This is a genomic window from Cupriavidus basilensis, from assembly GCF_008801925.2.
GTDB classification, from domain to species: domain Bacteria; phylum Pseudomonadota; class Gammaproteobacteria; order Burkholderiales; family Burkholderiaceae; genus Cupriavidus; species Cupriavidus basilensis.
This window is the reverse complement of record NZ_CP062803.1, coordinates 1,863,718-1,921,388: the sequence shown is the minus strand read 5'-3', so window position 1 is coordinate 1,921,388 and position 57,671 is coordinate 1,863,718. Positions and strand designations below refer to the sequence as shown.

43 protein-coding genes and 2 pseudogenes (2 of these 45 only partly in view) are annotated in these 57,671 nt (G+C 63.7%); 27 read left to right on the top strand and 18 right to left on the bottom strand.

The genetic code is table 11. The annotated features are described in order from the left end of the window. Positions 1-74, top strand: partial view of an efflux transporter outer membrane subunit gene (locus F7R26_RS08710; RefSeq protein WP_241754467.1) — the final stretch only. 1,378 nt of this gene lie to the left of the window's left edge; the window shows 74 of its 1,452 coding nt (coding positions 1,379-1,452); its start codon lies beyond the left edge, outside the window; it ends in the stop codon at positions 72-74. A gap of 33 nt (positions 75-107) precedes the next feature. On the opposite strand, the gene prpR is transcribed toward F7R26_RS08710, so the two are convergent. Then, positions 108-2,054, bottom strand: coding sequence for a propionate catabolism operon regulatory protein PrpR (prpR, locus tag F7R26_RS08705; RefSeq protein ID WP_241754466.1), 1,947 nt, complete (start codon positions 2,052-2,054; stop codon positions 108-110). A 204-nt stretch (positions 2,055-2,258) separates the two neighbouring features. On the opposite strand from prpR, the gene F7R26_RS08700 reads away from it, so the two are divergent. After that, a complete protein-coding gene (locus F7R26_RS08700) occupies positions 2,259-3,146 on the top strand; it encodes an isocitrate lyase/PEP mutase family protein (RefSeq protein ID WP_150985910.1) in 888 nt (295 codons plus the stop codon). A gap of 46 nt (positions 3,147-3,192) precedes the next feature. Here F7R26_RS08700 and F7R26_RS08695 read toward each other — a convergent pair. Together F7R26_RS08695 and F7R26_RS08690 are read right to left on the bottom strand one after the other, a co-directional pair. Beyond that, positions 3,193-3,519: pseudogene (locus tag F7R26_RS08695) on the bottom strand (CbbBc protein); the annotation flags it as partial. 69 nt (positions 3,520-3,588) lie between these two features. Further along, positions 3,589-6,369 carry an ATP-dependent Clp protease ATP-binding subunit gene (locus F7R26_RS08690; protein WP_150985909.1) on the bottom strand — a complete coding sequence of 927 codons (2,781 nt, stop codon included), beginning with the start codon at positions 6,367-6,369 and terminating at the stop codon, positions 3,589-3,591. 583 nt (positions 6,370-6,952) lie between these two features. Between F7R26_RS08690 and F7R26_RS08685 the strand changes: the two genes are divergently transcribed. From F7R26_RS08685 to F7R26_RS08675, 3 genes are all read left to right on the top strand, one after another. Beyond that, positions 6,953-7,759, top strand: a complete 807-nt coding sequence (locus tag F7R26_RS08685) for a family 1 encapsulin nanocompartment shell protein (protein ID WP_150985908.1) — start codon at positions 6,953-6,955, stop codon at positions 7,757-7,759. Between the two features lie 225 nt (positions 7,760-7,984). Further along, complete coding sequence (locus tag F7R26_RS08680; protein WP_150985929.1) at positions 7,985-9,043, top strand: Dyp-type peroxidase; 1,059 nt, start codon at positions 7,985-7,987, stop codon at positions 9,041-9,043. 151 nt (positions 9,044-9,194) lie between these two features. Then, positions 9,195-9,530 carry a molybdenum cofactor biosynthesis protein MoaE gene (locus tag F7R26_RS08675; RefSeq protein ID WP_241754465.1) on the top strand — a complete coding sequence of 112 codons (336 nt, stop codon included), beginning with the start codon at positions 9,195-9,197 and terminating at the stop codon, positions 9,528-9,530. Between the two features lie 84 nt (positions 9,531-9,614). On the opposite strand, the gene F7R26_RS08670 is transcribed toward F7R26_RS08675, so the two are convergent. The 3 genes from F7R26_RS08670 to F7R26_RS08660 all read right to left on the bottom strand — a co-directional run bounded on the left by F7R26_RS08670 (position 9,615) and on the right by F7R26_RS08660 (position 13,937). Beyond that, positions 9,615-11,039 (bottom strand): aminotransferase-like domain-containing protein, encoded by a 1,425-nt coding sequence (locus F7R26_RS08670; RefSeq protein ID WP_150985907.1) that lies wholly within the window; start codon positions 11,037-11,039, stop codon positions 9,615-9,617. A gap of 640 nt (positions 11,040-11,679) precedes the next feature. Beyond that, complete coding sequence (locus F7R26_RS08665) at positions 11,680-12,528, bottom strand: DUF2950 family protein (protein ID WP_150985906.1); 849 nt, start codon at positions 12,526-12,528, stop codon at positions 11,680-11,682. A gap of 2 nt (positions 12,529-12,530) precedes the next feature. Beyond that, positions 12,531-13,937: a DUF3300 domain-containing protein gene (locus F7R26_RS08660; protein ID WP_150985905.1), complete on the bottom strand. Its 1,407-nt coding sequence runs from the start codon at positions 13,935-13,937 to the stop codon at positions 12,531-12,533. Positions 13,938-14,424: 487 nt separating this feature from the next. Between F7R26_RS08660 and F7R26_RS08655 the strand changes: the two genes are divergently transcribed. Both F7R26_RS08655 and F7R26_RS08650 read left to right on the top strand, forming a co-directional pair. Continuing rightward, the gene (locus tag F7R26_RS08655) at positions 14,425-15,417 is read left to right on the top strand and encodes a hypothetical protein (RefSeq protein WP_241754464.1); all 993 of its coding nucleotides are present in this window, start codon (positions 14,425-14,427) and stop codon (positions 15,415-15,417) included. A 225-nt stretch (positions 15,418-15,642) separates the two neighbouring features. After that, entirely contained in the window at positions 15,643-17,268 is a 1,626-nt protein-coding gene (locus tag F7R26_RS08650) for a mechanosensitive ion channel family protein (protein WP_150985904.1), read from the top strand. Between the two features lie 18 nt (positions 17,269-17,286). On the opposite strand, the gene F7R26_RS08645 is transcribed toward F7R26_RS08650, so the two are convergent. The 6 genes from F7R26_RS08645 to F7R26_RS41705 all read right to left on the bottom strand — a co-directional run bounded on the left by F7R26_RS08645 (position 17,287) and on the right by F7R26_RS41705 (position 24,390). Beyond that, positions 17,287-18,480 (bottom strand): acyltransferase family protein, encoded by a 1,194-nt coding sequence (locus tag F7R26_RS08645; RefSeq protein ID WP_150985903.1) that lies wholly within the window; start codon positions 18,478-18,480, stop codon positions 17,287-17,289. Between the two features lie 84 nt (positions 18,481-18,564). Continuing rightward, the gene (gene blaOXA, locus F7R26_RS08640; RefSeq protein WP_150985927.1) at positions 18,565-19,374 is read right to left on the bottom strand and encodes a class D beta-lactamase; all 810 of its coding nucleotides are present in this window, start codon (positions 19,372-19,374) and stop codon (positions 18,565-18,567) included. Positions 19,375-19,558: 184 nt separating this feature from the next. Then, positions 19,559-21,412, bottom strand: a complete 1,854-nt coding sequence (locus tag F7R26_RS41590; protein ID WP_150985902.1) for a M56 family metallopeptidase — start codon at positions 21,410-21,412, stop codon at positions 19,559-19,561. Next, on the bottom strand, positions 21,409-21,792 hold the full coding sequence (locus F7R26_RS08630) for a BlaI/MecI/CopY family transcriptional regulator (protein WP_150985901.1): 384 nt from the start codon (positions 21,790-21,792) through the stop codon (positions 21,409-21,411). The genes F7R26_RS41590 and F7R26_RS08630 overlap by 4 nt, the downstream gene beginning before the upstream one ends. 240 nt (positions 21,793-22,032) lie before the next feature. Continuing rightward, complete coding sequence (locus tag F7R26_RS08625; RefSeq protein ID WP_150985900.1) at positions 22,033-22,425, bottom strand: RT0821/Lpp0805 family surface protein; 393 nt, start codon at positions 22,423-22,425, stop codon at positions 22,033-22,035. Positions 22,426-22,665: 240 nt separating this feature from the next. Beyond that, positions 22,666-24,390, bottom strand: a complete 1,725-nt coding sequence (locus F7R26_RS41705; protein WP_416351328.1) for a hybrid sensor histidine kinase/response regulator — start codon at positions 24,388-24,390, stop codon at positions 22,666-22,668. Positions 24,391-24,804: 414 nt separating this feature from the next. Between F7R26_RS41705 and F7R26_RS41700 the strand changes: the two genes are divergently transcribed. Then, entirely contained in the window at positions 24,805-25,011 is a 207-nt protein-coding gene (locus F7R26_RS41700; protein ID WP_416351313.1) for a hypothetical protein, read from the top strand. A gap of 763 nt (positions 25,012-25,774) precedes the next feature. On the opposite strand, the gene F7R26_RS08615 is transcribed toward F7R26_RS41700, so the two are convergent. Beyond that, on the bottom strand, positions 25,775-26,440 hold the full coding sequence (locus F7R26_RS08615; protein ID WP_150985898.1) for a response regulator: 666 nt from the start codon (positions 26,438-26,440) through the stop codon (positions 25,775-25,777). Positions 26,441-26,875: 435 nt separating this feature from the next. Between F7R26_RS08615 and F7R26_RS08610 the strand changes: the two genes are divergently transcribed. The 16 genes and pseudogenes from F7R26_RS08610 to F7R26_RS08530 all read left to right on the top strand — a co-directional run bounded on the left by F7R26_RS08610 (position 26,876) and on the right by F7R26_RS08530 (position 50,672). Next, on the top strand, positions 26,876-28,030 hold the full coding sequence (locus F7R26_RS08610; RefSeq protein WP_170301864.1) for an EAL domain-containing response regulator: 1,155 nt from the start codon (positions 26,876-26,878) through the stop codon (positions 28,028-28,030). Between the two features lie 631 nt (positions 28,031-28,661). After that, on the top strand, positions 28,662-29,318 hold the full coding sequence (locus F7R26_RS08605; RefSeq protein ID WP_150985896.1) for a response regulator: 657 nt from the start codon (positions 28,662-28,664) through the stop codon (positions 29,316-29,318). Positions 29,319-29,552: 234 nt separating this feature from the next. Next, entirely contained in the window at positions 29,553-30,104 is a 552-nt protein-coding gene (locus F7R26_RS08600) for a fimbrial protein (RefSeq protein ID WP_150985895.1), read from the top strand. A 113-nt stretch (positions 30,105-30,217) separates the two neighbouring features. Then, the gene (locus tag F7R26_RS08595; protein ID WP_150985894.1) at positions 30,218-30,997 is read left to right on the top strand and encodes a fimbrial biogenesis chaperone; all 780 of its coding nucleotides are present in this window, start codon (positions 30,218-30,220) and stop codon (positions 30,995-30,997) included. Positions 30,998-31,176: 179 nt separating this feature from the next. Continuing rightward, entirely contained in the window at positions 31,177-33,801 is a 2,625-nt protein-coding gene (locus F7R26_RS08590) for a fimbria/pilus outer membrane usher protein (protein ID WP_150985893.1), read from the top strand. A 224-nt stretch (positions 33,802-34,025) separates the two neighbouring features. Continuing rightward, complete coding sequence (locus F7R26_RS08585) at positions 34,026-35,132, top strand: fimbrial protein (RefSeq protein WP_150985892.1); 1,107 nt, start codon at positions 34,026-34,028, stop codon at positions 35,130-35,132. Positions 35,133-35,159: 27 nt separating this feature from the next. Further along, positions 35,160-36,320 (top strand): fimbrial protein, encoded by a 1,161-nt coding sequence (locus F7R26_RS08580; RefSeq protein ID WP_150985891.1) that lies wholly within the window; start codon positions 35,160-35,162, stop codon positions 36,318-36,320. Positions 36,321-36,410: 90 nt separating this feature from the next. After that, the gene (locus F7R26_RS08575; protein ID WP_150985890.1) at positions 36,411-37,445 is read left to right on the top strand and encodes a fimbrial protein; all 1,035 of its coding nucleotides are present in this window, start codon (positions 36,411-36,413) and stop codon (positions 37,443-37,445) included. A gap of 76 nt (positions 37,446-37,521) precedes the next feature. Beyond that, complete coding sequence (locus tag F7R26_RS08570; RefSeq protein WP_150985889.1) at positions 37,522-37,869, top strand: hypothetical protein; 348 nt, start codon at positions 37,522-37,524, stop codon at positions 37,867-37,869. A gap of 255 nt (positions 37,870-38,124) precedes the next feature. Continuing rightward, positions 38,125-39,099: a fimbrial protein gene (locus F7R26_RS08565; RefSeq protein ID WP_170301863.1), complete on the top strand. Its 975-nt coding sequence runs from the start codon at positions 38,125-38,127 to the stop codon at positions 39,097-39,099. A 377-nt stretch (positions 39,100-39,476) separates the two neighbouring features. Further along, entirely contained in the window at positions 39,477-41,162 is a 1,686-nt protein-coding gene (locus F7R26_RS08560; RefSeq protein WP_170301862.1) for a ShlB/FhaC/HecB family hemolysin secretion/activation protein, read from the top strand. A gap of 367 nt (positions 41,163-41,529) precedes the next feature. Continuing rightward, positions 41,530-43,530 (top strand): two-partner secretion domain-containing protein, encoded by a 2,001-nt coding sequence (locus F7R26_RS08555; protein ID WP_170301861.1) that lies wholly within the window; start codon positions 41,530-41,532, stop codon positions 43,528-43,530. 276 nt (positions 43,531-43,806) lie between these two features. Next, on the top strand, positions 43,807-44,295 hold the full coding sequence (locus F7R26_RS08550; RefSeq protein WP_241754463.1) for a lysozyme inhibitor LprI family protein: 489 nt from the start codon (positions 43,807-43,809) through the stop codon (positions 44,293-44,295). Positions 44,296-44,779: 484 nt separating this feature from the next. Further along, on the top strand, positions 44,780-45,550 hold the full coding sequence (locus tag F7R26_RS08545; protein ID WP_150985885.1) for a hypothetical protein: 771 nt from the start codon (positions 44,780-44,782) through the stop codon (positions 45,548-45,550). Positions 45,551-45,953: 403 nt separating this feature from the next. Next, positions 45,954-49,160 (top strand): annotated as a pseudogene (locus F7R26_RS41585) (autotransporter outer membrane beta-barrel domain-containing protein). A gap of 207 nt (positions 49,161-49,367) precedes the next feature. Beyond that, positions 49,368-50,672: an amidohydrolase gene (locus F7R26_RS08530; protein WP_241754511.1), complete on the top strand. Its 1,305-nt coding sequence runs from the start codon at positions 49,368-49,370 to the stop codon at positions 50,670-50,672. Between the two features lie 60 nt (positions 50,673-50,732). Here the strand turns inward: F7R26_RS08530 and F7R26_RS08525 are convergent, their stop codons facing one another. Next, entirely contained in the window at positions 50,733-51,656 is a 924-nt protein-coding gene (locus tag F7R26_RS08525) for an alpha/beta hydrolase (protein ID WP_170301865.1), read from the bottom strand. A 170-nt stretch (positions 51,657-51,826) separates the two neighbouring features. Between F7R26_RS08525 and F7R26_RS08520 the strand changes: the two genes are divergently transcribed. Further along, a complete protein-coding gene (locus F7R26_RS08520) occupies positions 51,827-52,732 on the top strand; it encodes a LysR family transcriptional regulator (protein WP_150985877.1) in 906 nt (301 codons plus the stop codon). Between the two features lie 17 nt (positions 52,733-52,749). Here the strand turns inward: F7R26_RS08520 and F7R26_RS08515 are convergent, their stop codons facing one another. Next, on the bottom strand, positions 52,750-53,316 hold the full coding sequence (locus F7R26_RS08515) for an acyloxyacyl hydrolase (RefSeq protein WP_150985876.1): 567 nt from the start codon (positions 53,314-53,316) through the stop codon (positions 52,750-52,752). Positions 53,317-53,761: 445 nt separating this feature from the next. On the opposite strand from F7R26_RS08515, the gene F7R26_RS08510 reads away from it, so the two are divergent. Beyond that, positions 53,762-54,532, top strand: coding sequence for a COG4705 family protein (locus tag F7R26_RS08510; protein ID WP_150985874.1), 771 nt, complete (start codon positions 53,762-53,764; stop codon positions 54,530-54,532). A 59-nt stretch (positions 54,533-54,591) separates the two neighbouring features. Here F7R26_RS08510 and F7R26_RS08505 read toward each other — a convergent pair whose 3' ends face one another. Further along, entirely contained in the window at positions 54,592-55,863 is a 1,272-nt protein-coding gene (locus F7R26_RS08505; RefSeq protein WP_150985873.1) for an MgtC/SapB family protein, read from the bottom strand. A 283-nt stretch (positions 55,864-56,146) separates the two neighbouring features. Between F7R26_RS08505 and F7R26_RS08500 the strand changes: the two genes are divergently transcribed. Beyond that, positions 56,147-56,635 carry a phasin family protein gene (locus tag F7R26_RS08500; protein ID WP_150985871.1) on the top strand — a complete coding sequence of 163 codons (489 nt, stop codon included), beginning with the start codon at positions 56,147-56,149 and terminating at the stop codon, positions 56,633-56,635. Here the strand turns inward: F7R26_RS08500 and F7R26_RS08495 are convergent. Next, complete coding sequence (locus F7R26_RS08495) at positions 56,623-56,874, bottom strand: hypothetical protein (RefSeq protein WP_170301860.1); 252 nt, start codon at positions 56,872-56,874, stop codon at positions 56,623-56,625. The genes F7R26_RS08500 and F7R26_RS08495 overlap by 13 nt on opposite strands. Before the next feature lie 88 nt (positions 56,875-56,962). Continuing rightward, positions 56,963-57,671, bottom strand: partial view of a LysR family transcriptional regulator gene (locus F7R26_RS08490; RefSeq protein WP_150985870.1) — the 3' portion only. 200 nt of this gene lie beyond the right edge of the window; 709 of the gene's 909 nt are visible here — the last part of the coding sequence; the start codon falls outside the window, past its right edge; its stop codon occupies positions 56,963-56,965.

Sequence of the window (57,671 nt, the reverse complement as noted above, 5' to 3'; positions counted from 1 at the left end):
CGCTGGCGGCCGTGCAGCTGTATCGGGCGCTCGGCGGAGAATGGCCGGGCGATCCGGAGCCAGCCCGGCATTGAGCTCGATGCATGCGCGCCCGGCGCGGAATCGGCCTACGCTCCCGTCTTCAGCATCCGCCACAACGTGGTGCGCCCGATCCCCAGTTGCCTGCTGGCCTCGGCGCGGTTGCCGCCGGCCTGTTCGAGCGCAAGCAGTACGTCGGCGCGGGTCAGCGCAGGCCGCGGTGCATCGCTACCAGGCGCCGGCAGCTCCGGGCGCATTCGCTCGAACTCGGGAAACACAGCGCGAATCTCCTGCATGGATCCGGCCTGGGGATCGCCAAGGTAAATGGCCGCGCGGGTCAGCAGATTTTCCAGTTCGCGCACGTTGCCCGGCCATGCGTATCCGTTGAACAGGGGTACCAGCAGTTCCAGCGCACGCGCCATGACTTCGTGCGGCAAGCCATATTGCGCGATGCTGCGCTTGACCAGGTGGCGCGCCAGTTCCGGTATGTCGCCGCGCCGGTCGCGCAATGCCGGCAGCGCGATCTGCAGCAGGTTCAGCCGGAAGTAAAGGTCTGCGCGAAACAGGCCCTTTGCCACCAGGGCGTGCAGGTCCCGGTGCGTCGCCGCGATGACGCGCACATCGATCGGCGTGGCGCGCCCCGAGCCTAGCTTCATGACCTCGCGTTCCTGCAATACGCGCAACAGCCGGCTTTGCAGGGCCGCCGGCATCTCGCCGATCTCATCGAGGAAAATCGTCCCGGTGTGGGCGGTCTCGAACAATCCAGGCCTGCCTCCGCGCCGCGCGCCCGTGAACGCGCCGTCCTCATGCCCGAACAGTTCACTCTCTATCAGGCCCTCCGGCAAGGCCGCGCAATTGAAGGCGACGAAGGGGTTGCCGCGGCGGGCGCTCGCATTGTGAATGCCCTGGGCGACCAGCTCCTTGCCTGTCCCGCTCTCGCCCGTCAGCAGTATGGTCGCATCATGCGCCGCGCCGGCACGCGCGAGGCGCCGCACCCTGTCCAGCGCGGCGGAGCTGCCGGTCAGGTCGTCCAGGCTGTGCCGTGCGACCAGCTGCGTCGGGCGCTGGGTGGTCCGCAATGACCGGTCGATCCGCTGCGCGGCCTGCGCGTCCTGCACCGTCACCACCGAGCCGGTACGCAGGCCATGCTCGACGATGGGCAGGCAGGTCACGATCAGCGCCCGCCCGCCGATGCGCGCGATCCTTTCTTCCAGCGGGCCTTCGGTGCTGATGGATTCGCGCAGGAAGGGCCCCACCGCAGCCGTCAGCTGACGCGGGATATCCTTGTCGCCAGCCAGCCCGAGCAGGCCGACCATGGCAGGATTGACGGCTTCGAGCTGCCCGGCGTCGTCGAACGCCGCCACGCCATCGCGCAGGTGCGCCACGATGGTGTTCAAGCGCACGCGCTTTGACTCCTTGTGCCGGCTGACCCTGGCCAGCTCGATCGAGCGCTCGAAGGCTTCTTCGACCGCCCCAAGGGAGTACAAGAACACGCTATCAAGGCCGGCCTGCTGTGCGAAGTCGCACGCCATGCCGGGTCCGATGATGACCGTGCAACCCTCCGCGGCAAGCGATGCGACCACGGTCCGTACCTCGTCGATCGAGCGATAGGCGCGTTGGAGCAGATCCACCTTCAACCAGGCCCGCAGATCGTCAAGCTCATGCGAAACCGTCTCATGCAGGACGAGCCCGACCCGCTCTCCCGGCCAGGCCGAAGCGGCTTGCGCGATCCCGCTGAGCACGTCAAAGCCGTTTACCTTGACCATCACCACGGGCACGCTCAGGTGATCGCGCAGATAGGCGCCGTTCGATCCCGCCGCAAGCACGACATCCACGGTGCCCGCGTCGACGTATGCCTGCAGCGCGGCGACCGCGGCGCCATACCCTTCCCGTACCGCAAGTATCTTCGCCCGGTCGCTGTAGCGCGGCGCCACGGTTTCGCACAACGCTTGCAGGCGGCTGATACTGACCAGGGCAATGCCGGGCCGATGCGCGTCGTGCCGCGCAACGGGAGTGAATTGAGAGAGCGTCGGCACGAAAGGTCTCCTCCAGCTGGCGTGCAATGTTCCACGAAACGTTTCGCGAAACGCCTCAAAAAAAGAAGAAACATTCTCGCACGAATCACGCGTCGGAGAACGCGCGTAAGTTATTGATTTATCGTGAGATATGAAAATGCCAGCCGTTGGCATGGATTGTGCTGAAAGGGTGTCTCCTTCTTTCAGAGTCCAGAGGTAAGTGCCATGTCATCTCATTCAGCCAGCCGCCGCGCGGCATTCCGCCGCAAGGTCGACGAGCGCAGGGGCCTGCTGGTGCCCGGCGCGTTCAACGCGCTAAGTGCCCGCATCATCGAGGACGCCGGCTTCGAGGCGCTGTACCTGACGGGGGCTGGCGTGACCAATATGTCGTTAGGGCTGCCCGATATGGCCTTTATCGGGCTGCAGGATATTGCCGAGCATACGGCCCGCGTGCGCGATGCCGTTGACCTGCCGCTGATCGTCGACGCGGACACGGGCTTCGGCAATGCGCTGAACGTGCGCCACGCGGTGCGCACGCTTGAGCGCGCAGGTGCCGACGCCATCCAGATCGAGGATCAGGTGCTGCCAAAGAAATGCGGCCACTTTGCCGGAAAGGCGGTCATTTCGACCAGCGAGATGATCGGCAAGCTCCACGCGGCCGTTGATGCGCGGGAAGACAGCAACCTGCTGATCGTGGGCCGCACCGACGCCTGCGCCGGGCACGGCATCGAAGCCGCGATCGAGCGCGGGCATCGTTTCGTCGAGGCCGGCGCGGATGTGCTCTTTATCGAGGCGACAGAGTCGCTCGCCGATATCCAGCGCCTGCCCGCGCTGTTCGATACGCCCCAACTGATCAATGTCGTGATCGGCGGCAAAACGCCGACCCTGCCGCGCGACGAACTCGGCAAACTGGGCTACGGCATCGTGCTGTACGCGAACGCGGCGCTGCAAGGCGCGGTCCACGGCATGCAGCAGGCATTGACCGTGCTGCGCGACAGCGGGCGGCTGGACGAGGATCCGTCGCTGGTCGCATCGTTCAGCGAACGCCAGCGACTGGTAAACAAGGTGCGGTTCGACCGCCTCGAGCAGCAATACAAGGCGGGCGAGGAATAGCATCGGCGCCAGGCGATGCCCGGTGCCTCCGTCGTCAATTCAATTGCCGGCCGAACGCCTCGTCCCATTCGACAGCCCGCAATGTATCCGTGGCACGGTCGTACGCGAGCGGATGCGTCAGCCGGCCCATGTCCTCCAGCTCGAAATCCGACCGCTGCAGCAGCGATGACACGGTATTGCTCGCGAAGAACGTCGGGCCAGGCGCATCCCGGGCAATCGAAGCCGTCCGGCTGATTCGTGCGAAGCAGCGTGATCGGGGCCTAGATGGTTTCCCTCTGCAGCCTGATGGCCTGGGCCGCCGCTCGCAGCGCCCCCAGCCGCCAGCAGGGCCGTCGTATTCCCTGATGCCCGGCACTTCGCGTCGATTCGTCATTTGACGAACTCCATGGATGAACATGGTGCCGCCATGCAATCGAGCCGGCCTGGCGCGTCTCGCCGTCCACTATGCGGCCGACTTCTTCGGCTTTGATCCGGCACGACGCTCCGGATCCGTCTCCTTGGACGTGGTTCCATCGGGGGGCGAGGTACCCTTTGCCTTGGGCTCGGCCTGGCGCTTGTCGAACCGAATCTCACCGCTGTCCTTGTCGTAATCGATCGTGGCGCTGTCGCCCGGCTTCAGCGCGTCACCGAGAATCTCCTTGGCGAGACGTGTTTCGATGATCTGGCGAATCTGGCGCTTGAGTTCACGTGCACCGAACTCGGGCTGGTAGCCGACGTCGACCAGATGGTCGACGAGCGCCTCGCCAAAGCTGAGCGTGATGTCTTGGGCTGCCGCGGTACGCACGATGCGATCGAGCTGGATGTGCACGATCGCGCGGATATTCTCCTTGGCCAGCGCGTTGAACACGATGATCTCGTCGATCCGGTTCAGGAACTCGGGACGGAAGTGCCCCTTCAACACGTCCATCAGCGCCTCGCGGACTGCCTTGTCAGGCTTGCGCGCGGCCTCGGGCCGGCCCAGGTTCTCCATGATGATGGCGGCACCGAGGTTGCTGGTCGCGATCAGGATCGTGTTGCTGAAGTCGACCACGCGGCCTTTGCCGTCGGTGAGCCGACCGTCGTCGAAGACCTGCAGCAGCACGTTGTAGACGTCGGCGTGCGCCTTCTCGATCTCGTCAAGCAGGATCACGCTGTACGGACGCCGCCGCACGCGCTCGGTCAGCTGGCCGCCCTCTTCGTAGCCCACGTAGCCCGGCGGCGCGCCGATCAGGCGCGCTACCGCGTGGCGCTCCATGTACTCGGACATGTCGATGCGGATGATCGCCTGCTCGTCGCCAAACACGGTCTCGGCCAAGGCCTTCGCCAGCTCCGTCTTGCCCACGCCGGTGGGTCCCAGGAACAGCAGGGTCGCGATCGGCCTGTGCGTCTGGCCCAGGCCTGCGCGCGACAGACGTACCGCGTCGCTCACCGCGATCACCGCATCGTCCTGGCCAACCACCCGCTCGCGCAGCCTCGCCTCCATGGCAAGAAGCTTCTGCCGCTCCGCCTGCGTGAGCTCGGCGACCGGAATGCCGGTGAGGCGAGACACGACCTCGGCCACCGTGGCCACCGTCACCTCGAGCGTCTCCGAACCGGTCTTTCGCTGCCACGCCTCCATCGCCTCGTCGAGCTGCTTCTGCTTCTCGCCGATGCGCTCCTCGAAGCGCTTGGCCTCGTCGAAGCGCTTGCGCGACGACGAATAGTCCTGCTCGCGCTTGAGCTGCGCGGCTTCCGCTTCCATTTCCTGGATCGCGGCCGGACGGGATGTCGCGCCGATCCGCACCCGTGCCGCGGCCTGGTCGATCAGGTCGATCGCCTTGTCGGGCAGGAAGCGCGACGTGATGTAGCGATCCGCGAACTCGGCGGCCGCGACAAAGGCGTCGTCGGAGAAGGTGACCTGGTGATGCGCCTCCAGCTTGTCACGCAAGCCGCGCAGGATCACGATGGTCTGCTCGACGCTCGGTTCCGGCACAAGGACCGGCTGAAAGCGCCGCTCGAGCGCCGCGTCCTTCTCGATGTACTTCTGGTATTCATTCAGTGTCGTTGCGCCGATCAGGCTGAGCTCGCCGCGCGCCAGCGCTGGCTTGAGCACATTGGCGATGTCGAGACCGCCCTCGCCCCCGCCCTGCCCGGCCCCGACGATCGTGTGCAACTCGTCCACGAACAGGATCAACGAGTCCTGCTTCGCGGTGACCTCCTCGATCAGCTTTTGCGCGCGCTCCTCGAATTCGCCGCGGTACTTCGCTCCCGCAACCATCGCGTTGATATTCACTTCGACGAGCCGCTTGTCGCGCAGGACCTCCGGCACGTCGCCGTTGACGATCCGCTGTGCCAGTCCTTCCACGATGGCTGTCTTGCCGACGCCCGGCTCACCGATCAGCACGGGATTGTTCTTCTTGCGCCGGGCAAGCACCTCGATCGTGCTCTCGATTTCCTGTGCGCGCCCCAGCACCGGATCGAGCTTGCCCTGGCGCGCCAGGGCGGTGAGATCGCGGCCAAACTTGTCCAGGTTGGGCGTGCCTGTGCCGCCTTCGAGGCGGCCGTCCTCCGCGCCCTTCCCCACCACCTTGACGACCTTCTGGCGCAAGCCTTCCGGTGTCACGCCATACTTCTTGAGCAGGGCTCCCGCGATGCTCTCGGGCACCGCGGCAAGACCGATCAGCAGATGCTCGGGCCCGACGTACGAGTGGCCCAGTTCTTGCGACGCCTGGAAGGCAAACTGAAAGGCCTTCTTCAAACGCGGCGAGATCGTCATCCGCTCGAGCGGCGCGTCGGGGGACGCTTCCCCTGTGCGGGCATGCTCATCGATGTAGGTCTTGATGTCCTGCGCCGAGATCTTGAGTTCCTTGAGCAGCGCGCCGGCAATGTCGTTGTCGGCAAGCACGTACAGAAGATGCTCCGTGTCGAGCTCGGCGCGGCGCAACTCGTGCGCCTTTTCTCCCGCGCGCTGCAACAGTTCCAGCGTCTGCTCGCTGAAGGCGTCCGTGGCATCGACCGATTCGCGCGGCACCTCGGCGGAGAACGAGCCCGCATCGTCGGCCTCGCCGCCCATGCCCCCGAACAGATGGGACAGCCCGCTTGCTCCGCTCAACAGCGAGTCGAACGGGTTCAGCATGTTCTGGTGCCGCAACATCTGCCGGTAGTGATAGTCACAGATTGAGAGTGTCCTGCGCGCGCCGTGCTCCATCACGGTGACACGGGCAACGGCGGGGCGTGCATTACAGATATCGCAAAGGTCTGGCATGGCGTGAAGATCCCTGTTGGTCAAAGCCTTCAGACTGTTCGAATCGGTTGCGGCATGGCAGCCGGGTTGTTCTGGAGATGCGAGGCCGGCAGGCCACTGGAATCATCCAGGTGTTGACTGATTCTTCTGCCCTCGTCCTGGTACGTTTTGGTGCGCTTCCGAGTTCGTCGCAGCAACATCAGCCTGTGGCTAACATAGCTGATCGCCAGGCCGCCGCAAAGATACAGTTGAGAACGACCGGTACGCGTGGACTGTGCTGTCCCTCTTTCCCCTCCGTTCCGCGAAAGAGGACTGGATGCGGCGGCACGGTTCCTGATCTCCGGGCGTGGCGGCGAGCACCGTTTAGAGCACAGTGGGATCGGCTTGCACAATACGATGCGGCAGAAGCCTTGCTGTGCTCTTGCCCGGCCTGTGACGTTCATTGAGAATGCTCGAGCAACAACGCAACAACGCAACGACGCGCACGCCCGGCACGCCGGAGGCCGCGGTTGAAAGAAGCGAACACCAGACATCCAACGAAAACGGCATGACTATCCGACGCATGACCTCCGACGTGTAGCGGCCAGTCAAAGGAAGCCTTCAAATGAACAATCTCCATCGGCAGTTGGCACCAATCTCCGAAGGTGCCTGGGAGCAGATTGAGCAGGAAGCATCTCGCACCCTCAAACGCTACTTTGCCGCTCGGCGTGTTGTCGATCTGGTTGGACCGAAGGGTTTCGAATTTTCCGCGGTCGGCACTGGCCAGCTGCGGGAAATCACCCCGCCAGGCGATGGCATCGAAGCGGTCCAACGCGATGTGCGGGCGCTGGTGGAACTTCGGGTCCCGTTTGCGCTGTCGCGCCAGGAGATGGATGGCGTCGAACGTGGTTCGAACAATCCCGACCTGCAGCCACTGAAGGATGCGGCGCGCAAGCTCGCACAGGCCGAGGATCGCATTGTCTTCGACGGCTATGCGGCGGCCGGGATTCAGGGAATCACTCAGGGTGCCAGCAATGCCGCGCTGGACCTTCCACCCGATATCGGCGGATATCCAACCGTGGTGGCGCAGGCGGTGGACCAGTTGCGCCGTGCTGGTGTCGACGGGCCCTACAGGCTACTTCTGGGCGACAAGCCATTCACGGCCGTGAGCGGGGCCACTGACAACGGATATCCTGTTCTGCGCGACATTCGCCAGCTTGTGGACGGCGACATCATCTGGGCGCCGGCGATGGACGGCGGCGTAGTGCTCACCGCGCGGGGCGGCGACTTCGAACTGCACGTCGGCCAGGACGTATCGATCGGCTACCTTGACCATACCGAAGCCACCGTTCGACTATATTTTCAGGAAACGCTCACCTTCCTCATGCTGACCGCCGAGGCAGCCGTCGTGCTTGGAAGTTCGGAGCGTTAGATGACCCGGCGAGTGCCGCGTATGTCTGTCGACCATCCGATCGATGAACACAGGGGCGACCCGCGACGCTTGCGTTCGGCGAGCTTGACCTTCCCGCGCGACAAGCAGGCCATCCACCAGGCATAGGCACCTTTGAATGATAGGATAGACGGCGGTCCGGCTATCGCGAACAGTCATCTATCACTCCACCATTCTCGAAACTCGTCCTGGAAGACACTCGTCAACATGGCAAACATCATCCCCGAGCAGCAAGCCGTATCTAGTCCGATCACCAGTAGCGCGATCTTCATCGTCGCGGTCCTGTCCGCGGGCGAGAACAGCGCGGATACCGTGCGCGCATTGTGCGCTGATATCGGTGCCCTCGTTCGTGCCGTGGGAAAGCGAGTCCCCGGCGGCAACCTCTCGTGCGTCTGCGGATTTGGTTCGGATGCCTGGGACAGACTGTTCGGAGCCCCCCGCCCTGCTGGCTTGCACCCCTTTCGCGAATTCGGTGCCGGCGACCGCCACGCCATGGCGACGCCGGGCGACCTGCTCCTGCACATTCGCGCCGACCAGATGGACCTGTGCTTCGAACTCGCAACGCAGTTGATGGGCCGGCTTGGCGCGGCCGTGTCGGTGGTTGACGAAGTGCATGGCTTTCGCTATTTCGACATGCGCAGCATGGTCGGCTTCGTCGACGGCACCGAGAACCCGACGGGCGCCGAGTCCGTCCGCTTCACGATCATTGGCGATGAGGACGCCTCGTTCGCCGGAGGCAGCTACGTGATGGTGCAAAAGTACCTGCATGACATGGCGGGCTGGAACAGCCTCTCCGTCGAGACGCAAGAGCGGATCATCGGCCGCACGAAGCTGTCGGACATCGAGCTCGATGCCGCGGTCAAGCCGTCGTCGTCGCATAGTTCGCTCACCACGCTCGAGGAAGACGGGGAGGAGGTGAAGATCCTGCGCGACAACATGCCTTTTGGCCAGCCGGGCAAAGGCGAGTTTGGCACGTTCTTCATCGGGTATGCCCGCTCGCCCAAGCCGCTGGAGCAGATGCTTGAGAACATGTTCGTCGGGCGACCACCTGGAAACTATGACAGGCTGCTTGACTTCAGCAGGGCAGTCACCGGCGGCCTGTTCTTCATTCCATCGGCCACGCTGCTGGAAGACCTTGCCGAGCGTCACCCCAATGCCATGCAAGCAGACAGCGCAGGTCACGGCTCTCCTTTCTCGCCCGAGGCGCAACGCCAGGACGGTTCCCTGAAGATTGGTTCGCTCAAAGGGGCATCGGAAGCCGATTGACCGGCTTGACGCGGACCGCGCACGGCATGTGCCAAGCCCGTGCTATGGAACGGCGGCGCCTTTACTCGCGAATGCTCTGAACCGCTGACTGCATGCCTTCAAGGGCGCCACAAAGCTGCAATGCCCGTCCGTCGTTACCAGGAGAACAACAATGACATCAACGTTCCATCCAAAGATGACGGCCGACGTTGCACCCCGCATGGGCAGTGGGGCCCGCGCCGAGGACGTCGCGCAGGGCACGGAGAGCGCGGACTTCGCGCAGCGAGCCATTGCCGCCGGCTTCGAGGTGCGCGTGCAGCACCAGTCGATCGACTTCGCAGCGGAGATCGATCCCATCACGCGCAATCCCAAGGTGGGTGCGGTCGTGAACTTCCTGGGGGTCGTGCGCCAGTTCGGTGTCTGGAAAAAAGAGATCCGACGCGACGGCACATCGGAATGGGTCGGGTCCAAGGCGCGAGACGAGCGAGCAGTGAACCGCTGGGGCTGACCCCCTGTCACGGGCGACTGATCGATGCCTGACGGCAGCGCCCCGGACGGAGGGCTACCGCGGCATCGCCCCACCCGCCTGCCGTCAGCGCGCACATATCGCGACGAGCTTGCCGACCTCGATCACCGCTTCCTCGATCCGGCTCGACCAAGGGCTGCTGTAGTTGAGGCGGATAAAGTTCCGGTAGCTGCCGGAGTTCGAGAACATATACCCTGGCCCGATCGTGATGCCGCGCTCCAGCGCTAGCTGATAGAGCTGCATCGCGTCGACCTTCTGGGGTAGCTCGATCCAGAGCACGTAGCCGCCGGCCGGGCTGGACATGCGCGTTCCCTCTGGAAAAAAGCGGGAAACCATGGCTCGCATCAGGTTGGCCTGCTGCGCGTAGGCCTTGCGAATCCTCCGCAGATGATGCTCGTAGCCGTCATGCTCGAGATACTCCGCGATGGCAAGCTGCGGAACCGTCGGGGTTGCCAGGGTGTTCAGGAACTTGAGCTTCTCGACCTGATCGCGGTAGCGGCCCGGCAGCGCCCAGCCGATGCGATAGGCTGCCGTCAGGCTCTTCGAGAACGACGAACAATGCAAAACAATGCCCTTGCGGTCATAGGTCTTCAACGTGCTGGGATACGTGCCGCCGAAATACAGCTCGTTGTACACCGCATTCTCGATGAGCGGGATGTCCGCTCTTGTCAGCAGCTCGACGAGTTCGCGCTTGCGTTCATCCGGCATCTGGAAGCCAAGCGGATTCTGGAAGTTGGGCATGACCATGCAGGCTGCGATCGGCTGCGACTTCATGATCACTGCGAGGGCGGCAATATCGATGCCGTACCCGGGATGCGTCGACACCTCGATCGCCTTCATGCCCATGCGCTCGATCGCGTGCAGCATGGCGTAGAACGTCGGCGATTCGACAGCAATCACATCCCCTGGCTTTGCCACGGCCTGAAGGCAGATATTGATCGCCTCGGTCGCGCCCACGGTGACGATGATCTCGTTCGGGTCGACCGGCATGCCGTTCTCAAGGCAGCGGCGCGCGATCTGGCGGACCAGGCGCGGATTGCCTGGCGGAAGCGCGTTCGTCACGTTCCAGAGCGTCTTTTCCCGGCCAGCCATATAGGCGTACCGGTTCAGCTTCTCGAACGGAAACATAACGGGATCCGGGTACGGCGAGCCGAGCGGGACGGCATCGCCGGCGCCGATCGAGCGCAAGGTCGAAAGCACCAGCCGGCTGACGTCCACCGAGGCAGACATGGCGATCGGCTTCGAAGCCCGCAACGCTTGCATTTGCCGCTCGTCGCTTCCGTGCTGCAGGTCGACGAAGTAGCCGGACTGCGGCCGGCTCGCCAGCAGGCCGCGGCTTTCCAGCAGCAGGTAAGCATGAAGTACCGTGGTGATACTGATCCGGTGCTGCTGGCTAGCCTGCCGAACGGAAGGCAATCGCTCGCCATGGTGGTAGACGCCCTGCTGGATCAGCCGCTCGATATCGTCGGCAAACTTTTCGTAGAGCTTCACCGGAGGCTCCGTCCAACCGCATCGCCGCGAGGTGCATCGCGATGGCAGACGTCTTGATCGTCCGATTGCCACCGCACTTGTGGCCGAGATTGTGGCCGCGACTGCGCGGCCAGACTGCAGGGATCAATGCCGATGACGCTGTTGCCGCGCAGTGCAATGCGGTCGAGTCGTCCGGGGTGCAACCCAGCGGCAAGTTGAGGGTAGGCTTCGCTTGTCTTCCCTGCTTCGTCTCTCACGACGGTAGCTCCGATGCATGCGCGTCACCGACGCCTTGGGGACGGGAACTGGCCACGCGTGATTTTGTTGGAAGGAATAGTAGGGGCGAAGCTGTATTCACAAGAAGCACACATGTGTGCGCCGAAACAGAACACAGTTGCAGTCTAGGCGTGAGATAGGGAAAGCTGTATTTCACATTGCGATGCCGTGCGCAGATCGCCACGTGACAAGCCATGCGCAAGGGAAGTTAGTCGTTCCGCCGCAGCCGGCGAGCACCTTGAGCGCGAAAACCGAGGAAGCGCGTTTAGCGCGGCATGTCTTGTTGTGGTCCGGCGGGTCCGGCGGGTCAGGCGTGGTCCGGCTTACGCGCACGCCCGACAAGAGGGAGCGGGTCAGGGAGAGCCCGCATCAGCCCTACTCCACCCTACTCCACCTTCTGCCAGCCGGCGTCCGGCGCGAACACGCTCATGGCCTTGGCCCGCGAGGCTGTGTCGGCGCCAAGATCGCGCTGGTACAACGTGCCGCTGCTGTCGAGCGCGAAGGTCTGCGTGCCGGTCTGGCCATACGCCACCGGCCAGGCCAGGAATACGTATTTTGCCTCGCTACCCTTGCCAGGCGTCACGATGCGGTAGTGGTAGCCGTGGAACGCTTCGGCGGCGGGGGTATCGGGGCCCATCACCAGCGCATCCGGCCCCAGCGGGCTTTTTTCGGCATCGGAGTCGGCGGGCCAGTACAACCCGTCGGTCTTGCCGGTGCGGCTCACCAGGCGCCTGGCATAGCTGCCGCCGCCAACTTCCCTGGCGTATTGTTGCTGCGCATCGGACAGTTGACGCAGCATGGCAATCGTCTCCAGCTCGTTGCGCCCGATGCGGCGGATACGTAGTTCCTGCCGGCCTGCACGCAAGTCGAACTTCCAGCCATTGCCGGCCTTGACGATCGGCACCGGGAAGGTCCAGCCCGATTCGCCCACGGCAAGCTTTGCCTCTTTATCGTTGGTTTGTTCGATGGCGTGGTGCTTCGCCCAGGCGCCAAGGAAGGCATAGACGTCGTCGCGCTGCACGCCGCCCTCCGGTAACAGAGATGGATATTGCGGCCCCAGCACCTGCTTGAGTGCATCGCTGTCGCTAGTGGCTATGGCATCGGCCAAGGCGTTGGCCGCGGCATCCGGCGTGGGATACGCTTGCTGGGCCAGCACGGGAGTGGCGAGCGCGAGCGTTGCCGCCAGGATGCGCAGCCCACGCGCGGTTTGGGCACATACGATTTTGCGCATCATGCTTATCTCCGACCATGGCCACCAAGTCCGCCGCCGCCGCCACCACCGAGTCCACCACCCCCGCCGCCGCGTTGCGGTGCGGCGGCCCGGGGCTGCGGGCTCTGCTGGCGGGCCGGGGCCGCGGCCTGGCGTGCGCTGCCAGTGTCTCGCGGCATTGCCGCGCGCTGCGATTGCTGCTTGACCTTGTCGCCATTGCCCGCGTCGCGCAGGGCGCTGTCGCGGTTGGCGTCGCGCGCACGGTTGCGCGCATCGGCCTGGTCGGCGCGCTGCCGGTCCGCGCCACTTGGCTTGCGTGCCTCGCCGGCCCCGCCGCCGCCTACGTTGCGGCCTTGATCGGCACTGCCACGCCCGCCCGCGCGATTGCTGTCCGGCGCGCTGCCGCGCGACGCGGCCCTGTTTTCTCCCGCCCCGCCATGGCCAGGGATGGACTCCCCGGTGCGGCTCTGCACCGACTGCGCTGCGCGCTCACGCTGCGCATCGCGTGAGTTCGGCGCTGCCGCGCGTTGCCCTGCCCCCGCCCCTGCCGGCTGCTGGCTGGTCAGGCCCGCCTGGCGCTGCTTGTCATACCGGTTGCTGACATTCGGGTTGTTGTACGGCACGTTGCCGCGGTGCGCCGGGTTGTGCTGCCAGCTCGTGTTGCTACTGTTGACGTTAAGCCGGTTGTTGACGTTCACGTTGTTATAGCGATTGACGTTGATGTTGACGTCATGGCGGCCCCAGTTGAAACCGCCCCACATCGAGTTGACCGCGGCAACGCCCAGGCCGAACCCGATCCCGGCGACCACGGCCGTGGCGAAGACCGAGCCCGGCGGCGGCGGGTAATAGGCGGGGGGATAGGCGGGGTATGCCCATGTGCCATAGACCACGGTGGGGTTGTAGGCCGGTACATACACCACCTGCGGGTTGGCCGGCTCGATCTGCACGATCGTGGTGCCGCCGGTGGTCTGCGTCACCACCTTCTGCTGCTCCGTCGTCTTCAGGCTGCCAGCCTTTTGCGCCTGCACGCGCAAGCGCTGTACCGAGTCCATCACGTCATTGGGCTGGTCCAGGAACGCATTGCCGATCGACAGCACCCACTGCGGCTGCCGGCCCATCGTGTCCAGCACGGAGGGAAACGCCGCCAGGGATTGCACGCTGGGATCCCAGGGCTCGCCGGCCACGGCCTTGGTGGCCGCATCCCCGGAAAGGCTGGGATTGGACTTTGACCATGCCGCCGCCGCCGCCACGTCCTCGGGATACGTTGCCGCCATGAGGATTTGCGACAGCAAGGCATCCGGGTAAAGGGCAATCGGCGCCGTGAGCTGGTCCAGTTGCCCATGGTCCAGCCTGGCCTGCGCCAGCGACGGGCCGGCCGGGAACAGCATGACCAGCCCCAGCCACCAAGCTGCCAACACGCTTAATCGACGCATTTTTGCCTCTTCACGAAAAGACAGACATTGGCCTCAACCCGCCCAACGGCACCCGGCGGCTTCTACGGGAGCCCAGCCTGCCAGCACGATAAGCCTGCGCACGCATGCCTGGCAATTCAATATCTCTGTGGTCCACCTTAAACAAATTGGTGGGACACAGAACGAATCTAGAACATCTTGCGGAGATTGCCCCACTTTTCCCGCTGCATTCCCGCCGCCTTCCCGTCGCTCTGGCGCCTGCGCCACGCCCATGGATCGTGCGATCGAAAGAATTCATCTCGTCACAAAGGAATTTGAATGGCATGACGGTAGCGCAACCGCACAATTGGCAGCTAACCTACATAGCGGTCAACCAAGGTGGCCAAAGTGGCCAAGGTGCCCAGTCCAGGGCTTCCCGATGACAGACGCGCCTGCCAAGCCGCCCCGCTCCGGGCGATTGCGAACAGCCTAGACCCATGGTGCACAGATGAGGCACGACCCGCCCAACATGCGTTCCACCGTGCAACAGCATGTCTGGTCCGGACTGCGCACCGCTGCCCGCCGCCTCATCCTGGGCGCGGCGGCGCTAGCCTCCGCCCTGGTCGGCGCCCAGCCGTCTCCGGACCTTCATTTCGTCAACGCCAACGTGCAGAAACGCGCCAACGGCGTGCTGTCGCTGATGTCGTACTCCGTGGTGCCAGACCTGACCTCCAGTTCTTTGTCGATCAACAACGCCAGCAGTGGCAACCCGGGCATAGTGATGTCGCAGCTCGGCGGCGGCGCGACCATGAGCAAATCGTTTCCGATTTACCTGGAAGGCGCGATTGCCTATAGCCGGTACGATCCCGAGTTCATCGCGACCAACGGCACCGAATCGAGATCCGTGCCAACCCGTTGGAATACCGTCGCCGCCACCGGCGGGATAGGCTGGGATTTCCCGCTGACAGAAAGCAAGGAACTGGTGTTCCGGCCGATTTTCAACATCTCCCTCGGCTACGTGGCCAGCGATCTCGCCGTGGCCAAGTTTGCCACCGAACGCATCACCGACCGGCAGCTCAATTTCCTCGACCACGGCACCCTGAGCGCCTACGGGCTGGGCGGCTCTGTCATGCTGGACTGGGAGCACTACCGGGAAACCCATGAGGTGGACATCGAGTTGCGATACACCAATATCCACCTGCAGAGTTTCGGCGGCAGTGCCAATGCGGTGCAAGGCTCCGCTTCCGCCCAGACCGCCAACCTGTATGCCCGCTGGCGGGCGCCCACCGGCCTGCGTGCCCTGGACCGCCCGGTGCGCTATGTGCTGGAGCTGTCGCACTCGCGCTATCTGGGCAGCCAGTCCGAGATCCTCGGGTTCACCAACCTGACCACGCTGGGCACCGGCCTGGAGCTCGACACCAGTGCACATGAGGTTTTCGTCACGCGCATACGGGCCGTGGTGCGCTATGTCTTTGGCAACAACGTGTCAGGTGTCTCGCTGGGGCTGGCCGCCAGCTTCTAGCCTACCGCGCCAGCGCAAATGCCCCGCCAAGCCGGCGCAGCCAGCATCGATCCGCCCGTTTGCCGCGTTGAAATCCTAATATCGCGCGTCGAAAAATGTGAATTGCGCTTAACCGGCCGCCCACTTAGGCTGACTGGAACTGGCCCGGGCATCGACTGCGCCGGATCGCGCCTGCGCGTGAAACAAACGGAATCCGCTGAAAGTCATTAAGGGCTTGGAGTGGCAATGCGTAATGGGTTCAGGATGCTGATCAGCCTGATGCTGATGTCCATGGCGATAGCCAGCAGTTGCCTGCACGCCGAGAGCGCGCCGCCCGATTCCGGCGCCGTGGAGCGCACGACGGTACCCACCGTCACGCTGCTGGACCGCCCGATCGTCTCGTTGCGCGCCACCGTCGCCGGCGTGTCGCCCGAAGTCCGGCGCGATCGTGCCGAGGCCAATCTCGCCAGCCTGAACCGCACCGAGCTTGCCCTGCCCGTGCAATGGATATCCACCAGCCTCGGCGGCGATACCGGCGTTGCCTTTCGCATTGGCAACCACCTGGTGTTCTCGTACGTGGCCAATGATCGCGAGCCTGGTGACTCCACCCCATTCGATGCCGATGTGCGCAACGTCGCGGATCGCCTGCAGCAGGCCATGGCGGCGCGGCGCGACCAGATGCACTGGCCGGTGCTGATCCGCGGCGCGGCGCTGACGCTGCTGGCCACCGCGCTGCTGGGGATGCTGGGATGGGGCATCGCCCGCCTGCGCGCGTGGGCGTATGCCGGCATGCAACGCATCCTGGAAGCCCATTTGCTGAGCCGCACCTCACGCGGATTCGACTGGACCGGGACGGCCTATCATCTGGCGCGGCAACTCGTGCAACTGCTCGCGCTTTGCCTGTTCACGCTGCTGCTCTACCTGTGGCTGATCTTCGTGCTGGAGCGGTTCCCGGCCTCGCAGCCCATGGGCAGCCGCCTGGGTGCGTTTTTGCTGGGCATGCTCAACCGGATCGCGCTAGCGTGCGTGGAAGCGCTGCCGGGCATCATCACCGCCATCGTGATTTTCCTGATCACGCGCGCCGTGCATGCCATGGTGAACAACATCTTCGCTGCCGCGCTGCGCGGCAGGCTCGACCTGCCCGGCCTGCATCAGGAAACCGCCGGCGCCACGCGCCGTGTCGTGGTGCTGCTGGTGTGGGCGCTTGGCTTCGTCTTTGCCTACCCTTACCTGCCAGGCTCCCAGAGCGATGTGTTCAAGGGCCTGAGCGTGCTGTTCGGCTTCATGATCACGCTCGGCTCGGCGGGCATCGTCAACCAGTTGATGAGCGGCATGGTGGTGATCTACTCACGCGCGCTCAAACGCGGCGATTTCGTCGCGCTCGGAGAGAACATCGGCACGGTGGTGTCGATCGATACGCTATCGGTCAAGCTGGTCAATGTGCGCAACGAAGAGATCACCATCCCCTATGCGCTCGTGGTGGCGTCGCCCATCGTCAACTACTCGCGCCATGCCAGCGACCTCGGCGCCCTGGTGGCGACCACCGTCACCATCGGCTATGACACGCCATGGCGCCAGGTCCACGCCATGCTGCTGGCGGCCGCCTCGCGCATGAAGCATGTCGCCATGACACCTGCGCCCTTCGTGGTCCAGCGCGCGCTGTCCGACTACTACGTGGAGTACGAACTGATGGTCGCCATCGCCGATCCCACCCTGCGCCCGCTGGCACTGTCATCGCTGCACGCGGAGATCCAGGATGAGTTCAACCGCAACGGCGTGCAGATCATGTCGCCGCATTTCATGGCCCAGCCCGAGGAGCCCGTCCTGGTCAAGCCCGGGCAATGGCAGGACGCCGGGCACGGCGGCACCTAGCGCGAGCCCGCCGGCACACTATTCGGCATCTGCGGCATGGTACGTGCTCGAATACGTCTCGGGTGCTGGCGCGGGGATTGATGCGGGGATCGGCGTAGTCGGAGCCAGGCGCCGCCGGACGATGCGGTTCAGCGGTTCCGCGTACCAATGCGCGATGACCACACTCAGCGCTGCCGAGAACGCAAAAAATGCGACCAGCAGGAGAAGTTTCTCATCTCCCGTGACCAGCCTGGGTGGGAACACCGTTCGCAGTCCACCCAGCACGATGAGGTGGAACAGGTAGAGCTCATAGCTGCGCTTCCCAAACCACCCGATGAGCGCCGAAAAGCGGGAACGGTCTGGCCGGCTTGCGCCACCCCGGGCGTCCGCGCCCAACAGCAACACGGCTGTTCCCAGGGCCATTGCCGTGACACCCAGGACATTGCTCCGCGCGATAGGCCAGGACAAGTAGAGACACGCCATGCCTGCCGCCACGATGCCCTGCATGGCCAAGGCCAGCCGGCCGCGCAGCGAGATCCGCTTGGCAAGCAAGGCCGCGCAGCAGCCGATGGCGATGCCATCAAAGCTGGCAAAGTAGGCATAGAGAAAGCCGCCTTCGTCGCCCTGGTGGGCCAGGCGGTACAAAGGGCCGATGAGGATGATCGCGGACCAGAAGGCGAGCAGGCGCGACTCCCGCCGCAGGACGAGGCAGAGAATCGGGAAGGAAAGGTAGAACACCGCCTCGACCGACAGCGACCACAGAACCCCCAAGGGGTAATTGACCCACCCGTGCGTGCCGATGAGCACATTCATCCAATACGTCAGCGACGCCAGGTTGACCTGCCAGAGGGAGACCGGCGTGCCCGCCGCCGCGTGATTCTGGAAAATGGAAACACCGCAAAATGCCAGCAGATTGACCACGGCGAGCAGCAGCAGCAGGCACGGCACGATGCGCGCCACCCGCAGGCCGTAGAACGCCCGTGCATCGATGTTGCCCAAACTGCCCCAACGGCGCTCGGCATTCAACGTGATCAGGAAGCCCGAGACGACGAAGAACATCGTCACTCCATAGTTGCCATTGCGGGCAACGGCGCGTACCGCTTCCCAGCCAATCACGTTGGCCAGCGTGGTGTCATTCAGGCGGTACGCGATATTGAAGTGATGCAGCAGGACCAGAACAATCGATAGGCCGCGGATCAGGTCGATCCGCTTGCTACGCAGGCCAACGCTCATAGAGACGACTCGCAGAGATGAAATGCGCTGACTGACACCAAGGTGCCGCGCGCAGCGCTGCCGGCCCGTGGGCCGGCACGCGGATCAGGATGCTTGCGAAGCCAGGATGGCGGGCAGCTCTTTCAAGAACGCATCGCGCGCCCGTATGCCGGCAGCGCCCTCCTCCAGCTTCTCGTCCTGGATCAGGCGAGCAAACACAAGCGTTTTCGTGCCTTTCGTTGCCCACCCGACGAACCAGCCATAGGCATGCGCCGGATCGTACGATCCATCACTGCCAGGCGAGCCGGTGCCGGTCTTGCCGTGGATATCCCACCCGTCAGGCAGCACGGTGATTTCCGTCAACGCCTTTGTCATATCCAGTGCGTGAGTAGAAACCGGTATTTTTTGGTTAACCACTTTCTCCAGGAAGGACAACTGTTCCAGCGGTGAAATCCGCAATGAGGAGTTAAACCAGGCACCCATCGTGCCATTATTTTTCCCGGGCACACCGGAGACGTCCTTGTTCCCGTATTGAAACAGGTCCGCATACTGCTGGAACCGCTCTTGCCCCAGAAATTGCGCGACCTGCTGCGAAAACCAGACCACGGAGTACTTGATCCACCTGTCCGGGTCCGTCGGCACACGCCACGCGGCGCCGGCCCAGTCAACGTAACCTTCACGAAAAGGGAGCACCGGCGAATGTGTGCCCTTCAGGAAGCCCGAGTCAAAGCCCATCAGGCTGATCGCGATCTTGAACGTGGACGCCGGTGTCACGCGCTCGTCGCAAGCGCCTTGTTGCATCAACACAGCTCCGGTCTGCGCGTCGGCTATGGCCGTGCAGATAGTCTTGGCCTGCGCGGTGGAAGCCATTAGCCCCGCGACGAAAACACCGAGTGCGATTTTTCGAAAAAACATGCTTTTCTCTTGCTTGCGTTGAAAATCCCAATGAATGGGGGTGACTTGGTTCAATTGGCTGACGCGGCAGAATGCAAAAAAGAAGGCGGCAGCCGTCCAATCATCCGGGTTTATCCCGGATGATATAAGCTCGCGTAATAGGAATTAAAAAGTACTAAATATCCGTGGTGGCGCGCGGTGACAGTTAGTACGGCCGCGTCATGACCGATCGCTGCTCGCCTGCCACGGCGCCGGACCGCAGGAGATCGCGCAGCTTCATCAGGTCCTGGTCCCACGTCGCCGTGCGACGGGCGCTGAGCAGAACCATGGTGATGTTCTTGCCTGCCGACTTGATCCGCATGATCAGGCAGCGGCCGGCCTCGTTGGTGAAGCCGGTCTTGGATAGCTGTATGTCCCAACCGGCCAACCCGACCAGCGGATTGGTGTTGCGATACTCGACCGGCTTGCCGTTGATCTTGATGACGTCGCTGGCGTTGGTCGTATCGTGCGTGATTTCCGGATAGCGCGAGGCAGCGCTCGCCATGATGGCGACATCGGCGGCCGTCGACGTGTTATGCGCAGAGAGGCCGGTCGGTTCCTTGAGCGTCGTGTGGGCCAGGCCCAGGGCCGAGATCTTGGCGCGCAATGCCACTTCGAATGCCGGCAGCCCTCCCGGATAGCTCCGCGCCAGCGCGTAGGCGGCGCGGTTGTCGGATGACATCAGCGCAAGTTGCATGACTTGGCGAAGCGGCAAGCTCGTGCCAACAGGCAGCCCGGACCGAATCGACTTCAAGGCGTCGGCATCGGCATGGCTGATGCTGATGATCCTGTCCATGTCCGGCTTTGCATCGAGCACCACCATCGCGGTCATCAGCTTGGTCAGCGAGGCAATCGGCACCACATTGCCCTCGTTCTTCTGAAGCAGCACTTCGCCGGAATTGTCGTCGAGCACCAGCACGTTGTCAGGTTCCACCGCGTCGACAAAGGCTTTGAGCGCATCGTGGGCCGCCGTGCGGGAGAACAGCCGGGCCGCCGCAGCGACCGCGCCCTGTAGTCTCCCGTCGGCGAGCATGGGGGCGGACTGCTGCGCACTCACGAGCCAGCCGGTGGCAGCCACGCTCAGCGCGCCGGCGAGCAGCAGGATCTTCCAGCCCAGCGGCCGATGATTCGGGCGCACCAGCCGCCTGATGCGATTTGACAAGCTGCCGCTCTTCGCCCACTGCGCCATTGGGTCAAGCCGCGCCTCGGCGACCTGGATCTGGCTCAATTGCTCCAGTGCGATTGCCACGCGCCGCGGCTCGCCGATCAGGGCCGCGGCAATATCGTCGGCAATTTCTTCCCGCTCCGTGCGAATGCCCCGCGATAGCCACCATACGATCGGATGAAAAAACAGCAGGGCTTCGACCACGCCTTGCAGCAGGTTGACAAGGAAATCCATGCGCCTGATATGCGCGACTTCATGCGCCAGCAAGGCCTCGATCAACGCAGGCGGCATCTGCGTCAACAGCGCGGCAGGAACCAGCACCACCGGGCGCCACCAGCCCGCGGTCATCGGACCGGGAAGTTGCGGCGCGACACGAAGTGCGATCTTGCGGCGCACACCGCAGCGCGCGGCCAATTGGGAGACACAGGCTTGCCACCGCGCGTCCGCCCAGCTGCCGCCGGCACGGCTGATCCGGCGGATCCAGACCAGTCCGGCCGCAAGACGCGTTGCCATGGCGAGCACACCCGACAGCCAGAGCGCGACCACCCACGGCATGACCTGCTGCATCAGGGCCGGCGCCGCCGAACGCCGCGCCAGTGCCGGCAGGACGCTCGATGCGTCCACGTCGCCGAGCACGGCTGCCGCGGCGGTGAAATACCGGTACGTATCCAGCACAGGTATCGCAAGACACAGGCTTAGCGCGCCGCACAGGATGGCATAGCGGCTCTGCGGCTTGCCATCGCGCAGCAACCGCAGCAGACACGCGGTTGCCAGGCCCACCAATGCCCCTTTCCAGAGGAAATGCAGCAGAGCCCAGCCTAGCGCCTGGACAAGAATCACCAGATCAGCACTCACTGATCCTCTCCGTGCAGGAACTCCTGTATCTCGTCGCGCTCTTCCTTGGTGACGTGCCCGCGCAGTGCGGCCAGCACCAGCGCCTTGCCTGAACCGGCAAAGGCCTTGTGGATCAGCTCTTTCAGCAGGTTGGTCTGCAGCGCATTCTGGCTTTGCGCCGGCGCGTACACGTGAGACCGCTGCGTTTCGTCACGGGTCAGCAGGCCCTTGGCGTGCATGAGCTGCATCTGCCGCAATACGGTGGCATAGGTGATGTCCGCGCGCTCGGCCTGCATGGCGAGGTGCGCTTGCTTGACGGTGGCGGGCCCGAGTTGCCACAGCACCCGCAAGAGATTGAGTTCAGCAGCGGTCGGCTTGATCGACGGCGCGGTTTTGGCCATGTAAACACCCGATTGGAATGAGAAGCGAGATGTAGAATATCTTGTCTAGAACAAAATGTCTACATCAGGCCCGCATTTCCGATCGGTTTCTTGCGGCACCCTAAAAGTGGCCAGCCGCAACTTGCAGTTCCCGCAATGCCGATGGCTTCCTACATGGCGTAGGCGACGGCGATATCCATGCTTTCCATGGCCCGGAACTCCGCCTTAAGCCGTGCGGCGTGGAACCCGGACGACAGGCGCTCAACCGTCGCTGAGCTTGCGCGAGCGCCAGCGTCCGTCGCCCTGCTTGCAGAACCAGCCGGTCCAGTTGTCTTCCTGGTCCGCGCGTTTCAACTGAAGCTTCAGCTGGCGGCAGGACTGGCCCTTATCGGTCTTGCCGTTCATCGGCGTCAGATTTCCCTCGATCGGCTTGCGTTTTCCCGACGCCGGGTAGGTCCATGGCACCACCGCACCGTCGGCGCCATCGTCCAGCGTCTTGCTGACCGTCTTGTATAGTGCGGCCGCTTCCTTCTGGCTCATGCTCCCGATCACGGTGCCATGGATGAACGAGTCGAAGTATGCGAGAGCCGGCGCGGCCGGAACAAGCGTGACGGCGCAGAGCAGCGCGCGTCGGAGAAACAGGCGAAGCGACATGAAAGGTGTCCTTAGGTGGGGCGCTGAAAGCGTGGGGAGCATGACCCGGCGAACATCTGCCGACCGGGCCGCCAGCGCTTTGCAGAACATGAAAAAGCTGCCTATGTTAGCGCAATCGCCACCCATGATCGAGTGCGCATTCCGAACGCCAGGCTGCATCCCCGCAGGGGGGATTCCGGCGCGGCGCGTGGCGAGCCGATTTGCCGCGGCCGCGTTCGCAAGCCGCCGCGTTGACCGCCTTCAGGCCTTCAACTCCCCCAGCGCATCCTCGATTTCCTGCTGGAACGCCGGCCATAGCCCCTGGAAGCTCTCGAGCCCCTCGCTCCTGACCAACTGCTGCAGGCCGATGCATAGTTCCGCCAGGGTCGCATTTCCCACCAGTGCGAAGCCTCCGCTCAGCGAGTGCAGTGCATTGAGTACGGCGTCGGCGTTGCCCGCCCGCAAGGCATCGGTCATGGCCGCCATGGTCTGCCGCGTGGCGGAGTGCATCGCCTCACAGATCTGCGGGGTAATCGGCAATTCCGGCAATTCCGGCAACTCGGGCAATGTCTTGCCGCTATCGGATTCCTTTGGCGCGCTTCGGCCAGCATGCGAGCGCAGAACGCGCCCCAGCACCGCGAGCGGCAAGGGCTTGACCAGCACCGTGGAAATGGACGATTCCAAGCTGCGCTGCGCCTGTTCCGGCGTGCTGTGCGCGCTCATCGCGACGATGGGCAAGCCTGGATATTGCTGCCGGATGGCCGATGCCAAGGCATAGCCATCCATCACCGGCATACCGATGTCCGTCAGCACGATGTCGTATTGCCTTTGAGCAAGCGCCTCCAATGCCTTCCCGCCATCCTCGACAATCGTCGCGTCAATGCCGAGTTGCTCTAGCTGGTCGGCCAGCATGGCACGGGTTGCGGGGTGGTCTTCCGCGACAAGCACCTGGATGGGCGGCTCGCCATTACCGGACTCCACCGCGCTGGCGGCGTCCGACGCCTTGGCTGCCGCCGCTCTCCCGGCCTGTGCGACTTGGGGAGGCGCCTCCGTGCGTTGCAATGGCCACCTGACCGTAAAGGTGCTGCCCCGCCCCGGCGTGGAGCTGACCGAAATATGGCCTTGCGCTGCCTCCACGATGCGCTGGCATAGCGGCAGCCCGAGGCCAGTGCCACCGTAACGTCGATGGATGGAACTGTCAGCCTGCGTGTAGAGCGCGAACAGGGTTGGCACGACAGCTGAATCTATCCCGATACCGGTGTCCGCAATCTCGAACTGCACGACAGATGTCTCGTTGTCCTGCACAAAGGCGGCGCGCACTACCACCTGGCCGGATTCCGTGAACTTGATCGCGTTGCTGACCAGGTTGGCAATCACCTGCCGGATCCGGGTCGGATCGCCAAGAAAGTAGCCGGCGACACCGGGCGAGATTTCACAAGCCAGCGCCAGGCCCTTGGCCTCCGCAAGCGGTGCAAACGTGTCGCGCACATTCTGCAGCAGCTGGTCGCAACGCAAAGGAATGGATTCGAATGTCAGCTGCCCCGCTTCCACCTTGGACACATCCAGCACGTCATTGATGATGCGAAGCAGCGAAGCGGACGACGACTCGACAATCTCCAGCCTTCGCCGCTGGCCGGCAGACAATGGCGCGCGCCCCATCAGCTCCAGGCAGCCGATCATCGCATTCAGCGGCGTACGGATCTCGTGGCTCATGATGGCAAGGAACGTGGACTTGGCCTTGTTGGCCTGGTCCGCCGCCTGGCGCGCCTCCCTGAGCTTTTGCTCCGTCTTCTTCTGCGCGCTGATGTCGTGCAACGCGCAAAGCAGCGCCGCTTCCCCGCGATACTTGACATGGGTGAAGTTCACCAGCAGATGCGTCAAGGCTTGCGTGTCCGTCCCAAGGGTCAGCTCCTGGCCGATCAACGGCCGGTTCCTGTCCGGGCGGCCCGGACGCGCCTCCGACGCGCGCCGGTAGAGCTCCCACATGCGCTGGTTCAGCGGCGGCGCGCCAACCTGCTCGGCATACCGCGCCATCACGTTGTTGCCCACGATCACACGGCCATCGGCCTGCGCAAGCAGGCTAAGGCCCACCGGTGCGGTATGGATCAGCGCCCGGTTTAGCTTCTGGCTCTCCTTCAGGCGCATTGCGCGCTGGTAGCCCGGAATGAGGATCTTGCGGCGGTAGATGACAATGCGGACCCACAACGCCAACCATCCCACCAAGGCAAGGGCGCTGATCGTCAGCAGGCGATACTTCAGGCCGGCCAGGATGGTGTAAGGCGTGTAAGCATAAACGAGGGTCCAGTCCGTCCCTGGCAGGCGCTCACTGATCTTGAAGACGCCGTCCCTGAAGGCCTGTTGCACGCCCGGCCGCGCCGCGTCGGTATGCATGGCAGCCACATGGTTGATGAAGTCGCTGCGCTCGGCGTCAGGCGTCAACAACACCTTGCCGTGCCCGTCGAGAATGGCGAACTCGCCCCCATCGACCGGATTCTGCAGGCCATTCAGGAACCGGCCTGGACGCCTGTTGGCAACGACGACGGCGAGCGGCTTCCTGTCGCTGTCGAACAGGAACTGTGCGAAGCGGACCACCAGTTCACCCGATAGCGGATCAAATTGCGGCGCCATCCAGATCACGTCCGCCGGCGTGGCTTCGGGATGCTCCTGCGCGGCCTGCGTGAGGCTGACGACGTCTGGCCAGGCCTCCTTGAACAATCGGAGCGCATCGGGCAGGCGGGACACCGGTACCGCGTAGCCGCTTCCCGACCGGAGCAGCGTGGCCAGGAAATCCCCCTGTACTGACAAGAAATAGGTGTTGGCGGAAAGCTCGGGCGTGCGCGTCAGCACGATACTGGATTTGAGTTGCTTCTCCACCATTGCCAGAAGCGGCAAGAAGCTCGCGGCGGGCCGGGCATCGCTGACCTCGGTGGCCACGGCATAGACCCGGCGGCCCGAATCCTGAATGATCCCCAACTGGCCATGATTGGAAAGGTACTGTTCACGCAAGGCGGGCGACGGCAGCGCCTGGCGGTCCCACACCCCTTCCGCATAGCCCGTGCCCCGCTTGAGCACCGCGCTGGCCCCCGTCATGCTGACCAGGAGCCTGGATTCCTGTGTCAGAAAGCCCGCGCGCGCGGCCGCATTGTAGTCACTGGCCGCCATCCACACGGCCAGCACTGAGCACAGCAGGATGAAAGCCGATAGCGCGGCACCACCGCCGTACAGCAGGGTGAGCTGATACCGCTTCATCAACTCTGGATTGAAGTCGCGGCGGCCGCGGGAAATGCGGTGCCTGACAAGGGGCTTCAGTTTCACGGCGGCGTTGACATCATTCTGCTTCTGTTGGATCTATCAGGCGCACAGCCCGGCGTCACGCTTGCTCTTGGCCGTCTTCCGGCTCCGGCTGCGTCTCGTTGCCGCTGTAGCGGATCAGGTCCGCGTCGCGCGTGACCCCGAGCTTTTTCATTGCCGCAACCTTCTGCGCGCTGATGGTCTGCTTGCTACGATGCAGCTGGGCGGCAATCTCGCCCACCTTGTAGCCCGCCCGGAACAATCTCACGATTTCCGCCTCCCGGGCACTCAGCTTGCGCGTGGCGCCCGGGTCCTCCTGGTCTTCGAGCAAGGACGCCACGGTGGGCGACACGTATTGCCCACCGGTATAGGCGGCATGCACGGCGGTGACGATATGCGCCATGGCATCGGACTTGCTCAGTATGCAGGTCACGCCAAGCGTCTGGATGGCGCGCAGCACCGCGGGATCGTCCACCATGGTGATGGTCACGATGCGCACCTCGGGGTACCGCCGCAAGATCATCGAGATGAGTGCCTGTCCGTCGCCGTACTTGCCGTCCGGCATGACATAGTCGAGCACCAGCACGTCGCACGGCTGCTTGCCGAGCGCATCGACCAGTTCCGTGGAATTCGAGGCTGTGCCGGTTACCTCGATGCCGCCGGCCCCCTGCAGCGAATGGGCAATGCCAAGCAACGTGACTGGGTGATCGTCCGCCACCATGACACGCAAATGAAAGTCATCCATCAAGCCCACGCTTGTAGAAAATTGCACAAGACCCCATGGTACGAATGGCAAACAGCGCAACGTCGCCACGTACCGTTCTTGGTACACACGGCGCCTAGGGTTTCAACCCAGGCCGCAATGATACTCTTCGGTCACTTTCCCGCCTATAAGTGCGAAGTAGACCATATCCATGGTATACGATCCGTGCCTTTGCCCCCGCACTTGCCAGCCGGGCATGGCTGGCGCGTCGATTTCTTTCACTCTGACCTGCAGAATCAGACTCGTCCTATTTAGTAATGCTTGCCATCCTTTTATCCTGTTGGCATGAAAGGATCTCTCAGCACCCTCGCTCTGCATCAAGCCCAACGCCATGGCACGCCATTTCATGGTTGCGGCGCGCGCACCCACGATAAGCCCGCGGTTCCGGGCAATGCGAGCCGTCATCGCATCCTGATCGTGGAAGAGACTCCGCTGCATCTCTCGACCACGATGCAGATGTTCGCCTGTCAGGGCGACCATCATGTGGAAGGCTACACCGATGGAGCCAAAGCCTTGCAGCGCCTGGGCGAATGCCCTTTCGACGTGGTTGTCACAGGCCTCAATGTGGCCGGCGTTGACGGCATCCAGATCATCCAGAGCCTGCCTACGTCGGCGTTCGCACCGGCGCTGGTCATCACCAGCGCCGCGCCGCGGCCGATACTGGTGGGCGCCCGCAAGGTCGCCGAGTCGCGGGGCATCGCGGTGATGGCAACGCTGCCGAAGCCGCTCACCCAGCAAGGCGTGCATGCGGCGCTTGGCGCGTATGGCGAGAGCGTGAAGCGTGTCCGTCCCGCCCGCCCCGGCAACACCCCGGATTTTCACCGCGACGCCCTGATCGCCGCCATGGAAAACGGCGAAATGCAAGCCTGGTTCCAGCCGAAGTACGCGCTGGTCGACGACCTGGGCCATGCCGCGGAGGCACTGGTGCGTTGGGAACACCCGGAATTCGGGCTCCTGCTGCCCGGCGCCTTCCTGCCCGCCATCGAGCGCGAGGGGCTTGAGGACCGTTTGCTGCAGACCATGCTGGCGCAGACGCTCGCCGCCCAGCAAGACTGGAAGGCCCGCGGCCACGATATTGCCGTCTCCGTGAACCTCACCACCAGGCTGCTGGATGACCCGGATCTTCCCGATCGGTTGCATGCGCAGGTAACAGCGGCCAAGGGCGATCCACGGCGCATCTGCTTCGAGTTGACCGAAGACTCCATGGAAACGCAGGAAAGCAACTACTACGCTGGCGCATGCCGCTTGCGCATGCACGGCTTTGGCCTGGCCCAGGATGATTTCAGCAGCGGTTTCAGTTCGTTCTACAGACTGGTGGCGACGCCCTTCACGGAGCTGAAGCTGGACCGGTCCATGGTCAAGGACGCCATCATGATCGACGCCTTCCGTGCCGCCCTGTCAAGCGTGGTGCAGCTTGGGCGCAAGATGGGCCTGACCGTGGTGGCGGAAGGCGTGGAGACCGAAGCCCAACGGCGGCTGCTCCAGGAACTTGGCTGCCACAGGGCGCAAGGCTTCCTGATATCGCCCGCCATCCAGCAAGACGCCATCCCACGCTTCTTCCGCGCAAGCTGATCCGGCGCATGGCGCGGTGGCCTGCCGCCACCGATCGTCGTCTTGCCCTTGGCCTGGAACCGGATCGTGATGATGGGTGGCGACCCGTGGCGTGCCCTCTCCTCTGGCGCCGCCCTCGCCCTTTTCCTGGCTGCCTCCAGATAGGCAACCGCGCTCCCCGCCCTCCCGCCCTTGCTGACAGCCTCCCGGCTCGCATCGGCCACAACAAGGTGTTGCCTCATGAACCGCCCTGAACGCCTCGCCGCGGGCGCCCTGCCAGCCATCCTGGCGCCCCGCTCAAGCACCAGCCCGTTGGGCACAGCCAAACACAAGCCCGGCAAGACGGCCACCTGCGTGCTGCTATGTAGCGCCCGCAACACTGGCTGCCACCCCGAAACCCGCGCCACAGCGCGCCCTGACGCCGCCGGAGATGCCGGGCCGCAGATGAAAACCTGATGGAATTCCCGCCTGTGACCCGGGGGATGAAAAGTGTCAACAATTGTAAAAATTAGGACTTGTCCTATTAAGCCCTGAAAATTTCGTACATGTCCTATGTATCTGGGACGAGGAATCGTAGAAGATACACATCTTGCAACTCCACACGTCACCATCGCTATAGGGGATAACCAGACAATCAGCAAACAAAGGGGCCATGGTTAATATGCGTAGATTAAATATAAACGTGGTGATAGCCGACGACACTCCATTGATACTGGATGGCTTGAAATGCGCACTAAATTCAATTCCGACGATAAACGTCCTGGCATCATGTGAATCGTCAGCTGAACTCTTCAGCACTTTGTCCGACATCAGTTGTGATGTTGTTGTAACCAACTACTCCATTCGTGGTGGAGAATCCGGCGATGGGCTGTCTTATATATCCCGCCTCCGCCGGCTGCACCCAAACGTGAAACTTGTTGTACTGACCAGATACAAGCAGCCCGCCATCATCAAGTCTGTTCTGGCCCTTGGCGTCTCCGCCATCGTGGGCCGGCACGATGATGCAACCGAGGTAATCACTGCCATTCATGTCAGCGCTTCAGGCGGGGAATACATTTCTCCACGGGTCCGCCTGGCGCTAGCTTGCTTGCAGTCCAGCATCGATCGGTCACAACCGCTCTCGGCCCGAGAAACCGAGGTAATGCGCCTCTATATATCGGGCTTGACCGTCGGTGAAATCGCAGTCCTTCTCAAGAAGGGCAAGCAGACAATCAGCTGCCAAAAGATGAGCGCCATGCGAAAGCTCGGAATCAAGAGCAATGTTGATCTCATCAAGTATGGCAATGACATAAGTCATAGCCAGCATTGATGAACTGCATTCGCAGCGGCACCCCGCCATCTTCTGGCTGGCACCCCTGATACCGGGTCGCCCACAGTACCGGCTGTGAGCCACTCAGTACCGAGGTAATCACTCATGAAAGAGTGTGCAGCCTCGACCCTTGCATGAATGCAAAGCCGTTCGCTCGCGATATTGCTGAGTGGCCACGCATTTCAAGCAACCATTGCAACTTACCTTTAACAACCTCCGAGAGGAAACTTGAAAATGAAAACGAAAATTCTGGCAATCACCCTGGCAACGGCTGGCCTGATGACCGCAGCCGGTTCGGCGCAAGCCGCCGACGGCACGATCAACTTCACCGGCAACGTGATCGCCTCCACCTGCAAGATCAACGCCGGCACCAACGACCTGACCGTGGCGCTGCCGCGCGCGAGCACCAGCGCGCTGTCCAAGGCTGGCGCCACCGCGGGCCGTACGCCGTTCGTCCTCGCGCTGTCGGGCTGCAGCGTCGCCAAGGAAGCACCGACCAAGGTCTCGGTTACCTTCGAACCCGGCACGAGCGTCAACGCCGACACCGGCCGTCTGAAGCTGCAAGGCGCCGACGCCGCGGGCAACGTGGAAATCGCCCTGCTGAACGATCAGTTCAAGCCGATCAAGGTGGGTGCAGCCAGCGCCGACCAGAACTCGCAGATCGTGGACATCGATGCCACCAGCGGTGCCGCGAAGATGACCTACGCCGCCGAATACACGGCAACTGGCGTGGCAACGGCGGGTACCGCGAACTCGTTCGTGCAATACACCCTGATGTATCCCTAAGCGCGAAGACGGATCCCTGATTTCCGGGGATTGATCGTACCAGCTTTGCAAGCCGCCCGGCCTGAACGGGTCGGCGGCTTGCGACAGGAGGTATAACTCAAAGGACAGTCAAGATGAGACACAGCATTCCGAAGTTGTTGAGCGCGATGGCGATTGCGTCGGCATCGATTGTTTCCGCATCGATTGCGACAACGGCCAATGCCACGGTCGTGGTGTCAGGAACCCGCCTGGTCTTTCCCGCCGAAGAGCGCGAGATGACCATCAAGCTCACGAACGATGGCAAGCTCCCTTCGCTGGTTCAGGCCTGGATCGACAAGGGCAACGGCAATGAAAATGAAGTGCCGGACAAGATCGACGTGCCGTTCACGCTCATGCCGACCATGTTCCGGGTCGAGCCGGGCAAAGGCCAGACCCTGCGTGTGATCCATACCAACGAGCCGATGGCGACTGACAAGGAAACGCTGTTCTGGCTCAACGTGCTGGACGTTCCCCCGAAGCCGAGCGCCGAGGATGAGCGCAACCTGCTCCAGGTCGCCTTTCGCACACGGATCAAGCTGATGTACCGGCCGACCGGCCTGCCCGGCAAAGCCGAGGAAGCCCCCGCCCAGCTCAAATGGCAGCTCACCAGGGGCGCAGGCGAGCACCACTATGTCCTGAAAACCGTCAACCCGACCCCTTATGTCGTCAGCCTTGGCAGCGTCCAGTTGAAGATGGGCGGGACGACACTCGATGCCGGCATGGGCCATGTGCTGCCCGGCGCGTCGCAGACCTTCCCGGTCAAGGGGCTGGAATCGATGCCCACCGCGCCAGCGACCGTCGAGTTCAACAGCATCGACGATTGGGGCGGCAGCAAGAATACCCAGATGCCCGTCGTCACCGACCTGCGGCAGTAGCCTGGCCGGTCGGCACGTCATCACCCGCCCCACTGCTTGGGGCACAGAAATCTCTCATCAAAGTCAGCGTTGCGCGCCCGTGCGCCACGTACGCATGTCGGGCGGCAAGATCGGACCCCAGATTCGATGTCGTGGTCCGATCCATGATCGCCTGAAGTCTCACTCCCGGAGTGTTTTGTATGCCGCCGATTCAGCGTCCGAATTCCGATATTGGTCACATGCCGCAGCTGCGGCCAATATGCGCATTGCTGCTGACCAGCCTGGCCGGCTGGCAGAGCAACGCGCACGCGGACGGCGGAACACCGGAGGCGCCGGAGCCGCTGCATGTCGCGCAGGTCGAGTTCGAGGGCGGCTTTCTCAACAACAGCGCCGGCACCGTTGACCTGTCGAAGTTCCAGCGCGCCAACGTGGTCCAGCCTGGCACGTACAGCGTCGACCTCTATGTCGAGCAGAACTGGGCCGGGCGCGCCAGCGTGCCGTTCAAGGCCGTGCCCGGCACGGCGGATGCCCAGCCCTGCTTCAGCGAAGCGCTGCTGAAGCAGGCCGGTGTCAATCTCGCCAAGCTGCCTCACCATGTGAAGGTCTCGCTCGCCGAGCCCGGTGCCTGCGTTCGTCTCGGGCAAGCCATTGCGGACGCGAGCAGCAGTTTCGATTTCAGCGAGCAACGGCTCACGCTCAGCATTCCGCAGGTTTCGCTCGTGCGTAACCCGCGCGGGTACGTGAGCCCGGATCAATGGGATCAGGGCGTCCCCGTCGGGATGCTCGGCTACAACCTCAACGTCTACAGCACCAAGAACCAGGGCAGCAGCACCCAGACACAGGGATATCTCGGCCTGAACACGGGTTTCAACCTGGGGGCCTGGCATTTCCGGCACGACGGGTCGTACAACTGGGATGATAAAGGGCGGCAAAAGTACCAGAACGTTGCAACCTATGTGCAGCGGAGCCTGCCGTCGCTGTCGTCGCAGCTCGTCATCGGCGAATCCTATACTTCGGGCGAGCTGTTCGATTCCACCCAGTTCCGCGGGGTGCGCGTCTACACGGACGACCGGATGCTGCCGGATTCGATGCGCGGCTACGCGCCGGTGGTGCGCGGCGTGGCCAAGAGCAATGCAAAGGTCACGATTTCGCAGAACGGCGTCAAGCTTTACGAAACCACGGTGGCACCGGGCGCGTTCGAAATCGACGATCTTTACCCGACCGGGTACGGCGGCGACCTGAACGTTTCCGTCACGGAAGCGGACGGCGTCGTGCATTCGTTCTCCGTGCCGTATGCGGCCGTGCCGCTGTCGCTGCGCCCCGGCACCAACCGCTACAGCGTGGTGGCGGGAACGGTGCGCAACCAGCAAAGCTCGAAGAATCCCCTCTTCACCCAGGCCACCTGGCAGCGCGGCTTCACCAACCTGCTGACCGGCTATGGCGGCATCACCGTGGCCGAAGGCTACGTGTCCGTGATGGGCGGCGGCGTGCTGAACACCTCGTTCGGCGCCATGGGCGCCGACATCACGCAGGCACGCACCTTGATCCCGGGCGTGAAGCGGTTCGACGGCTCCAGTGTGCGGGTGAGCTATGCGAAGAACGTGGTGCAAACCGGCACCAACGTTTCGATTGCGGCTTACCGCTATTCGACAGCCGGGTACTTCGGCCTCAATGACGCCATGCTCGCACGCGAGCAGGCCGAACGCGGCAACTCGATCGACACGGTATGGCGGCAGCGCAATCGTGCATCGCTGACGCTCAACCAGCGCCTGGGCGAGCGCGGCGGCAACCTCAGCGCGACAGCTTCCACGGCAACGTACTGGAACCGCAGCGGTTCGGACGTGAATTATTCGGTGGGCTACAGCAATGCCTACAAGAATATTTCCTACAGCGTTTCCGCAACGCGCCAGCGCAGCCCGAGCGGCGGCATGAGCACGCAGTACTACGTCGGCGTGACGATTCCGCTGGGCCGCAAGACCCCCGTGACGCTGTCGGGCAACATGGTGCACGACAGCAACGGGAAAACCCAGCTGCAATCGTCGCTCTCCGGTTCGGCCGGCCTGGACAACAATTTCTCCTACGGCCTGAACGCCAACCACGCGTCCGGCGACGGCAGCTCGACGACCAATGGCGGCGCCAACGTGATGTATCGCGCGCCGGTCGCCGAGCTCAGCGCCAGTGTCAGCGGCGGCGCGGACTACCAGCAGGCCTCCGTGTCGGCGCGCGGCGCCATGGTCGCGCATAGCGGCGGGATCACGCTGTCGCAGCCGCTGTCGGAGACGTTCGCGATCGTCGAAGCGCCGGAAGCGGCCGGTGCGCGCGTGACCAATGCGTCGGGCGTGCGGGTGGACAGCCGGGGCTACGCCATCGTGCCGTACCTCACGCCGTTCAATATGAACATGATCGAGCTGGATCCGAAGGGCTTGTCGACCGATGTCGAGCTCAAGGAGACCAGCCAGCGCGTGGCGCCGCTGGCGGGATCCGTCCCGCTGCTGAAATTCGCCACGGAGTCCGGGCGTTCCGCCCTGATCCGGTCCCGGCGGCCGGACGGCTCGCCGCTGCCCTTTGGCGCCACCGTGCTCAACGAGCAAGGCAAAGAGGTCGGCTCGGTCGGCCAGATGGGCAAGATCTTCGCGCGCGGCCTGGAGTCGCAGGGCGAGCTGACCGTCAAATGGGGCAAGGACAAATCGGCGGTGTGCCATGTCCCCTACAAGCTGCCGGAGCGGAAGAAGGAGAAGGGGCTGCAGCCGTTGCAGCGCATCGACGCGGCATGCGCGGACGGAGCAGAAAGGCCGTCCTATGCTGTGAACCGGCCGAATCGCTAACAAAGAGGTTCGGACGAGCAGGACGCTGCGCGATGTGGGGGGCTACGCGCGCAGCGAGATCTTAGGGATCCATCAATCTTCAAAGACATACGATATTGACCCTGATGAGTTGGTGGAATTGGCCTCGCTGGGCCGCATCTTCATTTGATGCAGCGCAAAAAAATTAAATTAGCAATTGAAAAACCAGTTGCGAAATACAAACAACATAGCATGTTGGAACAGCGATGAAAACTCTTACCAGCTATATCAAAAAGCATATCAATAGCCGCATCAATAAATCGATCTCGCGTCGGTATTTTATGGCATGCCTTGGCACCCTGACGCTAGGTGCGACATTTCTGCCAAACTCCGCGCACGGCTGTCATCAAAACGTCTATGAAGGACTTACTGTACGTTTACCAGCCAGCCTCAGTGATTCGGCGGACAATATCCTGCCAGGCAATCGCCTTCCATCGACGGCGTCTAGTTCAGTATGGGTTTTCGATTTAAACTATACTTCTGAATGCGAAGAGAATTATATCAGGAGTATAACGCTCGAGCCGTATGGGAAAGTGGTTAGCGGGGTGACTTATACGGATGGCGGTCAGACTTATCCCGTCTATGAAACAGAGGTGCCTGGAATTGGCTATGCCTTCGGCTGGAGTCTATCACCTAACGGACCATGGAACCCGGCTAAGCCCGGGAAAACGGAGATATTTTCCGGATCTTCGAGTTGGCAAGCTGTTCAGCATCGGGTTACCTTGGTTGTGACAGGACGCCTTGCCACGGGAAGGTACACCATTTCAAAAAGGGCGGTATCAGCAATGACGGCGAGATTTGGAAATGGCACCAGTACTCCTACTCGGTACGGATTTTTTGCGGGTGCAGGAACGCTCAACGTGACGACGCGTGGATGCAAGGTGACATCCGGAGCGACCAATGCTGTCGCGTTGCCCTCCCTGGTATTAAACAGCCTGAAGTCGGTCGGCGCGGTGTCGAATGCGTCGGCATCCTTCTCCATCACGGTGAATTGCGATCCCAATGTGGGGCTGCACGCAACACTCACGGACGCATCGAATCCGGCCAATACCAGCAATACACTGACGTTATCCGGCAATTCCACCGCGACCGGCGTGGGCATTCAAATGTTCCGGCCGGGCGAAACGACAGCGCTGGGGCTCGGCCCGGATTCCTCGGCGAAGGGAAACACCAACCAGTGGTATGTCGGCAGCACGTCGGCGTCGGGCGGCACCCTCAACGTTCCCATCGTTGCCAAATATGTGAAGACCCTTCCGGTCATCAAGCCTGGCTCGGTCAGCGCGCGCAGCACGATTACGTTCTCGTACCAGTAGTGCAAATCAGATTTTGAAAGAGATGCGATGGTTTTTTCGGACGAACAGGCGGCCCGCACGGTGAGATGGAAACATGCACCCGATGGCGTATTCCGATGTTCGGATGGTATTGGGAACTATGGTGGATCCGCCAAGCCGCTGGTAAAGGGACTTATTATGCTATTTAAAATGACTTCGCGCGCTCTAATCCTGGGCGTCATGTTTTTTTCTGAATCAGCGTTTGCTGATTGTACGACCACTACACCGAACAGTCAGGCACAGGCAAAACTTCCGCCCTCGCTCAGCACTGTTCGAGATTCGGTGGCCTCGGGGATTCAGTTTCCGTCATCGACTACCGGATACGCCTCTCACAGTGTCAGCAGAACCCGCGATTGCAATTTCGATGAAATCGTCGTAACGCCGCTCGGGAAAGTGGTTCCGGGTGCGACGTTTAAGGCCGAGAGGGGCAGCGCTGCTGTATTTGAAACCGGAATTCCCGGAATAGGTTATGCACTGGAAACGGCAAATGCCAACACGCCTTATGACCCTATTGGGGCTGGGCCAACTGTGCTTCCACCCGGCCCCCCCGGCTCTGGCGCTTGGGGCTACTACCACCGGGTGACTCTCGTCGTAACGGGGGCTATCGAAACGGGAACCTATAGTGTCCCGGCTAAAAACATCCTGACCATCATCGCCACGCTGGGTGGAGCTGTCGTGTCGAATAGGCAGGCGGCCAGTCTGGCCGCATTGAGCATTGCCGTTACGGCAAGAACATGCAAGATCACGTCCGGCGCGACCAACACGGTCGTTATGCCGCAGTTGGTGACGTATAGCCTGAAAGCGGTAGGCGATGTCTCTGCCGCCAAATCGACACCGTTTTCGTTGGGGCTCCAATGCGATGCGAACCTCAGTGTCTATGCAACGTTGACGGATGCGACCAATCCCGCGAATACCGGCAATGTCCTTAGCCTGGCAAAGAATTCGACGGCATCTGGCCTGGGTATTCAAATCATGAAGCAAGGCACCACCAGTCCATTGAATTTTGGGCCGGATTCATCGGCCAAAGGCAATACCAATCAGTGGCTGGTCGGTAAATCCGGGACATCCGCTAGTGTCATCAAGGTGCCCTTCGAAGCGCGCTATATCAAGACGGAAGAGACGATCAAGCCGGGTACCGTGAGTGCGCTCAGCACGATTACGTTTTCGTAACAGTAGCGCCAGCCGATTGCCTCGCACTTCACGCCATGCCCGGCCGCCCTACCGGCTGACCGTTAGCAAAACGTCATAAGGAGAATCAGGATGCCACGACAGCATCGCGTTGTTCAGGAAAGTGCCGTGCGGTGTCGCCGGGCAATACTTGGAATTGGCTGCACCGCAGCGTTTGCCCTTCCTGTTTCGGAGGCACTGGCGAGCTGCTCGATCATCGCCAGGGGGGTCGGACCCGTCGAGTATCTCGAGGTCAGGCTTCCCGCGTGGTCGCCCTCCTCGTTTGACCCCACGGTTCCAGACGGCACGGTTCTCTTTTCCGAAAAGGGGACGGCAACCGGGCCCAGTGGCGACCTTACCTGCACATCCCTGATTGGCACGGTCAAATACGAGGGAAAAGGGGCTCCAGGGGCCTTTAATACTTATGCCACCGGCGTTTCCGGGATCGGTGTGCGCATTGACGGAGGATGGACCGGATGGTGGCCGCAACAGACCCATGTTGCAAAGGAGGCGGGCTACTACGTGGGAGGCGGGGATTTCAAGGTGGAACTGGTCAAGACCGGCCCGATCACGGCGGGCGGGTCACTGTCTGGCGAAATCGGCACGACTACCGCGGTCGATCACGGCTTCGTCGTCCGGCGTGTCTTCATCAACGGTTCGCTCCCCATCAGGCCGCAGGTCCCCGCATGCAGGGTGATGACGCCGTCCATCTCGGTGCCGCTCGGCCAGATTCCGATCCGCGCGTTCAAAGGCGTTGGCACGACCACCGACGCGCAGCCGTTCGAGATTCGGCTGCAGTGCTCGGGGGGGAATCAAGGAACGTCCACGCGGATGTATTTCACGATGACGGACGGCACCAACTGGTCGAACCGAAGCAACCTGCTGTCCCTGTCGCGTGACGCCAAGGCAACGGGCGTCGGCATTCAGGTGCTGCGCGGCACCGATAACAGCCTGGTCAGTTATGGCCCCGATTCCTCACAGAGCAACAATCCGAACCAGTGGTTCATCGGGCAGTTCGGCAATGTGCCGGTGACGATCCCGTTCAAGGCGCGCTACATCCAGACCGCCTCTACCGTGACACCCGGCGAGGCAAAAGGCTACGCCACGTTCACGATGAGCTACCAGTAACCGCGCGGCAGGCGGGCACGCTGCCGCGCCCTCCCGATTTCCGGTTTCCGGTTCACAACGACTTAAGGACTTTCAGATGCACGCTTCGCACACATGGCAGCTATGGCAGCTTGCCTCGAAGGGCAGCGGATACTGCGCGCTGGCTACCGCATCCCTGGCAAGCCTGCCGCCGCAGAAGCAGGACATGGCCCGGAACATCGTGGCCAGGCTTTTGCCACGCGACCGCTACTCCGACATCAAGGCGGCGCTGTTGGTCCTGGTCACGCTGGAGTTGGGCAATGCGTCGGGCGACAGGGTGCGCGATGGAGGCCGCCCGCAAGCCGCCGGCACCGCGGTGGGGCGAGCGCTGCACTACGTCTACGCGCCCTGGAGCCTGCAATTTGCCTATCGCCAGCTCAATCACACTGGCCCGCTGCCTCGCTGACGGTTGATCGCGCATGGGCCCGGCTGACAGGCGCGGCGGGTCATCGATCGGGAGCATCTTGCCCTCGACACGCCAAGGACGCGGCGTATTCACGTTGGCGGCACGCGTTTTAGTACTCGTCCGATTTTAAATGGCCTGCAATCCCGATAGCATCCGAGATCAAGCCCCCGCGTCCCGACCACGCCATGCATGATCCGAAAAATGGGAGCACAACAGTTTCCCTCGTTGACGGAAGGGGAAAGGAAAATTTCTGCTATGCAACCGTTTCATCAAATCCTGCGCGGTCTCGCTGCGCGACTGATCCCGGCAATCGTTCTTGTCGTTGTCGCATCGATTTCGCCGAAAGCACTCGCGTTCACCACTGTCACTGCGTTCGGATCGACGCTTAACCTGCCGAACAGCTTGCCAACAGGCACCATCATCAGTCGCTATACGATTCCGTTGAGTCAACTCTGCGGCGCGGCATCGTCGTGCCAGGTTTCCAGGGTGACCCTTTTTCCGAATGGCGGGTATACCACTGCACCCGGACCGCTAGTCACGACCAACGTATCGGGCATCTCTACTCGCCTGCTGGTCAACGGCCAACCCGTCACCGAATTCTCCAGCAACGGTAGCAACTTCCTCATCGTCAATTCGCCACTCGAAGTGCAACTGCTGCGCGACGCCCGCCCGTTGTCGGCCGGCAGCCTCGCGGGCGTGCACGGCGGGGACCCGGCCTATTACTGGTTGTGCTTGCCCGGCAAGACCTGCGATGCGTGGAACGGGGGTCTCGCAATCAATCTGGCGGCCACCGTCAGGCTGGTCAACGGCACCTGCTCGACCCCGGATCAAAGCGTCGCGCTGCCCTCCATGGTCTTGTACAAGTTCAAGGGCGTGGGATCGACCGGCGACCAGTCGGGCACGAAGGGGTTCGACCTTCGCTTCAACAACTGCCCGCCCGGCTTCGCGCGCGTCGGTTACACGCTCACCCCGATCGGAGGCCCGCTGCCCGCCCTCGCCGGCGCGCTGCCGGTCGCCGGCGGCTCGACGGCGAAGGGCGTGGCGATCCAGATCACTGGCACGAACGGCACGCCCGCAACGTTCAATCAATCGTTTCCGCTCAGCGCCTATAACAGCTCGACCGGCGGCTCGTACACGATCCCGATGAACGCGCGCTACATTCAAACCGAATCCACAGTCACGCCCGGCACGATTTCCGGCATGATGTCCGTGCTGGTGGATTACCAGTAAACGCGCACTGTCCACTCCGCATGCCGCGCGCCGCATGCCGTCGCGGCGACGGGCATACCGCTGTTTGAAGGCGCGATCGAGTCCGCCCGTGCCGCATCGGCTGCCGCGCCGGGTTTTCTTGCAAATTCCGCCGCATTTTCAAACTTGTCCGATTGTCTTCCCTGCCCAAGACACTCAGAATCACACTCAGAATCCTGTTACTTCGCTAACGACAGCAGCGACGCGCGATGCACGACACGCACGCGCGACACAAGACACCAAACGCAACACACAGCGACTGCCACCCTGGCCCATCAAGCGGCTCAGGCATTGACGGGCTAGCGTTTTTGCAACAAACCTGCGCTTGTGTTCCAGGCAACGCGCGCAGCATGGGCAACATGAAATCCATCCGTATTATCGGCGGCGCAGTGGCGCTGCTCCTGCTTCGGGCCCCCGCGGCCACCGCACAGTCACTGACACCGCATGCGGCCGCCGAGACCACAGAAACGACACGCCGCCAGGCGCAGCAGGTTGACGAGGCGCTGACGCGCGCCTCGCCCGCGGCGCCGGTGCTGTCGGGCAGCGAAGCGTCCCCGCACGCGACACTCGTCTTTCCCGCCGAGTCGCCGTGCTTCGCTATCTCGCGCCTTGAGTGGAAGAACGCCGAGGCGTTCGCATGGCTGGTGCGTGCCGTGCAGGTGCAGGACGTGTGCATCGGGTCCGAGGGCATCACCCGCCTGCGCGACCATCTGCGCTACCTGCTCATCGAGCGCGGCTACGTCACCACGCAAGTGCTGATCGGCCAGCAAGACTTGCGCGCCGGCAAGCTGGAGATCGAGCTTTTGCCAGGGCGCATCGGCAGCATCGCCGAGACCGGCGACGCGCCGGGCCGCCGCCAGATGGCGATGCCGATGGCCGAAGGCGACGTGCTCAATCTGCGCGATCTCGACCAGACACTGGAAAACATCCGCACCGTGGCCGGCGACGCATCGGTACGGATGGTGCTGGAGCCGGGCAAGGAATTTGGCCAGACCGATCTCGCCATTCACCATGCGCCCGAGGTGCGCCGCTGGCGGGCCATCGTCACCGCCGACAACTCCGGCATCGACGCCACCGGCAAGAACCAGCTCGGCGGCGTCCTGGTGGTGGATTCCCCCCTGGGACTGTACGACCAGCTCATCGCCACCTACAACAATGACGCGCACTTCGGCAACCGTAGCGTCGGATCGCGCGCGATGGGCCTGCAATGGACGGTGCCGTATGGCTATGGCTCCTTCTGGCTGGGTGCGAACCAGTATGACTTCCTGCAGACGATCGCCACCAGCGCCGGCAACCTGCCCTACACGGGCCGCACGCGCACGTTCGAGGTGGGTGCCAGCCACGTGGCTTACCGTACCGGCACCATGAAGGGCACGGTGCGCGCCAAGCTGTCGCGGCGCTCGGACGACGTCCGGCTCAGCGATTGGCCGATCGGCGTGCAGACGCGCGACATCACCGGCTACACCCTCAGCTACGCCCACTATCAACGCGCGCGCCGCATGACGTTCACCGGCGGGCTAGGCGTGCGCGGGAGCATTCCCGCGTGGTCGGCCAACAGCGGCTATGTGAGCGGCAGAACGCAATGGAGTGGCCGCTACAGCATCCTCAGCGCCAACGCGAGCGTCGACGCGCCCTTCTCCGTCGGGCGGCAACGCTTTGGCTATCGCGCCAGCATGAATGCGCAGGCGGCGCCGAATGCGATTCCAGCAACCGAGATGCTTTCGATCGGCAGCCGGTACAGCGTGCGCGGCTTCGATGGCTCGCGCACTTTGGTGGGACAAAGCGGATGGGTGCTGCGCAATGAAGTCGCGGTGGCGATCGGGAACACCGGACAGGAAGCCTATGCCGCGGCCGACGCAGGCGCCGTGGGTGGCAGCGTGACGCGCGAGCTCGCCGGGCGAACGCTGGTTGGCGCGGCGCTCGGGGTGCGGGGCGAGTACGGCAAGGTTGGCTACGACGTGTCGGTCGGCATGCCGGTGGCCAAGCCGGCCGGGTTCGAGGCCGCGCGGGTAACGGTGGCCGTGCAGCTATCGATGAAGCTCTGACATTGGGTTCGTCGGGGTTCGGGTGTCGTGTGTTGTTAGTCGCGTGTCGTGTGTCGTGTGAGGCGATTCACCGCTGGGCTGAATCCCGCGCCGCCGTAGCTCCCCTCTCCCGCTTCATGGGAGAGGGGAGCAAACCAGCGTTTTGCCTCCGGCAACTCCTGCCCGCATGCAGTACCCACACCAAAGCCGAATTAACGGAAATCGCATTGATCCACAACCTGAAGGAGGAAGCCAACCACAGCCATCACTCAAACGCCAACACCCTGACCCGGCATGCCCGCCCCCGAATCGGCACGGATCTCCTTATGCCGGCGGCCTGCCGTCTCTCACTTTACTTACCATGGTCCAAATGATGAAAAAGACATCCATGATTGCCCGCCAGCCCCGCTGCAGCACCTTGCTGAGCGCCCTGTTGCTGGCCGTCCCAGCGCTTCACGCCTCCATGGCATCCGCGCAGATCAGCGCGGCGCCTGGCGGCCCGGCTATCGGCGCGACCGCCAATGGCGTGCCGCTCGTGCAGATCAACGCGCCGAACGCCGCCGGCGTATCGCACAACCAGTTCCAGAACTACAACGTGGGCGCCAATGGCCTGGTGCTCAACAACAGCGCCAACGGCGCCGCCACGCAGATCGGCGGCAATGTCGCGGGCAATGCCGCGCTCGCCAATGGCGCCGCCGGCGTCATCCTGAACGAGGTGGTCGGCAATTCCCGCACCATGCTCAACGGCACGACGGAAATCGCCGGGCAGCGCGCCGCGCTGATCGTCGCCAACCCGAACGGCATCTCCGTCGATGGCGGCAGCGTGCTGAACGCTTCGCGCGTCACGCTGACCACGGGCACGCCGACGCTCACCAGCGGCGGCTCCGTGTCCGGCTTCACGGTGGCCGGCGGCGACATCGCCATCACCGGCAGGGGGTTCGATGCCAGCACGGTGGACAAGGTCGACCTGCTGTCGCGTTCCATGAAGATCGACGCGGCGGTCCGTGCCAAGGACCTGATCCGCGCCGTGGCGGGCCGCAACGATATCGCCTATGACGGCGACCGTATCGATGCCGAGCAAACCAAGGGGACCGATCACGTGCCCGTGCACGCGATCGACGTGGCCGCGCTCGGCGGCATGTACGCCAACGCCATTTCGCTGCGCAGCACCGAAGGTGGCGCCGGCGTAAACATCGCAGGCAAGGTGCAGGCGCTCACCGGCGACCTGAAGATCGAGAAGACCGGCCTGGTCATCACCACGGCGGATCAGGGCGGTGGGAAGGCCAGCGACGACAAGGCTGGCGGCGAAACCGTCAGCACCGAAGTCGCCCCTGGCTTCGTCGTCGCCGAGAAGGCCACCGAGGACAAGATCAGCGTACGGGCCGGCGCGCAACTGCTGGCTGCGGGCGCCACCGATATCCGTTCGAACAGCGTGGACAATGCCGGCGCGATCAGCGGCAAATCCGGCGTCTCGTTCAAGTCGGCGGTGCTGATCAATGACGGGACCATCACGTCGGACGGTGACATCAAGCTGAACACGGCCACGCTGCGCAACACGAAGACCATCAAGGCCAGCGGCACGCTGACGGCCGATACTTCCACCATGACCAATGGCGCTGATGGCACGATGGAATCGGAGCGGGACCTTTCGGTCAAGGCCGCCACCCTGACTAACGATGGCGTGATCCGTTCCAACGCCGGCAACCTCAACGTGGATGCCGTAGCCACCAGTAACAACGGTACGCTCGCCAGCGCGACTGGCACCACCAAGGTGAAGGCGACGACGTTCACGAACTCCGGCAAGATCACCGCGAGCCAGAATCTGTCGGTCAATACAACGACCGCCAGGAACGAAGGCACGCTGTCCAGCGAGCACGGCAACCTCGACTTCTCCAGCCTCACGTTCACCAACGTGGACCGCTTGTCCGCCAAAGAGGGCAAGGTGAAGGTGCAGTCGATGATCTACTCCAACTCCGGGACCATCGAGCAGGCCCCGCTGGTGGCGCAGGTCAAGCCCGTGGAGCCGTCCAAGCCGGTGGAGCAGGCCAAGCCCGTTGAGCCGACCAAGCCGGTCGAGCAGGCCAAGCCCGTTGAGCCGAGCAAGCCGGTTGAGCAAGCCAAGCCCGTTGAGCCGACCAAGCCGGTGGAGCAGGCCAAGCCCGTTGAGCCGACCAAGCCGGTGGAGCAGGCTAAGCCCGTTGAGCCGACCAAGCCGGTCGAGCAAGCCAAGCCCATCGAGCCCGCCAAGCCCGTGCAGCAAGCCAAGCCCGCGCAGGTCTGGCCCGTACAGCAGGCCTGGCCCGTGCAGCAGACCTGGACCGTGCAGGCGCCCGCAGCCAACCCCTGGTGGCAAGCGACGCCCATCAGCTGGAATACGCGCTGGTACTGACGTGCTGAAGACATCCGTCGCATAACGCGGCGCGGATGAGAGAAGGAAAGGCGGGCGCCGGGACGGCGCCCGCCTTTCGCCGCCATCTTGATTTTTTGCAGGTGTCCAAAGCGCTTGGCAAGCCCCCTGCTCTTGATTGTTCACCGCAGTGTTGAAGTACCAGAAATCATCGTTTCAACGTGTCATCGCAAGCTGGCGACGCATATCCACGACATGGATAGCGCAACGATATAACGGAGGCGGCGCCCCCAACTACGCCAAGAGGCTCGGTTGCGCATGGTCGCTGGTGCGCAATGGGAAGCGCAAAGGGAAGACTGCTTTATGCGCACAATGATGCTGATCGGTTTTGGGCTGGCGACCTGCTTGCCAGCAATGACTTTCGCGGCCTCCACTGCGCCTGTTCCTGGCGAGCGGGCCTTGCGTGAAGAATGCAGTGCCTTTTCTCAAGCGGGAATGCGGGACTGTCTGGCGAAGAATGCCCAAGATAGCCAGAAGGCTTTACGGAACATCGAGGAGGAAGCGGTCAGCGCTCTGTCCAGATGGGACGAAGAAAGCAGGTACGTCAGCCAGGCCAAGGCCAAGCTTGCCGCATCAAACAGGGAGTTTTCCAGGTACCGTGATAGCCAATGTGAATTCTCGGCTTCGCTAAGCGGCGGTGGCGCTGGCAATGCGCATGAGATAAGGCGTTTGGCTTGCGTCTCGGAATTTAACAACAGACGTGCCGAACAACTACGCGATGCGGTGTCTGACTTGCCGCGCAAATAGGCTTGAACGATACGGTCACTTTTGCCGCTTCAGCGCTCCCATGCCGCAAACCGGAACTGACATAGCCGCCCTTCGTCACGCCGGGAAAAAAACCCAGGCTGCCACGGGGATAACAGCCTGGGGCGCGATTGCGGGTTGGAGGGGGTCACCCACTCTGCAAAGGTCGATCATCGGCACATAGGGGTATGCCGACAAACAAAAGTCTAACGAGGTTTCACGGTTCAGGAAATCGGATAAGTCTGATTTTTATAGCGCGTGCAATCGGATAAGTACGAATTGATCAAGCCCGCCAGCATTGCCACATTCCAAGTCCACGCGCGCTTCGAGGTACAGCGCGCGGAATTCGAGCGCCGGGTGTGGGGTTGCGCAGAATCAGACTTGTCCGATTTTCGGCGCATATCGGCGATGCTAATATTGCCCTTTGACCAGCTTCGCCCGGATCGACCGGCGGTGTTGCGTCGCTTTTGCGCTGCAGAGGTGAGCCTTGTCTGATTCCGTTATTCCTTCCCAACTCGATGTGCCGCCACCATGGGGCACGCGCTTCGATATACGCGATACGCTTGCTGCGTACCGTGCCGAGGCCGTCAAGGTGCATCTTGCGGCCACGGCCCCCACCCAGGCGCTGGCGTTGCGCCGCGCGCGGCTGCGCGGGCTGGCCACCGGCACGGTGGGCTGCGGCATGGCCGCGGCGGCGGCGTGGCTGTTGGCGGCGTCGTTGACGGGCCCCGCGCCCGCGCCCTTGGCTGCACCCTTGCCCGCATTCAAGCCTGTGTCCATGCCCGAGTCCTCGTCTGCGCGATCGCCAGCAGCAGATGCCGGGCTGCAAGCCGCTGTGGCCGAGCAGCCGGAAGCCGCGGCTGCCGTGCCCGCCGCGGTTGACTCGCCCGCGCCTGCGGCGCCTCTCCCCGTCCCTTTGCTGGCGGAAAACGCAACCACCGGCACCGCCAACAGCGCAGCCACCAGCCCTATCGCCGCGCCGGTCGAGCACGCCGTAGCCCGCAGGCATTCGTATGCCGAGCCGGTTCCCGCCAGACAAACCGCCGCGCGCAGCGCCAGGGCGCCGGCAGCCTATGACGCGGGCGATAGCGCGGACAATAACGCGAGCTACAGCGCGAACAACAGCGCGGGCTATAGCGCCGGCTACAGGTTGGCCGTGCCTGCGTACGATGCCAGCTCGCGCCCGAGCGCCGTGGCCTATCTGCCGCCCGACTCGCATATCACGTTGCATGAGCACTCGCGGCTGATCGACGAGTAAGGCTGCGGCCTTCCACTTGCGTTGCGCCGAGTTCATCGGCTCGATCCCGGTCGCCGTGGCGGAGAGACTGGCCGCGCGCCAGGCGAAACGCGTGTCCATCCCGGCCAGCATCCAGGCATCGGCTTTTCCAAGCGTCCGCTTCGATTTTGCTTTCGATTTCGTTTTCGATTTCGATTCGCTTAAGCAATGCCCCGTGCCTGGAGACCACGCTGTGTCGTTGAGCACCATGCTTTTCGTACTTGTCTGATTCAAATCTGGCGAATGCATATCTAGAATGGACCGACCGATCAAACTCTCTCCAGGCGCCCCCTTCAACGCGTCCATACGCGCGTAATTATTTTCATTAGCCGATTCAGGTCTGGTGCAATTGGTATTGGGGTGGAGCAAGCCAGACACTCCCTCCATGAAACCGCAACCGACTCGAATTTCCGTCGCCATCCTGGCAGTGCTGTTCCCAGGCATTCAGCTGGCCACGGCAGCAACGGCTTACCCCGGCATCGATCTTTCCACACCTGATGGGGAAAACCGGGTGCTCTTCCCCGGTGACACGGTCACGCATGCTGACGCCGGCGCGGCGGTCAATATCAGCGGCGCCAACAACGCCCTCTCGGGCAACGGCGTGCGCATCCAGTCCGGCATCGCAGGCACGAGCGTCAGCACGCACGGCGTCACCGTCAGCGCTGGTGGCACACTGGCACTGTCCGACAGCAACATCACCGCACTGGGCAGATTCGATGCCAATGCCTTGGTCGTGCGCGATGCGGGAAGCTCGGCGGCCCTGACCGACACGCGGATCAAGACCGAGGGTCAATATTCCCACGGCGTGCAAGCCATCGACGGCGGGCGCGTCGAGATGACCGGGGGCTCGGTTTCCACCCAGGATAGCGAAGCCCATGGCCTGAACGCAGCGGGCACTGGCGCCACGATTGCCGCCCACAAAACGCAAATCACCGTGCTTGGCGAGGGCGCCTCGGCAGTCCACGCGGCGGATGGTGCGAGCGTCGTCCTGGATCGGGCAAAGCTCGATGCCACTGCCACCACGAATCGGGGCGGCAAAGGCATCAGTGTGGACCGTGGCACCGTGACCGCAACCAACACCGACATTGTCTCGGTTCGCGGCACTGGCATTCATGCGTCCGGCGGCAGCGTCTCGTTCTCCAATGGCAACATCGACGCGTATCTCGACGGCGTACATCTCACCAGGGCTAGTGGGCCGGTATTCACCCCGTTTGAAGCCGTCTTGCACGATGTGGTGGTGCATGCCGAGACGGGTTCCGGCATCGACGCAAACGCCGATGGCGTCCATGCCAGCCTGGAACGCGTGCAGATCAGCAGCAATGGTTCGAACGTCGCTGGCATCCGGGTTCCGCGCGAGGGCGTTGTGGTGGCCAAGGCCGTCACCATCACGATGACCGGGGAAAAAAGCATAGGCGTGGACAACCGGGCGGGCGTTGTCACCCTGGACGGCGGCTCGATCAAGACACGTGGCGAAAGCGGGCACGGTATCTACGTGTCCGAACGCGAGGGCGGCGGCGATAGCGGCAGCGGCAGCGGCGCGACGACCACCGCGCGCGGCGTCGCTGTCGAGACCTTCGGCAACGCTGCCATCGGTGTGGTCTCGCGCCTGTCCGGGTCCAACGTCCAGCTGGAAGGTGGCTCGATCACCACCCACGGCCACACTGCCTACGGCATGCTCGCCAACGGCGCGCGCCTGGACGCAACAGGTACCATCGTGCGCACCGCTGGCGACGGCTCCCACGGGCTGATGATGGGCAACCAGGGCGCGCGGGCCAGCCTGGACGGCGTCGACATACGCACCGGCGGCACAGGCGCCAATGGCATCCTAGCCTACTCGTACACGGCCGGCGTCGACAACACGATATCGATCCGTAACAGCCATATCGAGACCGCGAACGGCAATGGCATCTCGGTCGAAGGCAGCGGCCTCGTCGCGAACCTGGCCGACACCACGATCATCGGCAGATCCGGCAGCGGCGAAGGCGCCTTGTTGCACGTGGACGAAGAGCGTCTCTCCTCGCCGGACGGCACCACCACGATCGCCGCGCGCGATGTGCAGCTCAACGCGCAGCGCAGCCACCTGGAGGGTGACGTGGTGCTCGACAGCGGGTCGGCCAGCGTGAGCCTGCGCGACCACTCCGTGCTGACCGGCGCCCTGCGCAACAACGCCAGGCGGACGGTGGACACGATGCGCATCGACGACAGCAGCACCTGGCGCGTGCGCGGCAATTCGGCGGTGGCGCGCCTGGACAATGCGGGCACGGTGTCATTTGCCACCCCGGGCAGCGGCTTCAAGGTGCTGGACGTGACCGGCAACCTCAGCGGCGGCGGCCTGTTCGAAATGCGCACCGACCTGGGCGCCGGCCAGGGCGACCTGCTGCGCGTCGGCGGCACCGTCTCGGGCAATCACCGCGTGCTGGTCGCCAACAGCGGCGCCGAGCCGCAGGCCGGCGGCGAGTCCCTGAGGATCATCCAGAGCGAGGGCGGCCCGGGATCGTTCGCGCTCGCCAACCGCGATCAACTGGTGGACGCCGGCACCTATCGCTACGCGCTGAAAAGCAGCGACACGGTCGGCGGGCGCGCCACCGACTGGAGCCTCGTCAACACCAGCGAGCTGTCGCCGGAAGCGGTGCCCGCGCCAGGGCAGTCCCAGATTGCGCCTGGCCCCGACGACCTGTCCACGGCCGCCAACGCCGCGATCAATACGTCCAGCGCAGGCACCGCGCAAGCGATCTAGTATGCCGAAAACGGCACGCTGGCCAGGCGGATGGGTGAGTTGCGCCAGGACAAGAACGAAGGTGGCGTCTGGGTGCGGGGTTTCGGCGAGCGCCAGAAGCTCGACAACCGCGGCGCCCGCTCGTTCGAGCAGACCGTGGGCGGCCTGGAGGTCGGCGTCGACCGGTCCCTGCCGGTCGAAGGCGGGCGTTGGTACGTCGGCGGCATGACCGGGTACAGCGCGACCGACCGCCGTTTTCGTGGCGAAGGCACGGGCGGCGCCGATAGCTACCACGTCGGCGGCTATGCCACCTGGCTGGCCGATGCCGGCTGGTACGTCGACGGCGTGTTCAAGGCTAACAAGATCCAGCAGAACTTCGCGGTGGTGGCGACCGACGGCCGGTCGGTGAAGGCCGATTCCCACCAGAACGCCATCGGCGTGTCGGTGGAAACCGGCCGCCAGGTGCGGTTCGGTCTCGGTTGGTTCGTCGAGCCGCAGGTGGCGCTGTCGATGCTCCGCGCCAGCGGCGCCAGCTACCGCGCCAGCAACGGTCTGCAGGTCGATGCCGACAGCGGCAATTCGATGCGTTTGCGCGTTGGCTCCCTGCTCGGCCGCCGCATTGCATTGGCCAATGGCGGCACCGTGCAGCCCTACGTCAAGCTGAGCCTGTCGCAGGAGCTTGACGGCAAGAGCACGGTACGCACCAACGGCGTGGCTACCCAGACCGACCTGTCCGGCGGCCTCGCCGAACTGGGCGTGGGCGTTGCCGCGTCACTGGGCACGAACCACCGCCTGTACGCCGACTACGGGTACGCAAGCGGGGCCAGGCTGGACAACCCGTGGTCGGTCGGCATGGGCTACCGGTACAGCTGGTGACCACGGTGACCACAGTGACCACAGTGACCACAGCCCCGTACCCAAGCCCATATCGAGCCAGGATACCAACGCGTGGTTGCGTGAAGTTCCGTGAAATTTCGTATCCGCGACTCTGACATCAGGAAGAAAGGAGAATCCCGAATGCAAAAAAAATTGCAAAAGATAGTGCAACAAAAACACGCGTTGGCTCGCCGTGCGGCCGCCGCCATGCTGCTTGCCGCAGTCAATGCCGGTGCCGCAACATTGGCACAACCCGGCGAGCCTGACGACAAGCGAGCCAGCCAGCTGAGCGGCCTGGTCACAACCATGTATCCCGAGCTGGACGCCTTGTACAAGGATCTGCACGCGCACCCCGAGCTTGCATTCGCCGAGACCCGCACCGCATCGCGACTCGCCGGGGAGATGCGCGCGCTCGGCTTCGAGGTGACCGAGAACGTGGGAAAGACCGGCGTGGTGGCCCTGTACCGCAACGGCCCGGGCCCGACCATCATGGTGCGCACCGACATGGATGGCCTGCCCATGGAGGAGAAAACCTCCCTGCCCTATGCCAGCAAGGCAGTCACCACGTGGAACGGGCGCGAGAGCTTCGTTGCGCATAGCTGTGGCCACGACTTGCACATGGCGACCTGGGTAGGCGCCGCGCGCGCCCTGGTCGCCATGAAGGCCCAATGGCGCGGCACCTTGATGTTCGTGGCGCAGCCGGCTGAAGAGATCGGCGCTGGCGCCAGGGCCATGCTGGCCGACGGGCTGTTCAAGCGCTTTCCCAAGCCTGACACGGCGCTTGCCTTGCACACGGATCCCCGGCCTTACGGCACGGTCAGTTACAGCGTGGGCCCGATGACGTCTGCCGCCAGCGCGTTCGAGATCGTCTTCAAAGGCCGTGGCGGACACGGCTCCGCACCCAACAAGGCGCTGGACCCGGTCATCATTGCCGCGCGATTCGTCACGGATGTGCAGGCCGTGACGAGCCGGGAAAAGGACCCGATGGCATTCGGCGTGATTACCGTCGGTGCGCTCCAGGCAGGAAGCTCGGGCAATATCATTCCCGACAGCGCAGTCTTGCGCGGCACCATCCGCGCTTACGATTCCGGGGTACGGGAATTGCTCGTCGACGGGGTGCGGCGCGTTGCGCGGGCATCGGCAAGCGCGGCCGCTGCCCCTGAACCGGAGATCACGATTACCGACAATGGCCTCGGCGTGGTGAACAGCGAGACGGTGGTCGCACGCGTCGAGGCCGCGTTGCAGGCGGGCCTTGGCAAGGACAAGGTGGCCCGTACACGGCCGCTCACGACCAGTGAGGATTTCGCGGAGTACGGCGGCGAGGGCGTGCCTTCGATGTTCTTCCTTGTGGGAGTGCTTGACCCCGCAGACGTCTCGGCCGCAAACAAGCGCGGCGGCAAGCCCCTGGTGTTCAATCACTCGCCCTACTTCGCCCCGGTGCCCGAGCCGTCGATCAAGACCGGTGTCACCGCCATGAGCCTGGCCGTGCTTAGCCTGCTCGCCGCGCCTTGAACGCGCCTTGAACGCGCCTTGCCGTGCGATGTGCCTGCCGGCCTGCTATCTGCCTGGGGATCATCGCCCTTGCACCGGCTTGCCCAGGTGCTGGGCGAACCAGCTTGCCGCCGCGCGGCTGGTCTGGCCGAAATGCGCCGTGTAGACCGAGTAGTGCCCGCCGCCGAGCAGCAGCAGTTGCTTGGGCTGGTGTGCCTGGTTAAAGGCCTCTTGCTGCAGGTCGGCTGGCGTCAGGCCATCTTCGGTCGCGACGATCATCAGCAGCGGCGTTGGCGCGATACGCCGGATATAGGCACCCGGCTCATAGGCGCGCGCCAGCTCCAGCGAGCGCAGCGTGACCTCGTTGACCCAGGACGGGCAGCGCTGCGCCTCGCCATGCATGTAGTCATACGAGTCGCGGCCGGGATAGGCGACCGGCGCCTCGGGCTCGGCATCGATCATGCGCAGCGTGGCCGGCGGCGCTCCGGCAAAGCGGGCCTCGCGATCCGCCTCGAACGCGGCCTGCAGCGTGCGCGCCTTGTCGTAGCGCAGGCGCCGCTGTGCGGCGGCAAAGCCGCTGATGGTCGGGACCTGGCTGACCACGCACCTGACCCGTTTGTCGATGGCGGCCACGACCAGGGCATGCCCGCCGCTGTAGCTCGAACCCCAGATGCCGATGCGCTCGCGGTCGACCTCGGGCCGGCTGCGCACGTAGGAGATCGCCGCGCGGAAATCCTCGATCTGCCAGGCGGGATCGATCTCCTGCCGGGGCTGCCCGCCGCTGCGGCCCAGCCGCCGGAAATCGAACGTCAGGGCCGCGATGCCCTCATTGACAACCGCCGCCGCGTAATCCTCCAGGTCGCCGCCCGCCACCATCGACCACCCGTGCGCCAGCACCACCGCCGGCACCTGGCCCGTGGCGCCGGCAGGCAAGTAGAACGTACCGCGGATCACGTCGCCATCCAGCGTGAATTCGATCGCTTCAGCCGATCCATTCACGCTCATCCTGTCTTGCGCAGTCTTGCTCAACGCCCTCTCCCTTTGTTCATTTCGCCAGATATTGGCTGAAATAGCCGCGTCATTCTGCCGATGCGCGGTTTTAGGAACAAGTGCTAATATCCCGCCGATCAATCTATATTTCCGATTGATGGATCAAGGAATGCCTGGAGGCATGGATGGACCTGAAGCAACTGGAGTGCTTTCTGGCAGTCGCGCGCGAGCTGCACTTCGGCCGGGCCGCCGAGAAGCTCAACGTGAGCCAGTCGTCGGTATCCGAGGCGGTCAAGGCGCTGGAGCACGCGCTGGGCGGGCTGCTGTTCGACCGCACCAGCCGGCGCGTCGCGCTGACGCCGCTGGGCGAGACCCTGCGCAAGGGCGCGGCGCCAGCGCTCATTCAGCTCAAGGCATCGATCGAGGACTGCAAGCAGCAGGCGGCGGGCAAGCCGCGTTTGTTGAAGATTGGCTTTCTCGGCGGTGGTTTTTATGAGCTGCACCAGCCGTTCGTGACCGAAGCCAAGGCCGCGCACCCCGAGATCGAGCTGGAATTCGTGGAACTGACCTATGTGACGCACTTCGCCGCCGTCAGCGACGGCACGGTGGATGCAGCCTTCTGCCGGCTGCCGCTGGGGGCCGACGGCCTGCGCCATGGGCCCGTGATCATGCGGGACCAGCGCCTGCTGTGCGTGCCGCAGGATCACCCGCTCGCCACCACCGGATTGGTGGATCCTGAGCTGCTGGCGCAGGAGCGGCTGGTGCGCATGGTGCCGGGCTCGGTCAACCAGGAATGGCAGGACTATCACTTCCCGCGCCACACACCGCAGGGCAAGCCGATCGGCGAAGGGCCCGTGATACGCACCATCCGTGAAGCCATTGCTGCCGTCGGCACCAGACAGGCCCTGCTCATGCTGACCAAGCGCGCCGCCAGCTACTACGCGACGCCGCAGATCGCGTTCGTCGAGATCGACCTGCCGGCCATGCCATCGGCACTGGTGTGGCGGGCCGACGACCGCAGACCGATCCTTCAGGAACTGGACGCGCTGCTGCTGCGCATTGGCCGCCGCTACGGCATCGCGCCCGCCTGATCCCGGGCGCAGACCGTTTAGAAGCGGGCCGAGTACTGAAGCATGTAGAAGTTGATGCCGGGGTTCGGCTCCTTGATGCCGGCGTTGGAATAGTGCTGGAAGCGCACCGCCAGTTCCGAGTCGAGCGCGTCGCCGAACCGGTAGCCGGCGGCAATGCGATCGCCAAACTGGAACGCCGTCGAGAATACTTTTGAGTCCGAGATGCGGGTGCGCGACAGCAGGTGCACGCCGGCGCCAACCTCGGCGAAGGGCCCCGAGCGGCCAGCACCCTGAACCCGGAAGATGGGGGTAAAGCCCACATCGCCCATGAGGTTGCTATTGCTGCCATGTGGATTCCATCCACCCACGGAAGCTTCGAGACCCAGGCGAACACGGACTGACCGCGAACTCGTCGCCCAAAGGTCGGTCTTGAGGTTCCATCGCGCCTCCAGGCGTGCGATCGAGGCATCGCCGCCCGCACCCAGTGCTGCCCCAAGACGCACCGGCTCGAACCACGCGGCATCCTCGCTGGCGGGCGCGGCAAGCGCGGCGGCGCTGGCAAGCGCACTGGAAATCAGGACGAAGGAGAAGACAGATCGAAGCATGAAAAAAGCCTTGTGAAGATGAATTCTTGTTGTTGGTGACACCTTGATCGCGTTGGAAGTGAAAACAAGTCAAGAGGATGAGGATTCCATCGGCATGGCGAACCATTCCCCGGCCCGACAGCCCCTCCTGGCTGTACTTCGCGCGAAAAGCCTGCATTATGCGTTCGGCACAAGCGACCGGATAGATACCGCTGGCGCATATCAGCGTCCCAGATTTGGAACGACGTGGACGGAACAGGCGTGCAGCCTGCGATCAAGCGGCGCGCCAGCGGCCTATCGTCAACTTTCGCCCTCCGCCCCGCCCGTTGCGCCGCGACACCGCCTTAATGACACCACCTTAATGACACCGCCTTAATGCTGCCTTAATCCCGAGCGAACTAGTATCTGGCAATCCTTGCGGCGGCAGGAGCCCGTCGCGCCAAGCCTGACGTCGAAGGAGTTCAACATGACAGCACGCCCCAGCTACGCGGCCAGCGCCACGGCGGCCAGCAAAGTGCCGGAGGTCACACTGGCCTTCTGGCTGATCAAGATCGCCGCGACCACGCTCGGCGAGACCGGCGGCGATGCGCTGTCGATGACGATGGGACTGGGCTACCTGGTCAGCACGGCGATCTTTGCGGCGGTGTTCCTGGTGGCGGTCTGCGCCCAGGTGCGCGCCAGGCGCTTCCAGCCGCTGCTGTACTGGGCCACCATCGTGGCCACCACCACGGTCGGCACGACCCTGGCGGACTTCGCGGACCGCTCGCTCGGCATCGGTTACGCGGGAGGATCCACGTTGCTGGCGCTGCTGTTGCTGTTGTCGCTGGCGTTGTGGTATCGCTGGCTTGGCACGGTCTCGGTCGACAGCGTGCATTCGCCGCGCGCCGAGCTGTGCTACTGGGTCACCATCATGTTCTCGCAGACGCTTGGCACAGCGCTGGGAGACTGGACCGCCGACACGGCCGGGATGGGTTACGTGGGCGGCATGGCGATCTTTGGCTCGCTGCTGGCCTTGCTAGCCCTGGCCTACTACCGCACGCGGATCTCACGCACGCTGCTGTTCTGGGCGGCCTTCATCCTGACGCGCCCGCTCGGCGCGGTGCTGGGCGACTTCCTTGACAAGCCCTTGCAGGCGGGCGGGCTGGCACTGGGCCGCTTCAGTGCTTCGGCAGCGCTGCTGGGCTTCATGGCGCTTTGCCTGCTGCTGATGCCGCAGCGGGCCGCGGCCCGGCACTAGCGACCGGCCCCGCAGCCGCTTGCCGTCGGCTTGCTGCCCGCAGCGTGCCCGGGCCGGCATCAGCGCAACGACACCAGCGCGAGCGCCGTGGCCCAGGTCACTGCGGCAGCCAGCACAAGCCCCGCACCGACACGCAAGGCAAAGGCACGCCCGCCCGCGGCAGCCAGCACGATCTTGGTAGCGGTGTTGGCGGAAAAAGCCGCCAGCACCGGCCACACCGCCGCCGCTGCCGACATGCGTCCCGCCGCTACCTGCGCGGCAACCGATACGGTGGCGGCATGCGCGTCGGCAAACCCGCCGGCCACGGCCACCATCATCAGCATCCCGGGCCCGGACCATGCTCGCGTGGCGCCATTGACCAGCAAGAGCAAGGCCATGAGCAGCACGAACCCTGCCGCCACGCGCCAGTCCAGCGAGGGGCCTGCCAGTTGTGCACCGTCCTGTGCGCCATCTTGCGCACCGTCGCGCGCGGCTGGCCTGCGCGCCGCCAGCCAGAGCCAGAACCCGGCATAGAGGCCCATGGCCGTCAGTCCGGCCGCGAGGGGCAATGCCAATGCCTGGAGCGCTGCCGCGCTGGTCGCGGCCAGCAACAGCAGCATCTGCACGAACGTGGCCACGCTGGAAAGCAGCGCGGCCGCCACGGCCGCATCGCGTATATCCGGCGCCTTGCGCACCATCGCCGCCATCGAGCCGATGGTCGCCGCGCTGGAGACGAAGCCACCGAACAGGCCGGTCACCGGCAGGCCCACCCGCTCGCCGAACAGCCGCGTGGCAATATGCCCGGCAGCGCCCATCAGCATCACCAGCATTGCCACCAGCCAGAGCGTGCGCGGGTTCCAGGCGTCGAACGGGCCCATGTAGCGGTCGGGCAGCAACGGCCAGATCACCAGCGCGGCCACCGCCAGCATCAAGGCATCGCTCAGCTCCTGCCGGCTCAACGCGTTGCGCACCAGGCCGTGCAGGGTGGCCTTGCCGTGCAGCAGGATCGCAAGGACAGTGGCAATGCCGGCGGCCAGCGCCGGCTGCGTGACAGCCAGCGCGCCGAGCAAGACCGTGCACAGCAACGCCATCTCCGTGGTCATGCCGGGATCCCTGGCCGCGGTGTGGCGGTAGCCCAGGGCTGCCAGGCCGGCGATCGCCAGCAGGACCGCCGGCAACAACCCGGCGTTGGGCAGGAACGCCCCCAGCGCGCCGCTGACGCTGGCAATGGCAAACGTGCGCAAGCCAGCCGGCGCCTCGGCACCTTCCGCCGCCTGACTGCGCTCCCGCTCCAGCCCGATCGCAAGGCCTATCCCGAGCGCGACGCTAAATGCCACGACCGTGTGATCCATGCCATCCCCCCCGGAAACGGTCAAGCTTACCGGCACCATTGCATCCAGTCTGGACCATGCCTGCGCAACCGGCTTGATGTGCCGCAAGCTTGATGCGGATCAACAAGCGCGGGCGGCACGCTTCTAGAATCATCTGATGGGCGAAACCGTGATTTGCCGTGATCGCGCGACTAGCGTGAGGCATGTCGGCCCGCCCTGAGCGTCGACAATAGTTGGCGGCTCAGCAGCAATCCACGCGCGTTACCGCACTATCGCGTTGCCGCGCGCATCCAGGAGACTCACCATGACAGACCAGACCGACGTCCCCCTCGCATGCGTCACCGCCAATTGCGAGGCGGGCCTGCGCGCGCTGACCCTGATGCAGGAGAGCCGGCAGCGCTTTCTCGAACTCCAGCTCGATGCGGTACGCATGGACATCAAGACCTTGCACGAGGCAGGCGCGCAACTGGCGAATGCCGGCGACTTCGCCACGCTCGCCACCCTGCCGGCGACCTTCCTGCGCAACCAGGCCGAGCATTATGCACAGCGGATGCAAGCCTGGATGAGTCTCGCCATTCACAACCAGACCGCCATGGTGGAACAGCTGCGGGAAGCCGGGGAGACCTGGCAGCGCTGCCAGGCCGCGGCGCTGCAGCAGGCCGGGAGCACCGCCTCGCTGCCCACGCCAGTGCAGGCTATGTTCGAAAAGTTCAGCCAGGCGGCGGCCACCCTGGACGGGACCGCCGCCAGCACCGGCGCCGCTACGCACAAGCGCGCCGCTCATGCCGGCTGAGATATTGCCGAGACGCCACTGAAGCGCCACTGAGACGCCGGCGGGGTGCCGCCGGCCACCGCTTGCCATGCCCGCCTAAAAGTGATCTGCTCCAGCGAGGCCTGGATCGCAACCTGCTTGCCATGGATGCGCAGTTCACGCATGCCCGAGGCCAGCGCCGCGCCGCGTGACGTGCTGGTGCGCATCAGCGCCGCCAGCGTCAACCCGCTGGATAAGATGGTGCGTAACGGGGAATTCAAGCTGCTCCTGAAATACAAACCCCCATTGACGGGAGCTTGAACGGCAAGTGACGTGACAGGGAAGCATGGGGCATGACCCGCGAGACACTTATCGATTCGGCAAAGGGGTGTTGCCGTTCAAGGCAGGAATCCTCGAAAACACGTCAGCCATAAAATCCATGAACACGATGGCCCGCGTGGGAAGCAGTCTGTTGGCCACATAAACCATCTGCACCGGGACGGGCGGAGCCGCATGGTCCGTCAGAATGAACTGCAATCGACCGCTGTTCAGCCCGCCCTCGAACAGCCACGCAGGTCCATGTGCCACGCCCAAGCCTGCCGTGACCGCGGCACTCACGGCGTCGGGTGAGTTGACTCTAAGCCTGCCGGAAACCGGGATGTCCGCGTCCCGGAATCGCCAGGTCGCCCCGGACGACAGCAGGGTGTAGATGACGCAATCGTGGTCGCGCAGGTCATCCGGGGTCTGCGGAACGCCGCGTTTGGCCAGGTAGTCCTTGCTGGCGACGAAGACCCGGTCGTACCATCCAAGACGCCGGGCGCGCAAGGTACTGTCCTCCAGGTGTCCGATGCGAATGGCGAGTTCGGTCCCTTCATTGACCAGGTCCACGTATCGATCATTGAGTTGAAGATCCAAGATCAATTGGGGGTAGCGCTCCAAAAAGGTCGGCACATGCGGCAACACAAACGCGTGTGCGAGAGCCGTAGGACAGGCTACACGCAAGAGCCCCGATGGCTCGACGTTGTTCCTGAAGGATGATTCGGATTCCTCCACCGCATCCAGGATGCCTCGGATGTCC

Coding starts and splice junctions, on each gene's coding strand:
- F7R26_RS08700 (WP_150985910.1), top strand. CDS start 2,259: ATGTCATCTCATTCAGCCAGCCGCCGCGCGGCATTCCGCCGCAAGGTC.
- F7R26_RS08690 (WP_150985909.1), bottom strand. CDS start 6,369: ATGCCAGACCTTTGCGATATCTGTAATGCACGCCCCGCCGTTGCCCGT.
- F7R26_RS08685 (WP_150985908.1), top strand. CDS start 6,953: ATGAACAATCTCCATCGGCAGTTGGCACCAATCTCCGAAGGTGCCTGG.
- F7R26_RS08680 (WP_150985929.1), top strand. CDS start 7,985: ATGGCAAACATCATCCCCGAGCAGCAAGCCGTATCTAGTCCGATCACC.
- F7R26_RS08675 (WP_241754465.1), top strand. CDS start 9,195: ATGACATCAACGTTCCATCCAAAGATGACGGCCGACGTTGCACCCCGC.
- F7R26_RS08665 (WP_150985906.1), bottom strand. CDS start 12,528: ATGATGCGCAAAATCGTATGTGCCCAAACCGCGCGTGGGCTGCGCATC.
- F7R26_RS08660 (WP_150985905.1), bottom strand. CDS start 13,937: ATGCGTCGATTAAGCGTGTTGGCAGCTTGGTGGCTGGGGCTGGTCATG.
- F7R26_RS08655 (WP_241754464.1), top strand. CDS start 14,425: ATGCGTTCCACCGTGCAACAGCATGTCTGGTCCGGACTGCGCACCGCT.
- F7R26_RS08650 (WP_150985904.1), top strand. CDS start 15,643: ATGCGTAATGGGTTCAGGATGCTGATCAGCCTGATGCTGATGTCCATG.
- F7R26_RS08645 (WP_150985903.1), bottom strand. CDS start 18,480: ATGAGCGTTGGCCTGCGTAGCAAGCGGATCGACCTGATCCGCGGCCTA.
- blaOXA (WP_150985927.1), bottom strand. CDS start 19,374: ATGTTTTTTCGAAAAATCGCACTCGGTGTTTTCGTCGCGGGGCTAATG.
- F7R26_RS08630 (WP_150985901.1), bottom strand. CDS start 21,792: ATGGCCAAAACCGCGCCGTCGATCAAGCCGACCGCTGCTGAACTCAAT.
- F7R26_RS08625 (WP_150985900.1), bottom strand. CDS start 22,425: ATGTCGCTTCGCCTGTTTCTCCGACGCGCGCTGCTCTGCGCCGTCACG.
- F7R26_RS41705 (WP_416351328.1), bottom strand. CDS start 24,390: ATGTGGGAGCTCTACCGGCGCGCGTCGGAGGCGCGTCCGGGCCGCCCG.
- F7R26_RS41700 (WP_416351313.1), top strand. CDS start 24,805: ATGGTTGATGAAGTCGCTGCGCTCGGCGTCAGGCGTCAACAACACCTT.
- F7R26_RS08615 (WP_150985898.1), bottom strand. CDS start 26,440: ATGGATGACTTTCATTTGCGTGTCATGGTGGCGGACGATCACCCAGTC.
- F7R26_RS08605 (WP_150985896.1), top strand. CDS start 28,662: ATGGTTAATATGCGTAGATTAAATATAAACGTGGTGATAGCCGACGAC.
- F7R26_RS08600 (WP_150985895.1), top strand. CDS start 29,553: ATGAAAACGAAAATTCTGGCAATCACCCTGGCAACGGCTGGCCTGATG.
- F7R26_RS08595 (WP_150985894.1), top strand. CDS start 30,218: ATGAGACACAGCATTCCGAAGTTGTTGAGCGCGATGGCGATTGCGTCG.
- F7R26_RS08590 (WP_150985893.1), top strand. CDS start 31,177: ATGCCGCCGATTCAGCGTCCGAATTCCGATATTGGTCACATGCCGCAG.
- F7R26_RS08585 (WP_150985892.1), top strand. CDS start 34,026: ATGAAAACTCTTACCAGCTATATCAAAAAGCATATCAATAGCCGCATC.
- F7R26_RS08580 (WP_150985891.1), top strand. CDS start 35,160: ATGGTTTTTTCGGACGAACAGGCGGCCCGCACGGTGAGATGGAAACAT.
- F7R26_RS08575 (WP_150985890.1), top strand. CDS start 36,411: ATGCCACGACAGCATCGCGTTGTTCAGGAAAGTGCCGTGCGGTGTCGC.
- F7R26_RS08570 (WP_150985889.1), top strand. CDS start 37,522: ATGCACGCTTCGCACACATGGCAGCTATGGCAGCTTGCCTCGAAGGGC.
- F7R26_RS08565 (WP_170301863.1), top strand. CDS start 38,125: ATGCAACCGTTTCATCAAATCCTGCGCGGTCTCGCTGCGCGACTGATC.
- F7R26_RS08560 (WP_170301862.1), top strand. CDS start 39,477: ATGAAATCCATCCGTATTATCGGCGGCGCAGTGGCGCTGCTCCTGCTT.
- F7R26_RS08555 (WP_170301861.1), top strand. CDS start 41,530: ATGATTGCCCGCCAGCCCCGCTGCAGCACCTTGCTGAGCGCCCTGTTG.
- F7R26_RS08550 (WP_241754463.1), top strand. CDS start 43,807: ATGGTCGCTGGTGCGCAATGGGAAGCGCAAAGGGAAGACTGCTTTATG.
- F7R26_RS08530 (WP_241754511.1), top strand. CDS start 49,368: ATGCTGCTTGCCGCAGTCAATGCCGGTGCCGCAACATTGGCACAACCC.
- F7R26_RS08525 (WP_170301865.1), bottom strand. CDS start 51,656: ATGAGCGTGAATGGATCGGCTGAAGCGATCGAATTCACGCTGGATGGC.
- F7R26_RS08520 (WP_150985877.1), top strand. CDS start 51,827: ATGGACCTGAAGCAACTGGAGTGCTTTCTGGCAGTCGCGCGCGAGCTG.
- F7R26_RS08515 (WP_150985876.1), bottom strand. CDS start 53,316: ATGCTTCGATCTGTCTTCTCCTTCGTCCTGATTTCCAGTGCGCTTGCC.
- F7R26_RS08510 (WP_150985874.1), top strand. CDS start 53,762: ATGACAGCACGCCCCAGCTACGCGGCCAGCGCCACGGCGGCCAGCAAA.
- F7R26_RS08505 (WP_150985873.1), bottom strand. CDS start 55,863: ATGGATCACACGGTCGTGGCATTTAGCGTCGCGCTCGGGATAGGCCTT.
- F7R26_RS08500 (WP_150985871.1), top strand. CDS start 56,147: ATGACAGACCAGACCGACGTCCCCCTCGCATGCGTCACCGCCAATTGC.